This window comes from Candidatus Dormiibacter sp. (genome assembly GCF_050999135.1).
In the GTDB taxonomy this organism is placed as follows: Bacteria; Chloroflexota; Dormibacteria; order Dormibacterales; family Dormibacteraceae; genus Dormiibacter; species Dormiibacter spiritus.
Genome location: NZ_JBPCPN010000020.1, coordinates 1 through 54857 on the forward strand (window position 1 = coordinate 1; position 54857 = coordinate 54857).

Annotated in this window: 60 protein-coding genes (1 of these 60 running past the window's edge); 44 read left to right on the top strand and 16 right to left on the bottom strand. The window is 66.9% G+C overall.

Annotated elements, in window-relative coordinates:
* Positions 1 to 361 precede the first annotated feature (361 nt).
* Genes ACR2MZ_RS04560 through ACR2MZ_RS04585 form a run of 6 tightly spaced genes read left to right on the top strand, consistent with a single transcriptional unit; the run spans position 362 to position 4843 of the window.
* On the top strand, positions 362 to 664 hold the full coding sequence (locus ACR2MZ_RS04560; RefSeq protein WP_434003887.1) for a type II toxin-antitoxin system Phd/YefM family antitoxin: 303 nt from the start codon (positions 362 to 364) through the stop codon (positions 662 to 664).
* Entirely contained in the window at positions 661 to 1077 is a 417-nt protein-coding gene (locus tag ACR2MZ_RS04565) for a type II toxin-antitoxin system VapC family toxin (protein WP_434003888.1), read from the top strand. Before ACR2MZ_RS04560 ends, ACR2MZ_RS04565 begins: the two co-directional genes overlap by 4 nt.
* A 43-nt stretch (positions 1078 to 1120) precedes the next feature.
* Complete coding sequence (gene sucC / locus ACR2MZ_RS04570; protein ID WP_434003889.1) at positions 1121 to 2248, top strand: ADP-forming succinate--CoA ligase subunit beta; 1128 nt, start codon at positions 1121 to 1123, stop codon at positions 2246 to 2248.
* Positions 2245 to 3162 carry a succinate--CoA ligase subunit alpha gene (gene sucD, locus ACR2MZ_RS04575; RefSeq protein ID WP_434003890.1) on the top strand — a complete coding sequence of 306 codons (918 nt, stop codon included), beginning with the start codon at positions 2245 to 2247 and terminating at the stop codon, positions 3160 to 3162. The genes sucC and sucD overlap by 4 nt, the downstream gene beginning before the upstream one ends.
* Before the next feature lie 45 nt (positions 3163 to 3207).
* Positions 3208 to 3636 carry a DUF2752 domain-containing protein gene (locus ACR2MZ_RS04580; protein ID WP_434003891.1) on the top strand — a complete coding sequence of 143 codons (429 nt, stop codon included), beginning with the start codon at positions 3208 to 3210 and terminating at the stop codon, positions 3634 to 3636.
* A gap of 43 nt (positions 3637 to 3679) precedes the next feature.
* Positions 3680 to 4843, top strand: a complete 1164-nt coding sequence (locus ACR2MZ_RS04585; protein WP_434003892.1) for an acyl-CoA dehydrogenase family protein — start codon at positions 3680 to 3682, stop codon at positions 4841 to 4843.
* A 13-nt stretch (positions 4844 to 4856) separates the two neighbouring features.
* On the opposite strand, the gene ACR2MZ_RS04590 is transcribed toward ACR2MZ_RS04585, so the two are convergent.
* Positions 4857 to 5279 carry a hypothetical protein gene (locus ACR2MZ_RS04590; RefSeq protein ID WP_434003893.1) on the bottom strand — a complete coding sequence of 141 codons (423 nt, stop codon included), beginning with the start codon at positions 5277 to 5279 and terminating at the stop codon, positions 4857 to 4859.
* 25 nt (positions 5280 to 5304) lie between these two features.
* Here ACR2MZ_RS04590 and ACR2MZ_RS04595 point away from each other — a divergent pair, with 25 nt between their 5' ends.
* From ACR2MZ_RS04595 to ACR2MZ_RS04630, 8 genes are all read left to right on the top strand, one after another.
* The gene (locus tag ACR2MZ_RS04595) at positions 5305 to 6450 is read left to right on the top strand and encodes an acyl-CoA dehydrogenase family protein (RefSeq protein WP_434003894.1); all 1146 of its coding nucleotides are present in this window, start codon (positions 5305 to 5307) and stop codon (positions 6448 to 6450) included.
* A 9-nt stretch (positions 6451 to 6459) separates the two neighbouring features.
* The gene (locus ACR2MZ_RS04600; protein WP_434003895.1) at positions 6460 to 7596 is read left to right on the top strand and encodes an acyl-CoA dehydrogenase family protein; all 1137 of its coding nucleotides are present in this window, start codon (positions 6460 to 6462) and stop codon (positions 7594 to 7596) included.
* Positions 7597 to 7690: 94 nt separating this feature from the next.
* On the top strand, positions 7691 to 8392 hold the full coding sequence (locus ACR2MZ_RS04605; protein ID WP_434003896.1) for a DUF4013 domain-containing protein: 702 nt from the start codon (positions 7691 to 7693) through the stop codon (positions 8390 to 8392).
* Between the two features lie 21 nt (positions 8393 to 8413).
* Positions 8414 to 9211, top strand: coding sequence for a DUF4190 domain-containing protein (locus tag ACR2MZ_RS04610; protein WP_434003897.1), 798 nt, complete (start codon positions 8414 to 8416; stop codon positions 9209 to 9211).
* Positions 9212 to 9308: 97 nt separating this feature from the next.
* Positions 9309 to 10742 carry an LCP family protein gene (locus ACR2MZ_RS04615; protein ID WP_434003898.1) on the top strand — a complete coding sequence of 478 codons (1434 nt, stop codon included), beginning with the start codon at positions 9309 to 9311 and terminating at the stop codon, positions 10740 to 10742.
* An 88-nt stretch (positions 10743 to 10830) separates the two neighbouring features.
* Positions 10831 to 11790, top strand: coding sequence for a methylmalonyl Co-A mutase-associated GTPase MeaB (gene meaB / locus ACR2MZ_RS04620; RefSeq protein WP_434003899.1), 960 nt, complete (start codon positions 10831 to 10833; stop codon positions 11788 to 11790).
* A 54-nt stretch (positions 11791 to 11844) separates the two neighbouring features.
* A complete protein-coding gene (locus ACR2MZ_RS04625; RefSeq protein WP_434003900.1) occupies positions 11845 to 13497 on the top strand; it encodes an acyl-CoA mutase large subunit family protein in 1653 nt (550 codons plus the stop codon).
* Between the two features lie 5 nt (positions 13498 to 13502).
* Positions 13503 to 13931 carry a cobalamin B12-binding domain-containing protein gene (locus ACR2MZ_RS04630; protein ID WP_350340675.1) on the top strand — a complete coding sequence of 143 codons (429 nt, stop codon included), beginning with the start codon at positions 13503 to 13505 and terminating at the stop codon, positions 13929 to 13931.
* Between the two features lie 33 nt (positions 13932 to 13964).
* Here ACR2MZ_RS04630 and ACR2MZ_RS04635 read toward each other — a convergent pair whose 3' ends face one another.
* Positions 13965 to 15326, bottom strand: a complete 1362-nt coding sequence (locus ACR2MZ_RS04635; protein ID WP_434003901.1) for a L,D-transpeptidase — start codon at positions 15324 to 15326, stop codon at positions 13965 to 13967.
* 103 nt (positions 15327 to 15429) lie between these two features.
* On the opposite strand from ACR2MZ_RS04635, the gene ACR2MZ_RS04640 reads away from it, so the two are divergent.
* Positions 15430 to 16089: a 50S ribosomal protein L25 gene (locus ACR2MZ_RS04640; RefSeq protein WP_434003902.1), complete on the top strand. Its 660-nt coding sequence runs from the start codon at positions 15430 to 15432 to the stop codon at positions 16087 to 16089.
* 41 nt (positions 16090 to 16130) lie between these two features.
* Positions 16131 to 16691, top strand: coding sequence for a mechanosensitive ion channel domain-containing protein (locus ACR2MZ_RS04645; protein WP_434003903.1), 561 nt, complete (start codon positions 16131 to 16133; stop codon positions 16689 to 16691).
* A gap of 19 nt (positions 16692 to 16710) precedes the next feature.
* Here ACR2MZ_RS04645 and ACR2MZ_RS04650 read toward each other — a convergent pair whose 3' ends face one another.
* Entirely contained in the window at positions 16711 to 17328 is a 618-nt protein-coding gene (locus tag ACR2MZ_RS04650; RefSeq protein ID WP_434003904.1) for a nucleoside-diphosphate kinase, read from the bottom strand.
* An 82-nt stretch (positions 17329 to 17410) separates the two neighbouring features.
* Between ACR2MZ_RS04650 and ACR2MZ_RS04655 the strand changes: the two genes are divergently transcribed.
* Positions 17411 to 18055, top strand: coding sequence for an SIMPL domain-containing protein (locus ACR2MZ_RS04655; protein WP_434003905.1), 645 nt, complete (start codon positions 17411 to 17413; stop codon positions 18053 to 18055).
* Positions 18056 to 18101: 46 nt separating this feature from the next.
* On the opposite strand, the gene ACR2MZ_RS04660 is transcribed toward ACR2MZ_RS04655, so the two are convergent.
* Entirely contained in the window at positions 18102 to 19382 is a 1281-nt protein-coding gene (locus ACR2MZ_RS04660) for a replication-associated recombination protein A (RefSeq protein WP_434003906.1), read from the bottom strand.
* Positions 19383 to 19430: 48 nt separating this feature from the next.
* On the opposite strand from ACR2MZ_RS04660, the gene ACR2MZ_RS04665 reads away from it, so the two are divergent.
* From ACR2MZ_RS04665 to ACR2MZ_RS04705, 9 genes are all read left to right on the top strand, one after another.
* Positions 19431 to 20060 (top strand): histidine phosphatase family protein, encoded by a 630-nt coding sequence (locus ACR2MZ_RS04665; RefSeq protein ID WP_434003907.1) that lies wholly within the window; start codon positions 19431 to 19433, stop codon positions 20058 to 20060.
* 11 nt (positions 20061 to 20071) lie between these two features.
* Entirely contained in the window at positions 20072 to 21304 is a 1233-nt protein-coding gene (locus ACR2MZ_RS04670; protein WP_434003908.1) for a glycoside hydrolase family 1 protein, read from the top strand.
* A 6-nt stretch (positions 21305 to 21310) separates the two neighbouring features.
* On the top strand, positions 21311 to 22330 hold the full coding sequence (locus ACR2MZ_RS04675) for an LLM class F420-dependent oxidoreductase (protein WP_434003909.1): 1020 nt from the start codon (positions 21311 to 21313) through the stop codon (positions 22328 to 22330).
* Entirely contained in the window at positions 22327 to 22848 is a 522-nt protein-coding gene (locus ACR2MZ_RS04680; protein WP_434003910.1) for a TlpA family protein disulfide reductase, read from the top strand. The genes ACR2MZ_RS04675 and ACR2MZ_RS04680 overlap by 4 nt, the downstream gene beginning before the upstream one ends.
* 25 nt (positions 22849 to 22873) lie before the next feature.
* On the top strand, positions 22874 to 23287 hold the full coding sequence (locus ACR2MZ_RS04685) for a cytochrome c maturation protein CcmE (RefSeq protein WP_434003911.1): 414 nt from the start codon (positions 22874 to 22876) through the stop codon (positions 23285 to 23287).
* Between the two features lie 9 nt (positions 23288 to 23296).
* Positions 23297 to 25279, top strand: coding sequence for a heme lyase CcmF/NrfE family subunit (locus tag ACR2MZ_RS04690; RefSeq protein WP_434003912.1), 1983 nt, complete (start codon positions 23297 to 23299; stop codon positions 25277 to 25279).
* Between the two features lie 79 nt (positions 25280 to 25358).
* Entirely contained in the window at positions 25359 to 26009 is a 651-nt protein-coding gene (gene ccmA / locus ACR2MZ_RS04695) for a heme ABC exporter ATP-binding protein CcmA (RefSeq protein ID WP_434003913.1), read from the top strand.
* A 42-nt stretch (positions 26010 to 26051) separates the two neighbouring features.
* Complete coding sequence (locus ACR2MZ_RS04700) at positions 26052 to 26687, top strand: heme exporter protein CcmB (protein ID WP_434003914.1); 636 nt, start codon at positions 26052 to 26054, stop codon at positions 26685 to 26687.
* Positions 26680 to 27378: a cytochrome c biogenesis protein gene (locus ACR2MZ_RS04705; RefSeq protein WP_434003915.1), complete on the top strand. Its 699-nt coding sequence runs from the start codon at positions 26680 to 26682 to the stop codon at positions 27376 to 27378. Before ACR2MZ_RS04700 ends, ACR2MZ_RS04705 begins: the two co-directional genes overlap by 8 nt.
* Positions 27379 to 27481: 103 nt before the next feature.
* On the opposite strand, the gene ACR2MZ_RS04710 is transcribed toward ACR2MZ_RS04705, so the two are convergent.
* On the bottom strand, positions 27482 to 28111 hold the full coding sequence (locus tag ACR2MZ_RS04710; protein ID WP_434003916.1) for an NUDIX hydrolase: 630 nt from the start codon (positions 28109 to 28111) through the stop codon (positions 27482 to 27484).
* A 66-nt stretch (positions 28112 to 28177) separates the two neighbouring features.
* Here ACR2MZ_RS04710 and ACR2MZ_RS04715 point away from each other — a divergent pair, with 66 nt between their 5' ends.
* The 6 genes from ACR2MZ_RS04715 (at position 28178) to ACR2MZ_RS04740 (ending at position 32309) form a co-directional block, all read left to right on the top strand.
* Entirely contained in the window at positions 28178 to 28525 is a 348-nt protein-coding gene (locus ACR2MZ_RS04715; protein ID WP_434003917.1) for a hypothetical protein, read from the top strand.
* Positions 28488 to 29330 carry a metal-dependent transcriptional regulator gene (locus ACR2MZ_RS04720; protein WP_434003918.1) on the top strand — a complete coding sequence of 281 codons (843 nt, stop codon included), beginning with the start codon at positions 28488 to 28490 and terminating at the stop codon, positions 29328 to 29330. The genes ACR2MZ_RS04715 and ACR2MZ_RS04720 overlap by 38 nt, the downstream gene beginning before the upstream one ends.
* Positions 29327 to 30577 carry a toxic anion resistance protein gene (locus tag ACR2MZ_RS04725; protein WP_434003919.1) on the top strand — a complete coding sequence of 417 codons (1251 nt, stop codon included), beginning with the start codon at positions 29327 to 29329 and terminating at the stop codon, positions 30575 to 30577. Before ACR2MZ_RS04720 ends, ACR2MZ_RS04725 begins: the two co-directional genes overlap by 4 nt.
* Positions 30578 to 30583: 6 nt before the next feature.
* The gene (locus tag ACR2MZ_RS04730) at positions 30584 to 31129 is read left to right on the top strand and encodes a hypothetical protein (protein ID WP_434003920.1); all 546 of its coding nucleotides are present in this window, start codon (positions 30584 to 30586) and stop codon (positions 31127 to 31129) included.
* 74 nt (positions 31130 to 31203) lie between these two features.
* Positions 31204 to 31824 carry a uracil phosphoribosyltransferase gene (upp, locus tag ACR2MZ_RS04735; protein ID WP_434003921.1) on the top strand — a complete coding sequence of 207 codons (621 nt, stop codon included), beginning with the start codon at positions 31204 to 31206 and terminating at the stop codon, positions 31822 to 31824.
* A complete protein-coding gene (locus ACR2MZ_RS04740) occupies positions 31821 to 32309 on the top strand; it encodes a hypothetical protein (RefSeq protein ID WP_434003922.1) in 489 nt (162 codons plus the stop codon). The genes upp and ACR2MZ_RS04740 overlap by 4 nt, the downstream gene beginning before the upstream one ends.
* 11 nt (positions 32310 to 32320) lie before the next feature.
* Here the strand turns inward: ACR2MZ_RS04740 and ACR2MZ_RS04745 are convergent, their stop codons facing one another.
* Entirely contained in the window at positions 32321 to 33346 is a 1026-nt protein-coding gene (locus ACR2MZ_RS04745; protein ID WP_434003923.1) for a zinc-binding dehydrogenase, read from the bottom strand.
* A gap of 235 nt (positions 33347 to 33581) precedes the next feature.
* Between ACR2MZ_RS04745 and ACR2MZ_RS04750 the strand changes: the two genes are divergently transcribed.
* From ACR2MZ_RS04750 to infA, 5 genes are all read left to right on the top strand, one after another.
* Positions 33582 to 35942, top strand: coding sequence for an HAD-IB family hydrolase (locus ACR2MZ_RS04750; RefSeq protein ID WP_434003924.1), 2361 nt, complete (start codon positions 33582 to 33584; stop codon positions 35940 to 35942).
* 25 nt (positions 35943 to 35967) lie between these two features.
* On the top strand, positions 35968 to 37146 hold the full coding sequence (locus ACR2MZ_RS04755) for a zinc-dependent alcohol dehydrogenase (RefSeq protein ID WP_434003925.1): 1179 nt from the start codon (positions 35968 to 35970) through the stop codon (positions 37144 to 37146).
* A gap of 20 nt (positions 37147 to 37166) precedes the next feature.
* Positions 37167 to 38744 carry an NPN-dependent hydroxyacid isomerase, LarAH14/15/16 family gene (gene larAH, locus ACR2MZ_RS04760; RefSeq protein ID WP_434003926.1) on the top strand — a complete coding sequence of 526 codons (1578 nt, stop codon included), beginning with the start codon at positions 37167 to 37169 and terminating at the stop codon, positions 38742 to 38744.
* 11 nt (positions 38745 to 38755) lie between these two features.
* Positions 38756 to 39589: a lysophospholipid acyltransferase family protein gene (locus ACR2MZ_RS04765; RefSeq protein WP_434003927.1), complete on the top strand. Its 834-nt coding sequence runs from the start codon at positions 38756 to 38758 to the stop codon at positions 39587 to 39589.
* Between the two features lie 158 nt (positions 39590 to 39747).
* The gene (infA, locus tag ACR2MZ_RS04770; protein WP_338176363.1) at positions 39748 to 39951 is read left to right on the top strand and encodes a translation initiation factor IF-1; all 204 of its coding nucleotides are present in this window, start codon (positions 39748 to 39750) and stop codon (positions 39949 to 39951) included.
* Between the two features lie 196 nt (positions 39952 to 40147).
* On the opposite strand, the gene ACR2MZ_RS04775 is transcribed toward infA, so the two are convergent.
* Positions 40148 to 40450, bottom strand: coding sequence for a zinc-ribbon domain containing protein (locus ACR2MZ_RS04775; protein ID WP_434003928.1), 303 nt, complete (start codon positions 40448 to 40450; stop codon positions 40148 to 40150).
* A gap of 113 nt (positions 40451 to 40563) precedes the next feature.
* Between ACR2MZ_RS04775 and ACR2MZ_RS04780 the strand changes: the two genes are divergently transcribed.
* The 3 genes from ACR2MZ_RS04780 to pcaC are packed head-to-tail and all read left to right on the top strand — an operon-like array spanning position 40564 to position 43330.
* On the top strand, positions 40564 to 41565 hold the full coding sequence (locus tag ACR2MZ_RS04780) for an aminopeptidase (RefSeq protein WP_434003929.1): 1002 nt from the start codon (positions 40564 to 40566) through the stop codon (positions 41563 to 41565).
* Between the two features lie 11 nt (positions 41566 to 41576).
* Positions 41577 to 42923, top strand: coding sequence for a 3-carboxy-cis,cis-muconate cycloisomerase (pcaB, locus tag ACR2MZ_RS04785; RefSeq protein ID WP_434003930.1), 1347 nt, complete (start codon positions 41577 to 41579; stop codon positions 42921 to 42923).
* Entirely contained in the window at positions 42920 to 43330 is a 411-nt protein-coding gene (gene pcaC / locus ACR2MZ_RS04790; protein WP_434003931.1) for a 4-carboxymuconolactone decarboxylase, read from the top strand. Before pcaB ends, pcaC begins: the two co-directional genes overlap by 4 nt.
* Positions 43331 to 43373: 43 nt before the next feature.
* Here pcaC and ACR2MZ_RS04795 read toward each other — a convergent pair whose 3' ends face one another.
* From ACR2MZ_RS04795 to ACR2MZ_RS04815, 5 genes are read right to left on the bottom strand one after another with little or no spacing between them, the layout of a single operon-like run.
* Entirely contained in the window at positions 43374 to 43871 is a 498-nt protein-coding gene (locus ACR2MZ_RS04795; protein ID WP_434003932.1) for a peptidase associated/transthyretin-like domain-containing protein, read from the bottom strand.
* 1 nt (position 43872) lies between these two features.
* Positions 43873 to 44562 (bottom strand): protocatechuate 3,4-dioxygenase subunit beta, encoded by a 690-nt coding sequence (pcaH, locus tag ACR2MZ_RS04800; protein WP_434003933.1) that lies wholly within the window; start codon positions 44560 to 44562, stop codon positions 43873 to 43875.
* Entirely contained in the window at positions 44562 to 45737 is a 1176-nt protein-coding gene (locus tag ACR2MZ_RS04805; protein WP_434003934.1) for a 4-hydroxybenzoate 3-monooxygenase, read from the bottom strand. Before ACR2MZ_RS04805 ends, pcaH begins: the two co-directional genes overlap by 1 nt.
* 4 nt (positions 45738 to 45741) lie before the next feature.
* Complete coding sequence (locus tag ACR2MZ_RS04810; RefSeq protein WP_434003935.1) at positions 45742 to 47385, bottom strand: MDR family MFS transporter; 1644 nt, start codon at positions 47383 to 47385, stop codon at positions 45742 to 45744.
* Positions 47375 to 48025, bottom strand: coding sequence for a MarR family winged helix-turn-helix transcriptional regulator (locus tag ACR2MZ_RS04815; protein ID WP_434003936.1), 651 nt, complete (start codon positions 48023 to 48025; stop codon positions 47375 to 47377). Before ACR2MZ_RS04815 ends, ACR2MZ_RS04810 begins: the two co-directional genes overlap by 11 nt.
* 71 nt (positions 48026 to 48096) lie before the next feature.
* Here ACR2MZ_RS04815 and ACR2MZ_RS04820 point away from each other — a divergent pair, with 71 nt between their 5' ends.
* From ACR2MZ_RS04820 to ACR2MZ_RS04830, 3 genes are read left to right on the top strand one after another with little or no spacing between them, the layout of a single operon-like run.
* Positions 48097 to 48783 (top strand): hypothetical protein, encoded by a 687-nt coding sequence (locus tag ACR2MZ_RS04820; protein WP_434003937.1) that lies wholly within the window; start codon positions 48097 to 48099, stop codon positions 48781 to 48783.
* The gene (locus tag ACR2MZ_RS04825; protein WP_434003938.1) at positions 48780 to 49790 is read left to right on the top strand and encodes a dipeptidase; all 1011 of its coding nucleotides are present in this window, start codon (positions 48780 to 48782) and stop codon (positions 49788 to 49790) included. Before ACR2MZ_RS04820 ends, ACR2MZ_RS04825 begins: the two co-directional genes overlap by 4 nt.
* A gap of 15 nt (positions 49791 to 49805) precedes the next feature.
* A complete protein-coding gene (locus ACR2MZ_RS04830; protein ID WP_434003939.1) occupies positions 49806 to 50201 on the top strand; it encodes a pyrophosphohydrolase domain-containing protein in 396 nt (131 codons plus the stop codon).
* A 68-nt stretch (positions 50202 to 50269) separates the two neighbouring features.
* Here ACR2MZ_RS04830 and ACR2MZ_RS04835 read toward each other — a convergent pair whose 3' ends face one another.
* From ACR2MZ_RS04835 to ACR2MZ_RS04845, 3 genes are read right to left on the bottom strand one after another with little or no spacing between them, the layout of a single operon-like run.
* Entirely contained in the window at positions 50270 to 51082 is an 813-nt protein-coding gene (locus ACR2MZ_RS04835; RefSeq protein WP_434003949.1) for a succinate dehydrogenase/fumarate reductase iron-sulfur subunit, read from the bottom strand.
* A 50-nt stretch (positions 51083 to 51132) separates the two neighbouring features.
* Positions 51133 to 52896, bottom strand: a complete 1764-nt coding sequence (locus ACR2MZ_RS04840; protein ID WP_434003940.1) for an FAD-binding protein — start codon at positions 52894 to 52896, stop codon at positions 51133 to 51135.
* Positions 52897 to 52909: 13 nt separating this feature from the next.
* The gene (locus tag ACR2MZ_RS04845; protein WP_434003941.1) at positions 52910 to 53695 is read right to left on the bottom strand and encodes a hypothetical protein; all 786 of its coding nucleotides are present in this window, start codon (positions 53693 to 53695) and stop codon (positions 52910 to 52912) included.
* Between the two features lie 73 nt (positions 53696 to 53768).
* Here ACR2MZ_RS04845 and ACR2MZ_RS04850 point away from each other — a divergent pair, with 73 nt between their 5' ends.
* On the top strand, positions 53769 to 54293 hold the full coding sequence (locus ACR2MZ_RS04850) for a hypothetical protein (protein ID WP_434003942.1): 525 nt from the start codon (positions 53769 to 53771) through the stop codon (positions 54291 to 54293).
* A gap of 13 nt (positions 54294 to 54306) precedes the next feature.
* On the opposite strand, the gene ACR2MZ_RS04855 is transcribed toward ACR2MZ_RS04850, so the two are convergent.
* On the bottom strand, positions 54307 to 54857 hold the 3' portion of the coding sequence (locus ACR2MZ_RS04855) for an enoyl-CoA hydratase (RefSeq protein ID WP_434003950.1). It continues 223 nt past the right edge of the window; the window shows 551 of its 774 coding nt (coding positions 224-774); the start codon falls outside the window, past its right edge; the stop codon is at positions 54307 to 54309.

The window sequence follows — 54857 nt, forward strand, 5'->3', positions numbered from 1 at the left end:
AGCGCTGAGTCACTCAGCAAGGCGCAGGTTCCTGCGCCGGGGGAGGTGTTGCCCGAGCTGGCGGCTGCCAGTTAGTTGTTATGGATGACGTGGACATCGTCATACACCACTTGACAGGACATGGCCCTGGCGTGCGGTCGTGGGGAGGCGCCAGGAAGCTGTAGCCCCACTCATCGAGATCCTGGTTTTCGAGACAAGTGATCACGACTCGGCCGGACTTGCCGCGAAGTCTGAGGTCGATCTCTAAGGGGCTGGCCGAGGGGCGCCTCTCCTGGTGACCACCAACCAAAGGTAGCGGCGAACCCGGGATTGCTGGCTCTTGGCGGTCTTAACACCTAACGGGCCAAGCGTGTAGCACGCAATGTGCTACTGTCGGAGCGTGGAACGTATTGGTGTGCGGGAACTCCGGCAGAATGCTTCGCGGTATCTCGCGCTGGTAAAGGCGGGCGAGACAGTGGAAGTTACGGAGCGAGGAGAGCTGGTCGCCCTGCTCTCGCCGCCCGGGGGATCCCGGAGCACAAGGGACCGGCTGGTTGCCGCTGGCCGGCTCGTTCCTGCGTCCAGCCCAAGCGGGCGCCTTCGGTCACCCCGCCCAATGCCAATAGCTGCCGGCGAGCCGACCAACCAGGAGCTGCTCGATGTGGAGCGCGAGGACCGGCTGTGATCTATCTGGATTCTTCGGCGCTGCTGAAGCTGGTCCGGCGCGAGGAGGAGACTTTAGCGCTGAGCGAATGGCTCGACCTGCACTCTGAGCAACCGGTGGTCTCCAGCGAGCTGGGACGCGTGGAGGTCATTCGGGCCGCTCGGAGGCTTGGCGGCCAGGTCCCGGTGGAGGCTCGCGCCGCCGTGGATGACCTCGACCTTGTTTCGCTCGACCGCGGAGTGCAAGATGTCGCCTGCGACATCGGCGATCCGCGGCTGCGCACCCTTGACGCGGTGCACCTGGCTTCAGCGCTGCTGCTCGGCGAAGGGCTGACCGCGTTCATCGCCTACGATCACCGTCTCGCTGGCGCAGCTCGGGCGGCCGGCCTGGCCGTCGTCACCCCAGGCCAGCGCCCGCCGCCTCAGAAGCTCTGACCCCGGCGCCTGGAGGCGGGCATTCGGATAATCTTCCGGACCGATGAAGCTGCTCGAATACCAGGCGAAGGAAGTCTTGAGTCAGCTCGGGATTCCCATCCCATCGGGCAAGGTGGCGACCACCCCGGACGAGGCAGCTCGGGCCTGCGCGGAGCTCGGTCCGGTCGCTGTCAAGGCGCAGGTGCCGGTCGGCGGCCGGGGCAAGGCGGGCGGCATCAAGCTAGTTCAGACCGCCGACGAGGCCCGGGCGGCGGCGGAGCAGATCATCGGCATGGACATCAAAGGCTTTCGGGTGCCTTTGGTCTACTGCGAGACCGCTTTGGATATCGCCCAGGAGGTCTACCTGGGCTTCACAGTCGATCGCGACGCCCGCGCCAACGTCGTCATGCTCTCAGCCCATGGCGGCATGGACATCGAACAGCTGGCGGAGGAGTCACCCGAGGCCATCGCCCGCCTCTACCCGAACCCGTGGCGCGGCCCGCTCAACTTCGAGCTGAATCAGCTGGTCTGGGCGGCCGGTCTGGGCTCGCACAGCCGGGCGCTGGTGCCTGTGATCCGGCAGCTCTACCGCGCCATCACCGATTACGACGCCGTCACTGCTGAGATCAACCCGCTTGTCATCAGCAAGGAGGGCCAGGTGGTCGCAGGCGACGCCAAGCTGGAGACCGACGAGAACGCCGCCTTCCGCCACAAAGCGTTGGAAGAACGCTACGGCGACGTGGTGGAGGGCGACCCCTACGAGCGCGAGGCCAAGAAGCGCAACCTCACCTACGTCTCGCTGGACGGCGAAGTGGGGATCATCGGCAATGGCGCTGGACTCTGCATGGGCACGCTGGATCTGGTCCAGCGCGCAGGCGGCCGGGCCGCCAACTTCTGCGACATCGGCGGTGGGGCAAAGGCCGAGGTGGTGGAGAACGCCCTCTCCGTCATCCTCATGAACCCCAACGTGCGGGGAGTGCTGATCAACGTCTTCGGCGGCATCACCCGGGGCGACGAGGTGGCCCGCGGCCTCGTGCAGGCTCGCGACAGCCTGAACCTGCGGCTGCCCCTGGTGGTGAGGCTCTCCGGCACCAACGAGACTGAGGGGCGGGAGATCCTGCGCGCCAACGGCATCGAGCCGGGCGCCAGCGGCTGGGAGGCAGCTCAGAAGATCGTGGAGATGACTAGATGAGCATCCTCCTGAACCGCGACAGCAGGGTAGTCGTGCAGGGCATCACCGGCCGGGAAGGCAGCTTCCACACCGAGCAGATGCAGTCGATGGGCACCAAAGTAGTCGCTGGAACCAGCCCCGGTAAGGGCGGCACCACTCATCTCGGCGTGCCGATCTTCAACACGGTGGCCGACGCCGTGCGCGAGACAGCCGCCAATGCGGGAGGCATCTTCGTGCCGCCCCCGTTTGCGGCTGACGCGATCATGGAGGCGGCGGCGGCCGGCCTGACGCTGGTGGTCTGCATCACCGAGGGCATCCCGATCCAGGACATGATCCGGGTCAAGGACTTCCTCCGTCTCCATCCCGGCTGTCGGTTGATCGGCCCCAACTGCCCGGGCCTGATCACGCCGGGCGTGGCCAAGATCGGCATCATCCCGCAGCAGTTCTCGCTGCCCGGTCACGTCGGCGTAGTGTCCCGCAGCGGCACACTCACCTACGAGGCGATGGCCGCCCTGACCTCGGCCGGGGCAGGCCAGTCCACGATAGTGGGTATAGGTGGGGATCCGGTGCTGGGTCTGTCGTTTTGGGACGTCGTCCAGCTCTTCGAGAACGATCCGGAAACTACCCATCTGGCGCTCATCGGAGAGATCGGTGGCACTGATGAAGAAAGGGCGGCCGAGCTGCTGGGGCGCGGCTCGCGCCTCAAGACCGTCGCCTTCATCTCCGGCCGCACGGCGCCGGAAGGCAAGCGCATGGGCCACGCCGGCGCCATCGTCTCCGGCAACCGAGGCACCGCCAAGAGCAAGGAGGAGGCGTTCAGCGCCGCCGGGGTCCGCGTGGCTGAGACGACCGACGAGCTGGTGGAGATGTTGGTCGGGGCCCCAGCGGCGCGACGGCCGGCTGGCGAACACCAGACGGAACCCGGACAATCCTGATGAACCGCTTCACCAGAACGCCTCACTGCTAGACTCGCAGGCGTGATGCCGGTTGCCCTGGCGGTAGTTTCGGCCGACCACTACGCCCGCGTGCGCAATGTTTGCCTGCTCGCGTTTTTCTCGGCCTGGCTGCTGTACACGCGCTTCTTCTGGTCCTTGCACAGCGTCAACGCCACCCTGCCGCGCTGCCCCTTCCTGGCGGTCACCGGCCATCCCTGTCCGCTCTGCGGCGGCACCCGCTCCTTCGCCTACACGTGGAACGGTGACTTCGGCCACGCCCTGCTGCTCTATCCCCTGGGGCCAGTGTTCTTCGCGGCGACTGTGGTCGGCATGGCCTTACTGATTGTCGCCTTGGTGAGAGACCGGGACGTCCGGCTGCTGGCCCACCCGGCATTGCTGCGGGCGCTCCCATTTCTGGCCGCCCTGCCGCTGCTGGTCAACTGGGCCCTGAAGCTGACAGTACTGCCGAACTGAGCCGCAGGGAGGCGTGCCTCCCCTTGCCCTTAGGATGGCGGCCGTGGATTTCGAGCTCAGCGACGAACAGAGGGGGATCCGCGATCTCTGCCGCGACTTCGCCAGCCAGGTGGTAGCTCCGGCGGCGGAGGAGCTGGACCGGCAGCATCGATTCCCCTACGAGATAGTTCGCCAGATGGGCGAGCTGGGCCTCTTCGGGCTCCCGTTTGGCGAGGAGCACGGAGGCGCCGGCGCGGATTTTCTCAGCTACTGCCTGGCCATCGAGGAGCTGTCCCGGGGGGACGCCGGAGTCGGCATCACGCTGGAGGCGGCCGTCTCGCTGGGAGCTGCGCCCATCCACGACTTCGGCACCTCGCAGCAAAAGGCAGATCTCCTGCCCGACCTGCTGGCCGGCAACCGGCTCTGGGCATTCGGGCTGACTGAGCCGGGCGCCGGCTCAGACGCTGGCGCCACCACCACGCGGGCCGAACGGCAGGGTGGAGAATGGATCATCTCAGGCAGTAAGCAGTTCATCACCAACTCCGGCACTGAGATCTCCGCCGGCGTGACGATCACAGCGCTGACCGGTCGCACGGCTGCCGGAAAGCCGGAGATCAGTGCGCTGCTGGTGCCGGCCGGCACTCCTGGTTACGTGGTGCAGCCGGCCTATCGCAAGCTCGGCTGGCATTCCTCTGACACCCATCCCCTGGCCTTTGACGGCTGCCGGGTGCCTGAAGACAGCCTGCTTGGTCGGCGGGGCGGCGGCTACTCCCAGTTCCTGCACACGCTGACAGGCGGCCGGGTGGCGATTGCTGCGCTGTCGGTCGGGCTGGCCCAGGCTTGCCTGGACGCCGCACTCAGCTACGCCAAGGAACGGGTCGCATTCGGCCGGCCGATCGCCAAGCACCAGGCTGTGCAGTTCAAGCTGGCCGACATGGCGATGGAGGTGGAGCTCTCGCGCCTCATCACCTACCGCGCCGCCACCGCGTACCAGAACTCCGCCGGGAAGCTCACAGGCGAGGTGCGGCGGCTGGCGGCGATGGCCAAGCTCTTCAGCTCAGAGACTTCCAAGCGGGCGGCTGACCAGGCTGTCCAGATCCACGGCGGCTACGGGTTCATAGAGGACTATCCGGTGGCTCGGTACTGGCGGGACGTGAAAATCAACGAGATCGGCGAAGGCACCAGCGAAGTTCAGCGGATGCTGATCGCCCGCGAATTGGGCTGCTGACCGGAACTGCGCCTTACTCGTCAGGGACGTCGTCAAGCGTGGGCGTCAGGGCGCAGACCCAGCGGCCGTCGTCCTTGCGATGGAAGAAGCGGGCATAGCCCGGATTCCTGGACACCATCGCAAACTGCTCGGGAGTGATGACCGTCCGCAGCCGGGACAGATCACCGAAATCAGGGTCCCGCATGATCCCGCCGACCACTCCGGAGAGCTCGCGCCACTGCCCTTCGCTGAGGGGCTCACCGAAGCCTGCGACGGTGACCAGCAGGGCGGCAGTGGGGCCTGTGATCGTGTTGGGCAGGATCTTCTCCTGCTTGGCTCGGGTGACTATCTCCTTGCCCTGTTCGATGATCGCGTTGATCCGATCCCGCCGCACCCCTATGATGTCGCGACCGCTGCCGATCGTGGTGCCTTCCAGATAGCGCGGTCCAGCATCCATGGGCGATGGCTATTGTAGGTCCGCCATGCAGCTGGAACCTTCCGCCGAGCAGCTCGCCATCCAGGACGCGGTCAGGGGCTTTGCCGAGGCGGAAGTGAGACCCAGAGCGGCTGCGATCGACAGCGAGCACGCCTTTCCGCGCGACATCATCCGGCGCGCAGGCGAACTCGGTTTTATGGGCATGCTGATCCCCAGTCAGTACGGCGGTGCGGGACTCGATCACCTTTCCTTCACGCTGGCGGTGGAGGAGTTGGCCCGCGCCTGTGCCAGCACGGCGGTGATCATCGACGTGCACAACTCGGTGGCGAGTGAGCCGATAGTTCTCTTCGGCAGCGAGCCGCAGAAGCAGCGCTGGCTGCCGGCGCTGGCCCGCGGGAGCACCCTAGGCGGATTCGCACTTACGGAGCCGGGCTCCGGCTCAGACGCCGCAGCCCTGAACACTTCCGCCCGGCGGGCGGGTCAGGATTGGGTTCTGAGCGGAACCAAGGTCTTCATCACCAACGTGGGGGAGGCCGGGCTCTACCTGGTCTTCGCCCGCACGGCCGCAGAGGGGGCCACGGGGATCAGCGCCTTTCTCGTACCGGCCGATTCAGCGGGGCTCAAGGTCGGCCAGGTCTTTCGCAAGATGGGGCTGAACGGCTCGGTCACCGGCGAGCTCGTGCTGGAAGAGGTGAGGGTGCCGGCGGCGAACCTGCTCGGCCCAGAGGGGGCAGGCTTTGCGATCGCCATGCGCGCTCTGGATTCGGGCCGGATCGGCATCTCCGGGCAGGCCCTGGGCATCGCCCGGGCAGTGCTCGAGGGCGCGCTTGACCACACGCGTCAGCGCCGCCCCCTCGGCCGGCCGGTGGCTCTGGACCAGGGCGTGTCCTTTGTTCTCGCCGACCTGGCGACCCAGCTGACCGCCGGGCGGCAGCTGGCTCACAACGCGGCGTCACTCTGCTCGACCGGCCGGCCGTTCACGCGCGAAGCCGCCCTGGCGAAGCTCTTCTGCACGGACCTTGCCATGCACGCTGCCAGCCAGGGTGTCGAGCTGGCCGGCGAGCCCGGATACCTATGTGAACAGCCCTTCGAGAGACACTTCCGGGATGCCAAGGCGCTGCAGATCTATGAGGGTACGAACCAGGTTCAGCGCCTGGTCATAGCTCGCTCCCTGCTCAGAGGGCGGCCATAAACTCAGCGTATGGACTTCAATTTCTCGGCCGAGCAGCTGGCCATCCGGGACACCGTCCGGGAGCTCGTCCAAGACCGGGTGGCGCCTCGCGCGGCGGAGATAGATGAGAAGTCCGAGTACCCGGCTGACCTGGAGAAGCTGTTCGCGGAGAACGGCATCCTTGCCATCCCGTTTCCGGAGGAGTACGGCGGCATCTCAGGTTCCAGCGTCACCATCTGCATGGCGGTGGAGGAGATCGCGAAGGCCTGCACGAGTTCCTCGCTGATCCTGGCGGTGCAGGCGCTCGGCTCCTATCCGATCCTGCTGGCCGGCTCCGAGGAGCAGAAGAAGCGGCTTTGTCCTCCGCTGGCGGAGGGCAGGGTCGCCGCCTATGCGCTTTCGGAGCCTGATTCGGGCTCCGACGCGGCGGCCATGCGGACCAGCGCCAAGCGCTATGGCGATGAGTACGTCCTCTCCGGCAGCAAGATCTTCATCACCCACGGCAGCCTGGCTGACACACTTGTCGTCTTCGCCCGAACCGATCCTGATGGCGGTTCCCGCGGCACCTCGGCTTTCGTGCTGGAGCGGGAAGAGAGCCCCTGGACGGTCATCAAGCTGGAGCACAAGCTGGGCATCAGGGGCTCGCCGACGGCGATGCTTGCCTTCGACGAGGTGCGGGTCCCGGCGCGCAACCGGCTGGGCGAGGAGGGCCAGGGCTTCAAGCTCGCGCTCGGCGTGCTGGATCGCTCGCGACCGGGGATCGGAGCGCAGGCGCTCGGCATCGCCGAGGGGGCGTTTGAGTACGCCCTCAACTACGCCAAAGAGCGCCGCCAGTTCGGCCGGCCGATCGCCGAATTCCAGGGCTTGCAGTTCATGCTGGCCGACATGGCCACCCAGATTGAAGCCGCGCGGCACCTCGTCTACCTGGCCGCTACCAAGGTCGATTCGCACGCGGAGGATCTGACGAAGATGGCTGCCATGGCCAAGCTGTTCGCGAGCGACATGGCCATGAAGGTGACTACCGACGCTGTGCAGGTCTTGGGCGGATATGGCTATATCCAGCACTATCCGGTCGAGCGGATGATGCGCGACGCCAAGATCACTCAGATCTACGAGGGCACCAACCAGATCCAGCGCATAGTGATCGCTCGCGCACTGCTGCGCTGAGCAGGTCGCTGGAGCCGGTTCGCCCCCCGCTTAATCGACCCGTTATATAGTTTCCGGCTGTATGTACGACTTTGGCGACATGCTCGCCTGGCCGATGAGGGATCAGAGTTGGGTCTCGAAAATCCTCCTCATGGGACTCATCTGCCTCCTGTTGTTCGTGCCGCTGCTCAACACAGTGATTGTGGTCAACCTGTATGGGTGGGTCTACACAGCCTTCGACAACCTCCGCGGCGGGCGCCAGGAGATTCCTCCGGCTGGGTTCGGCTACATCGGTCGAGGCGTCAACCCAGGTGTGGTGCTGCTGCTCTACGGCCTGGTCGTCGCCGTCTTGCTGGGCATCGTGTACCTGGTTGGAATCGGACTCACAGCCATCGGCGCCAACGTGAGCGGTGATTCCGGCACGACTGGGACTCTCGGTGTTCTCGGCTTCCTGGTGATCCTGGCCGGCTACTTGGGGGCGCTGGTGCTGGCACTCGGGCTGGCGCTGTTGACTCCGGTGATCCTGCTGCGGACCTACTACGGCGGCATCGGGGCTGGCCTCAACCTGCCAGCTGTCATAAACGAGTTCCGGGCGGCCCCGCTGGACTCGTTCATGGCAGCGCTCGGCCGCTTCGTCGGCCAGCTTCTGGGCCAGGTGGGCGTCATCGCCTGCATTGTGGGCGTGGCCTTCACCATCCCATATGCCTATCTGGTGGATGCGGGTGCCATGGTCTATCTGGAGCAGCGGCGCCAGGCCAGAATTCCCCAGCCACCTCCCAGCAATCCCGGTTACTATCCGTCCCAACCGACCTACTGATAACTGATAAGGAGTCTTGCCTTGAGCGAAAATCCGCCGCCGCCTCCCAACCCGCCCGGTTCTTCCGGCGGGTCGGGTGGCTGGCAGCCCCCCTCACAGTCCGGCCAGGGCTCGTCTTCGGGCAGCTCCGGCGGCCCCGGTGGTTCGCAGCCGCCCTCTGAGTCAGGCCAGGGCCCGGCGTCGGGCGGCTCCGGCAGCTCGGGCGGCTGGCAGCCACCCTCCGAGCACGGTCCGGGCGGACCGCCGCCGCCGCCGAGCAGTGCTGGTGGTTGGCAGCCACCTCCCCAGCCTGGTCAGGGTGCCAGCGGGTCTGGCGGTTGGCAACCACCTTCCCAGCCTGGTCAAGGGGCCAGCGCGTCTGGTGGGTGGCAGCCGCCCCAGCCGCCGGGCCAGGGCCCGACAGGTGGTTGGCAGCCGCAGTCGGGCCAGGGCGTACCACCGCCCCCGCCGGCCCCGTCCTACACCCCGCAGAACCAGCCTTATTCAAGCGGCTCGCAGTACCCGGGTGGGTCCTACAGCCCACCGCCCTCTTACGCGACAGCGGGTGGCGCTCTGGCCGCCGCTCCCCGCGACAACGGTGCTCTCTGGTCGCTGATCCTGGGCATCATCAGCGTCCTCTGCTGCGCGCTCTGCGGGCCTGTCGCGGTCTTCCTGAGCCTCAGCGCCCGCCGCCGCGTTGCCGCCAGCGGTGGAACCATCGGTGGCGGAGGAATGGCGACCGCGGGACTCATTCTGGGTATCATCGGCACAGTCCTGCTGCTCGGCGGCATCATCTACGCCATCGTCGCTGTCGTAATCAACTCCCGCGGCGGCGGCTAGATCACGTAGGCTAGGGACCGTCCGCCTGCCGCGGGCGGCCCTTCCGCTCCCTTTCCTTCCCACTCCACGTTCCACTCAGAAGAGGTAGCCGGCTCCCATGTCAACGCCTTTCCCACCCTCGTCAGAAGCGATCACAAGCGAGCCCTCTTCTCGGCCTCGCAAGCGAGTAGTTCTCGCCGCCGCGCTGGCACTGGTGATTCTCGTGGGTGGCTTTGCCGCCTACCGGGCCCAGAGCTTCCTGCACAGCGTGACCGGGTTCAGCAATCCCTTCCAGGAAGCTCAGGAAGCCTTTCGGCCGGCTCCTGGCTCCATCGCTTGGAAGCTCAATCACAAGGAGCAGGTGAACCTGCTGCTGCTCGGCTACGGCGGGGCGGAGAACGACGCTCCCTGGTTGACCGACTCGATGGTGGTCGTGAGCCTGGACCCGGCCAGCGGCAGGGTCATGCAGGTCTCCATCCCGCGAGACCTCCAGGTCAAGATCGACGCCTTCCAAAATGCCCCTCCGGTGACCGAGAAAGTAAACACCGCTTACTCGGTGGCCATGGACACACAGGGTTGGACCGGTCAGAAGAGCCAGTTCCGGACAGGTAAAGACCGCGGCGGCCGGCTCGCCGAGCAAACCGTAACCGCCGTGACTGGGCTCAAGTTCGATGGCTATCTGGCCGCCGACTTCAAGGCTTTCCGCGATGTGGTCGACGCCATGGGCGGCATCGACGTCTGCTTGGACGGACCTCTTGACGACTACCAGTACCCGGATTATCACGACGGCTTTGTGAAGGGCGGCATCCACTTTCAGAAGGGCTGTCAGCACATCAACGGCGAGCAGGCCCTCCAGCTGGCGCGCTCGCGCCACGCTAAGCAGCCGGCGGAGGCCAGCGACTTTGGACGCTCCCGGCGCCAGCAGCTTCTCCTCAGCGCAATCCGCAAACAGGCCGCTTCGGTGAACGCCTTAACCAAGGTGCCGCAGCTCATGGACGCCCTCCAGAAGGACTTCTCCACCGACCTGGACCTGAACAACCTCCGTGCGCTCCAGGCGTGGACGAGCAAACTGCAGGACAACGCCATCGGCCACGCCGCCATCACAGTCGACGACCTGGTCACCGATCAATGCAGCAGCCCCGCGGCCTACCTGATCTGTCCCCTCGATCCCAGCTGGAGAATGATGCACCAGTACTTCGCCAACCTCTTTGTGGCCCCTAGCGTGGTGACTGAGAAGGCGCCTGTGCAGATCGCCAACGGCAGCCGCTCGCTGGCTGAGCTGGGCGATCGGGTGAGCCTCAGCCTGAAGCCTCTGGGCCTGCAGGTGGAGGCGCCCCAGCGGGTCCGCAGCGCTACAGCAACCACCGTATACGACTATTCGGGTGGCCACTATCCGGAGACGACCCGCTGGCTCCAGCAGTACTTCGGTGCCACTGTAGTACAGCCGGCGGCCGGCCAGCCGTCGCCGACCCCGCAGCCGCCGGCAGGGGGCTTGGTGGTCGTGCTCGGCCACGACTATGCCCTGCGCTGGCTCGGCCAATCAACCGCCTGAGCGCAAGGAGACGTCTTCGCCGCCAGATCCCTTTTCTGCCGGCGGCCTCCTGCAGAGGAGCCGTATGTCTGCTCCATGATGGAGCTGCATGCCGGAACGTAACCTGCTGGCCGAGTTCAAAGCCGGCAACATCCGCGGCCTGGCCCGCGCCATCTCGCTGGTCGAGCAGCGGGACCCTTCGGTCAGGCACCTGCTGGAAGGGCTGGCGAACGGTGCGCGGCGACCCCGGGTGCTCGGTTTCACAGGCGCCCCGGGGACTGGGAAGTCCACACTCGTCGATGCGCTGGTCAGCAATCTCCGCGAGAGCGAGCTGCGGGTAGCAGTTCTGGCCGTCGACCCCAACTCGCCCTATTCGGGTGGCGCCATCCTGGGGGATCGCATCCGCATGCAGAGGCACGCCCTTGATCCGGGCGTCTACATCCGATCCATGGGCGCCCGCGGGCACTTGGGCGGTCTCTCGGTGGCGACCCGCGAGGCCGTTCGCCTACTGGGCGCCTTCGGCTTTGACGAGGTCATCCTGGAGACGGTGGGCGTCGGCCAGTCGGAGTTGGAGGTGGCCGCCATCGCTGATACGACGTTGGTCGTGTTGACGCCGGGCTTGGGCGACGGCGTCCAGATGATCAAGGCAGGAATCATGGAGATAGCCGACGTCTTTGTGGTCAACAAGGCAGACCTGCCGGGCGCCCAGAAGACCATGCAGGAGATCCGTTCCATGCTCAGCATGGGCCCCAAGCTCAGCTGGCGCGCGCCGATCGTCGGCGCCAGCGCCATCAAAGGCGAGGGAGTGGACGAGGTGTTGGCGGCGGTTGAGCGCCATCGCGCCCACCTGGAGGCGAGCGGCGAGGCGGCCGAGCGGGCTGAGGCGCGGTTGAAGGACGAAGCCGCCGATCTGGTCGCCGAATGGGCTCGGGCTCAGGCCCGACGTCTCTTGGACCAGGATGAGGCGGTCGCCGGCCGCCTGCGTCGCGATCGCATCCCCTATGCCGCCGCCGAGGAGATCCTGACCCGCGCTGGTGGCCGCCTCGTGCCTGAGGCAGCCAGAACCTGAATCAGGGCTGTTCCCGCAACAAGGCGGCGCAGGCCGATTGGTACAGTCCGAAGCGTGAAGGTTCGCTACGCGAAGGAGACGTTCGCTGAGTGGCAGCGGCAGTTCGAGGCAGCGCCGAAGCGTAGTGATGGCGTGAGCGCCACAACAGTTTCGGGAGCGGAGATCGAGCCTCTCTACACCTCAGCTTCGCCGGCTGACGGGCCGGAGGAGCTGCCGGGCGAGTTTCCCTATACGCGGGGCATTCACGCCGCCGGCTATCGCGGCAGGCTCTGGACGATGCGCCAGTTCGCGGGCTTCGCAACCGCGGCTGAAACCAACCGACGGTACAACTACCTGCTGGAGAACGGTCAGACAGGGCTCTCGGTGGCGTTTGACATGCCAACCCTGATGGGCCAGGACTCTGACGCTCCCACCAGCCGGGGCGAGATCGGTCACTGCGGCGTGGCGATTGACTCCCTGGACGACATGGAGACGCTGTTCCGGGGCATACCGCTGGCTCAGGTCTCTACCTCGATGACTATCAATTCACCTGCCGCTGTTCTGCTCTGCATGTACCTGGCGGTGGCCGAGAAACAGGGCGCGTCGATGAAGCAGCTGAACGGCACGCTCCAGAACGACATCCTGAAGGAGTTCATCGCTCAGAAGGAGTTCATCTTCCCGCCCGAGCCCTCGATGCGGCTGGTGGTCGATTCGATCGAGTACTGCGCCAAGGAGGTGCCGCGCTGGAACACGGTCTCCATCTCCGGTTATCACATCCGGGAAGCGGGCTCGACAGCTGCTCAGGAGCTTGCGTTCACGCTTGCTGACGGCTTCGCCTACGTCGACGCGTGCCTCGAACGAGGTCTGAAGATCGATGACTTCGCGCCACGGCTGGCGTACTTCTTTGACGCGCACATAGACTTCTTCGAGGAGATAGCGAAGTTCCGCGCCGCGCGCCGCATCTGGGCTCGTCACCTGCGGGACCGCTACGGCGCCCAGGACGAACGCTCCTTGAAGCTCCGCTTTCACACGCAGACGGCAGGCGTTTCACTCACTGCCCAGCAACCGGAGCTGAACGTCGCCCGGACGGCCATCGAGGCGCTCTCAGCGGTGCTCGGGGGGACCCAGTCGCTGCACACGAACGCCATGGATGAGGTTCTGGGTTTGCCCACTGACAAGTCCGCTCGCATAGCGCTTCGCACGCAGCAGATGCTCGCTTTCGAGAGCGGGGTCGCCAACACTGTCGACCCGCTTGGCGGCTCCTACTTCGTCGAGGCGCTGACCGACCGGATGGAGGCGGAGGCGGAGGCGTACTTCGAGCGGATCGACGCCTACGGCGGCGTCATCCCGGCCATCGAGGCGGGCTTCATGCAGAAGGAGATCGCGGACGCCGCTTTCCGCCATCAGCAGGAGCTGGAGACGCGCCAGCGCCTCATAGTGGGCGTGAACGAGTTCACCGCCGGCAATGAGGAGGACGAGATCGAGATCCTCCGCATCCCGCCCCGCCTGGAACAGGAACAGGTGGAGCGCGTTCGTGAAGTTCGCCGCCGACGAGATCAGGCGCGGGCCGCAAAGGCGGTGACTGAGCTGCGCAAGGCAGCCGCCTCGCCGAGTGAGAACCTGATGCCCTACATTCTCGACGCCGTCCGCGCCTACTGCACGGAGGGGGAGATCATGGGCGCCATGGTTGACGTCTTCGGCCTCTACACCGAGAAGGCTGTGATTTGAGCGAGGTGGCGGCCGCCGGCGCGCAGGTCGAGGAGCCCGCTCGACCAGTCAGGATAGTGCTGGCCAAAGTGGGCCTGGACGGACATGACCGCGGCGTGAAGGTGGTTGCCCGAGCCCTGCGCGACGCCGGCTTCGAGATCATCTACACGGGCCTGCGGCAAACCCCGCAAATGGTTGTCGAGGCCGCCCTGCAGGAGGACGCTCAGGTAATCGGTCTCTCGCTCCACTCGGGCGCGCACATGACCCTCTTTCCCGCAGTGGTCGAAGAGCTGAGGAGGCGAAGGGCCGAGGACATAGTGGTCTTCGGTGGGGGCATAGTGCCCGAGGACGACATAGTCGAGTTGAAGAAGCAGGGGGTGGCTGAGATCTTCACGCCGGGCGCCCCGCTGCAGTCGATCATCGACTGGCTGCGCAACCGCTTCCCCGCCCGCTAGGATCAGCGCCGGCGGAGACCGGTTACCGTCTCCCTAAATACCGCGGGCGCCGCCAGGACCGCTCAGCGGATTGCCCTTGTCGTCGGTGGTGATCTGAGCGAGCTGGTTCTGGACGGGGCTGCCATCCCCCGGGTAGAAGATCACTGGCGTGCCTTCGGGCGCCCAGTTGAACATCCAGACCTCGGTGTCGTAGGGCACGTGAATGCAGCCATGGCTGGCGAGCGACTCGTTGTTCTCGGAGCCGGGGCCCCAGCAGCAGCCCTGCCAGGGCGCGTCGTGGAGGCCTTCACCCGTATTGGTGAACCAGAGCACGTACTGAACCATCGTGTCCGGGTACCAGTAGGGCGACCCCTTCGGCCAGGGCGAGTGCATCTTCCACGGATGTGACTTGCTGAGCACCTTCATGGGGCCGATGTCGGTGGGCAGAGCCGGCCGGCCGGTGGTGATCTGAGTGGAGCGGACCTCCTGGCCGTTCTCGTAAGCCCACAGCTGCTGGGCGTCATGCTGCATCAGGATCGCCTTCGGGGGCAGATTGCTGAAGAGCCCGTCGTGGATCTGGAGGTTGTAGCGCTGGAGGGCGGCGGCAGCCACGGCTGCCTCATCCACGTTGCCTGAGCCAAGCTTGGCGGCGTATTTCTCGAGCTTCGCGTAAGCCGAGTTGACAGCGTTCCAGCCCTTGAAGGGGCTGGGCTTGTTCAGGTAGGCGGCTGCCGTCGCGTTGTTGCGGCCCTCGGTCAGAGCGTCCTGGCCGGCCTTGTGGATGGCGTCCAGATTGCCGGCGGTCTTGCCCTTCAGATCGGCGGCCGCCGTTTGGATGGCGTCGTTCTCCTTGGCCTGGTTGGCGGCCAGGGTGGCGATGTCGTTGTTGAGTGCCTGGGCGTCGGCCGACACCTTGCGGTAGTCGGTGATGGTGTGAGCAGCGCCCTGCTCCTTCACCGCGCCGTCCAGCTGCTGCTGCAGGGGAGTCATGTCAGCCGGGTCGACGCCGATCGCCTGGCTGTTGGCCAGGGCGGCCTGGTCGGTCTTGATCTGGTTGGCAGCGTCGCTCTGAGCCGATTCGAGCAGCTGACGCTCACGCACAGTCAGCTGGCTGTTCAGCTGATCCGCTGTGGTGGCATTGGATCGAAAGAATTGAACCCGAGCCGGTGGCCAGGAGGGCGCTTGGCTGTGGTCCATACCTGAGAGCGCGCCGGCGAAGGGCTGAAGGTCCGCGGCCGAGTAGCCCTGCGCCTGCGCCTGCTGCAGCGCGGCGCTCAGACGCGCGCGGTTCTGCTCAAACTGGGCTTGGGCACGGCTGCTCTCGCGGTCAGCAGTTAGCAGGAGGGAACCGCCGAGGGCGATGAGAGCCACCAGGTTGAGTGCGACGAGAACGTAGATTCTGGTGATTTTTCGCATTGAGTTGCTAAACTTGAACGCGCGGCAACAGCGTTTTGTTTCGCGCACTGCAGATGATACTCGCGCCCGCTGAAAGGCGACTTGACTCACTCTTGGAGACCGTATGCAACTGAATGCCAACACGCGGGACAGCCTGGGCAAGGCCAGCCGCAAGCTCCGCCATCAGGGCCTGCTGCCCGCCGTCCTCTACGGCCACCGCACCAAGGCCTTCAACCTGCAGCTCGACGCGCGCGACTTCGGAAGGGTCTTCGCCAGGGTGGGACGAACGTCGTTGATCGACTTGGTAATCGACGACGGAAGACCGCACAAGGTCCTGGTCAAGGAGATCCAGCATTCGCCTCGCTGGCACCACGTCGTCCACGTCGATTTTCACCAGGTCAGCCTGCGGGAGAAGCTGCAGGTGGAGGTGCCAGTGACGGTGAGCGGCCTCCCGGCCCTGGTCGATGCCGGCGACGCCGACGTCCTGCACGTGCTTCACAACCTCAAGGTCGAGTGCCTGCCCACTGACATCCCGGACGTCGTCGATGTCGATATCTCGGGCCTGCAGGAAATCGACGAGGGCATCCGGGTGGGCGAACTGCGGCTCCCTCAAGGAGTGAGTGTCGTCGATGATCCCGATGAGATGGTGGTCAAGCTGACGGCGCGCCGCGACATGGTCGCCGAGCTGGCCGCCGAAGAAGCCGCGGAAGGCCAGGCCGAAGAGCCGGCCGAGGCGGCCGAAGAAGAGCCGGCCGGCGACCAGTCTCCGGAAGGGGCCGAATAGTCCCCTCGATCTTCAGGCCGGCCGGACCGGCGCCGGCGGTCTTGAACCCTGACTGGTACTGGAACTCGCAGGCGCTGGCGCCGGTCCGGCAGGTCCTCTCGGGGCTGCTGGTCCTAGCCCTCATCTACCTGCTGGCGCTGCTCACCCGGCGCATACTGCGTCGCGCCCTGACTCGCCGGCACATCAGGCCCGACATGGCACTGCTCACCGAGCGCGCCGTCTACGCGGGGCTGATCGGGCTCGGTGTCTTCGAGTTCATCTCCCTCTCGCTGGGAAATGCTGCTGCCGGCCTGACCGGGCTGCTGGTCGCGGCTTTCGTGACCAGCCTGGGCCTGCAGGACATCTTCAAGAGCTATGTCGCCGGCTTCTACGTTCTGCTGGAGCGGAACGTCGTGGTCGGCGAGCTGTTGGAGACGGGCGGGGCGACCGGTCGGGTGGAGGAGGTGCGCATGCGCACCACCTACCTGCGAGGCGAGGACGGCGCGCTCATAGTGATCCCCAACATCTCACTCTTCAGCAACACCGTGACCGTGCGGGCCGCGCCTCCCGATTGGGCCAGCCCGAAGTCCAAACCGGAGCCTGAGGCCCCAGCCGGAGCCTGAAGCCGAGCCAGCGGAGCTGCTACTCGAACGCAGCCAGCACTATCCGGCCGAGGCTCGACAGCTGCTCAGGGCTGAGATCACTCTCCTCAGCGAGCAGCCGCCGGATTTCCGCAGCCGCCAGCTCCCGGTGTACTCCGGCGCTGTATTGCCCGGCCAGTGAGCGAAGGTGGAAGGTGTGGTCCGGCCGGCCGTCGTTTGCCTCGGGTGGCTGGATGGCGTCCAGGCTCACGAAGCGGCTCCAATTCTGGACCTCCTTGGCGCCCGTCTCGGCTGCGTCGGAAAGGTGCATGACGTTGACGCCGCCGCCGATTCCGTAGCGCTCCCGCAAGGAGCCGGGGCGGGCCTTGGGCACCTGCGTTTCGCCCAGGACGTGACGCATCTGGACCAGAGCCTCCGGCTCCGCTTCAAGGCGTCCGACGAGGACGGGTAGCGCTGTCATGAATTGGACGAGCCAGGGGAAGAAGGGGCGGTCGGCGAGGAAGTCGTAGTGGCTCTCGACCAACTCCCGCGGCGGCTGGAACCAGGTGAGGCCCTGGAGCTTCCAGTCGCGCTCGCTGGCGAGCCACTCCCAGAGAGCTGCGCGCGCGGCCAGACGGTGCGCGGAGTCCGGTTTGAAGATGACAAGCGCTTCTGACACGGCTGACCATGCTAGCGCCGGCAGGGAAAGGGGCCTCCCGGCAGCCTGACAACCACCTCGCGAGAACCGCAGAATGGTTGCCATGGCGTCAACCGTCACTGTGCGCGGCGAGGGGATGGCCCGCGGGCGGCCCGACCGCTACTCGATCGGGCTGACCGTGACTCGACTCGAGGCCACGCCCGACGCCGCCCTGGAAGAGGTGGCAAGGCGAAGCGCAGCACTGGAGGAGGCTTTCACGGCCGTCGGCCTCAAGTCCGCGGACTGGTCGAGCTCGGGCGTCTCGGTGCGGCCCGAGAGCGAGTGGGACGCTCAACGCCAGGAGCATCGCCTACGCGGTCACCGGGCCACAGTCCACGTCATGGTCACCCACGACGACCCCAAACTGGCCGCACGCCTGGTGAGGGAGGCAGTTCAGCAGGCGGAGGCGGAGGTGGTCGGACCGAGCTGGACGCTGTCCCCCAGCCATCCAGCGCGGGCCCAAGCCTGCGCCGAGGCGGCCCGCGACGCTCACCGCCGGGCCGTCGCCTACGCCGGGGCCCTGGGCCTGAGGGTGGGAGCTGTGGCCGAGGTGACCGAGGCTGACCTGCGCCCGACTCCTCCGCCCCAGCCTCGGGCGATGATGCGGGCGGCGGCAGTGTCCGACTCCGCTCCCGAGCTGAACCTCGACCCGGGCGACGCGGACATCACAGCGATCGTCCAGGTCACCTTCGACCTGGAGCCTGCCTGAGCCACGAAGGCAATCCGGGACCACCCATAGCCGGCCGCCCTCAATCTCAGCCAGGTCCTGGCAGGTCCCGGGGAGTCGGTTCGTAGAACCGCTGGCCTCTGAGTGCGTCAGGCAGATGCTGCTGGTCGGCTTTCCCGCCCTCGAAATCGTGCGCGTAGCGATACCCGGCTCCGTAACCAAGCTCCCGCATGAGCGAGGTGGCGGCGTTCCGCAGGTGCAGCGGGACGGGCAGGTTGCCGTGCTCCTGCACTGCCTGCCGGGCGGCGCCATACGCGCGATAGGCGGAATTGGACTTGGCTGCGAGGGCCAGGTAGATCGCTGCCTCGGACAGCGGCAGCACCGCTTCGGGCATCCCGACCAGGTGCGCCGCCTGCTGAGCCGCCACCGCCAGGGGCAGCGCCGCAGGGTCGGCCAGGCCGACATCCTCGGCGGCCGAGAGGACGAGCCGGCGGGCAACGAAGTTCACCTCCTCGCCGGCTTCCAGCATCCGGGCCAGCCAGTACACGGCTGCGTCTGGGTCGCTGCCCCGGACGCTCTTGATCAGCGCCGAGGCCAGGTCGTAGTGCATGTCACCCGCCCGGTCATAGAGAAGGTGTGGTTGCTGGAGCGCCTGCTCGACTTGAGGCAGCTCGATCCGGCGGCCCCGAGCCAGCGCATGAGCCGCCTCGAGCGCGTTCAGCGCCACGCGCGCGTCACCTCGGCTGAGCTCCAGGAGTGCATTCTCGGCATCCTCCGTCAGCTCTGCCCTCAGCTCCAACAGGCCGCGCTTTACGATCGCCGCCAGGTCTGCCCGGTCGAGCGGTTCGAGGCGAAAGACGCGGCTGCGGGAGAGGAGTGGTGAGTTGACTTCGAAAGAAGGGTTTTCGGTGGTGGCGCCGATCAGGGTAACTGTGCCGTCCTCCACCGCCGGCAGGATGGCGTCCTGCTGCGCCTTGTTGAACCTGTGCAGCTCATCGATGAAGAGCAGGCTCCGGCGGCCGAGGCGGCGCACTTCTGCCGCCTGGGCGAGAGCTTTGCGCAGGTCGGCCACGCCTGACGTCACGGCGCTGACACTGAGGAGGTGGGCGCCGGTCGCCTCGGCCAGGATCCTGGCGAGGGTCGTCTTACCCGACCCAGGCGGTCCCCAGAGGACGAGGCTCGGCAAGCGGCCCGAACCCGCCAGCTCGCTCAGCGTCCTGACCACCTCCTGCTGACCCTCGAGTTCGGAGAATTGCCGCGGCCGCAGCCGGCTGGCCAGTGGCGCGTCCGCCTGGCGACCAGCGTCGGCCGGCGGCGTTGGCTCGCCGCGAGGGGCCCGATCGCTGAACAGCTCGCCCTGCTCTCTCATGGCGAGAACGATAGTCTCCCGCTCGCAGCCAACTAGGCTTAGAGTGCCTTGACTCGCATCTACCTGATCCGCCACGCCACTGTGGAGAACCCTCGCAACCTGCTGTACGGACACCTCGACAACTTCCGGCTCAGCGCGAAGGGCCGCGAGGAGTCAGCGGCGCTCGGGCGGCGGCTCAGCCAGAGCGGCCTCAGCCGGATTGTCCACAGTCCGCTGGAGCGGGCCCAGGAGACTGCCGAACTGATAGCCCAGCAGCTCGCCGCGCCAGCTGAGTTGATCGCCGACCCAGAGCTGAGTGAGGCGGAGTTCAGCCGCTATCTCCAGGGTGTGCCTTACTGGCAGATCCCGGTCCGCCGGCCCCTCTGGTTCGTCCACAAGGCGCGGCGCGGCCTGCTGCCGGGCGATGAGAGCTATCGGGTGATGGGCGGTCGGGTGCTCCAGGTCATGCAGCGAGTGGCCGCCGAACATCCTGCTGAGGTTTCGGCGCTGATCAGCCACGCCGATCCTCTCCAGGCAGCCTGGATCCTGCTGGACGGTCGCCCTCAGAACGAGCGCGAGATGCACCGCAAGCTGGTCGACCGAGCTGGTGTGCTGGAGGTGGATGTTGTGGCGGGTGAGGTGCGGGCAGTCAACTACGTGCCGCCGCCGAGCGTGACGGCGGTGGCTCCGGCGGCGTAGCCACGACTGCCGTGACGAGAGCGTTTCCGGAAGGCTTTCTCTGGGGCTGCGCCACCGCTGCCCACCAGGTCGAGGGCGGCAACCACAACAACGACTGGTGGGAGTTCGAGCAGCGCGGCGGCATTCGAACCGGTGACTCCTCCGACCCCGCCTGCAACCACTACCACCGTTTCGCCGCCGACTTCCGGCTGCTCCGCCAGCTGGGCCAGAACGCCCACCGCCTCTCGATCGAGTGGTCGCGAGTGGAGCCGGCGCGGGGGGAGTTCGACCTGAGCCAGCTGCGTCACTACCGCGACGTGCTGACCGAGCTGAGAGAGCAGGGCCTGAGCGCGATGGTCACCCTTCACCACTTCACCTCCCCGCTCTGGTTCACGCGCCGCGGGGGCTGGGCGGCAGCGGGTTCACCGGCCGCCTGGCTGCCCTTCGTGCGGCGGGTGGCAGAGGAGCTGGGCCACCTGGTCTCATTCTGGTGCACTCTCAACGAGCCCCTGATCTATGCCTACATGGGCTGGCTCGACGGCGAGTTTCCGCCCAGCCGCCGCGGCGACTGGCGGGGAACCTTTCGGGTCCTGGCCAATCTGCGCCGGGCCCACGAGCAGGCGTATCGGGATCTGCACAAGATCACGCCGCAGGTGCCGGTTGGCATCGCCAACCATCGCTGGCCACTGCTGCCCCACAACCCGACCCGCCGGCTCGACCGGCTGGCAGCCAGGGTGGGCGACCGGCTGATGACGAGCTGGCCGGTCGGCCGGGGCCGCCTGCAGCGCGTGGTGGAGGCGCCCAGCGATTTTCTGGGCGTGAACCACTACAGCCGTGAATTGGTGCGTTTCACCCTGCGCCGCCCGGGTCAGGGATTCGTCGAGCGCAGCGTGCCACCCGGCCTGCCGCTTTCCGATTTCGGCTGGGCGGTCCAACCTGACTGGCTGCGCGAGGCGCTGCTGGAACTGAAGCCGCTGGGCAAGCCCGTCTACATCACCGAAAACGGCATCGCCAGTGCCAGAGACGAGCCGCGGCAGTCCTTCCTCTGCGCGTCTCTGGGCAAGGCCTGGGAGGCGATTCAGGCTGGTGTCGATCTGCGCGGCTACTTTCACTGGACCTCGGTTGACAACTTCGAGTGGGCGCGGGGCTACTCGATGCGCTTCGGGTTGATCGGCGTGGACCTCGAGACCCAGGAACGGCAAGTCAAGCCCTCCGCTGAGCTGTATGCGCGCATCGCGAGGGCGAATGCCCTGCCGGACGAGTAGCGCCCGATGAGACTGGGGCTGACTCTGCCCTACACCGACCGAATTCCCCGTGAGATGACGCTCGCCTTCGTGCAGGCGGGCGATCGCCTCGGCTATGACACAGTCTGGATCGCCGAGGTGTACGGCTGGGACGCCTTCACGGTGCTTACTGACCTGGCCAACCACACCGAGCGCATCAAGCTGGCGACCGGCATAGTCAACGTCTTCAGTCGCAGCCCAGCCCTGATCGCCCAGACAGCAGGGTCGCTCGACAGCATCTCGGGCGGCCGCTTCGTCCTCGGCCTGGGCACTTCAGGCCAGCAGGTTGTGCAGGGCTGGCATGGGGTGCCGTTCGGGCGGGGCGTGCGGCGGCTGCGCGAGACGACCGAGATAGTCCGTTCAGTTCTGCGCCGGGATCGGCTCACCTACGAGGGGGAGATCTTTCACCTCCCACAGGGGCTGAAGCTGATCACGCATCCTGTCCGCTCGCGCATCCCCATCTACCTGGCCACCCTGACCCCGGCCGGAATCGCCCTGGCGGGTGAGATCGCCGACGGCTGGCTCCCCATCTTCTTCTCGCCGCATCACTTCTCGAGGGCCTTCGAGCCCGAGCTGGCAAGGGGAGCCCAGCGGGCTGGCCGGTCCCTGGCCGAGCTCTCGATCTGCGTCTTCCAGCCAGTCATAGTCACCGACGATGTGGCGCGAGGTCGGGACAGCGTTCGGGCGCAGCTGGCCCTGTACATCGGCGGGATGGGCACCAGGCAGCGCAACTACTACAACCAGCTCTTCTGCCTCTACGGTTTCGAGGCCGAGGCGAGAGAGATCCAGGAGCACTACCTGGGCGGCCGGAGAGCGCAGGCGACCGCGGCGGTGAGCGACGAGATGGTCGACCTGGTCAGCATCATCGGCCCCATCCCTGAATGCCGCCGCCGGCTGGACGAGCTCGCAGCGTTGGGCGTCTCTGAGGTGGCGGTCGATCTTCGGGTGCCCGGTGACGATCCGGCCAGCGTCCTCGCGGCCCTGACTGGCCTGGCTCCGGCCGGATGAGCGCCCGGCTGGTTGTCTGGACCGGCGTCAGCGCGCTGCTGCTGGTGATCGTGGTGGCGCTCGGCTGGGGCCTGCTCCATGCTCGCTCTGATCCTGGGTTACTGGGCCAGGCTGCACCAGAGTTCTCGGTCGAGCGGCTGGACCGCGGCGGCCAGACGAGCCTGCACGAGTTGCGCGGCCAGCCGGTGGTTCTCAACTTCTGGGCCTCCTGGTGCCAGCCCTGCCGGCAGGAGATGCCGCTGCTCGCCCGGGAAGCGGTGAGCCGGCGGGCCACTGTGCACTTTCTCGGCGTGGACACCAGGGACACAGCGGAGGCGGCGCGCGCCTTTCTCTTGGCCCAGCCTGTACCTTATCCGGTGGGTCAGGCAAGAGGTGGCATCCCGTCCGGTTATCAGACGGATGGGCTTCCGACCACTTACTTCCTCAACGCCGCCGGGTTTGTGGTGGCCCAGCACCGAGGCCCACTCAATGCAGCGCTGTTGAGCCGCTATCTGGAACTGGTAGGAATCAAGTCATGAACGCCATCTTTTCCGAGCAGCGCGCGTGAGCGTCAGCGTGCGCGCGACAGCGCTGCTGGGACGTTGGCGCTGGCTGCTGCTGGGGCTGGCGGTGGTCGGCCTACTCGGCTATCTGATCTATTCGGCTACAGGCACCTCGGCCGAGTACTACGAGACGATCAACGAGATGAAGGCGCATCCCTCGGACCGAGAGGCGAGGGTGCTGGGGGTGGTGCAGGACGACGTGGTGCGCTCCGACGGCGGCTTGCACATCCGATTCACTGCCGCCGAGGGCTCCAGCACGATACCCGTCGATTACACGGGCACTGTGCCGGATATCTTCCGGCCTGGCGTTCAGGTGGTGGTGGCGGGCAAGGTGGGCTCCGACGGGGTCTTCCACGCGCGCACGCTGCAGACGAAGTGCCCCTCCCGGTTCGCGACGGCCTCGCCGGCAAGCTGAGGAATCAGCATGTCGGCCGCCATCCTCGGCGCGGCGTTCCTGCTCACAGCGCTGGTGCTGGACCTGTCCAGCGGCGTTCTGGCCTTAACCGCCGGGCTGCGCGGGGATCCAGTGCTGGCGCGGGTCGCCCGTCGAGCTTTCTATGCCGGCGCGACAGGCGTGGTGGGAGCCGCGGCAGTCCTTCTCTACGCCCTGCTGAGCCACGATTTCTCGCTCGCCTATGTGGTTGAGCACACCGATCGGTCGCTGGCGACGCCGCTGGTGGCTGCCGCTTTCTATGGCGGGCAGGAGGGCTCGCTGCTCTACTGGGCGCTCCTGCTCAGCCTGCTGGGCGCCGCCTCTCTGGCTGCAGCCCCGAGGCTCGGGACGAAGCTGCCCGCCTACGCCAACGCCATCCTGGCCGGCCTGGCCGGGTTTTTCCTACTCGTGCTGGTGTTTGTGTCCAGTCCGTTTGACGTGCTGCCAATCGTGCCCGGCGACGGCCTGGGCCTGACCCCGGTACTGCGCGACGGCGGCATGCTCGTGCATCCTCCCTTCCTGCTCGCCGGCTACAGCTCCTTCGCGGTTCCCTTCAGCTTTGCCATGGCGGCGCTCTGGGCCGGCGAGGCTGCGGCCGGCGGCGAGTGGATCCGTCACACCCGGCGGTTCGCACTGCTGGCCTGGGCGCTGCAGAGCACCGGTCTGGTGCTGGGCATGTGGTGGGCCTACCACGTCCTCGGCTGGGGCGGTTACTGGGGCTGGGATCCGGTCGAGAATGTCGCCCTGCTGCCCTGGCTGGTGACCACCGCCTACCTGCACACCGCCCTGGTTCAGGAACGAGCATCCGGCCAGCTGCGCACCTGGGGCTTCGGACTGGTGGTCACGGCTTTCCTGCTCTCGATCTTCGGCACCTTCATAGTCCGCAGCGGCGTCGTGCCGTCGGTGCACACCTTCGCGGTGAGCCCGCTGGGACCCTGGTTCTTCGGCTTCTTTCTGATCTGCCTGGCGGCTTCCTTGGTCACGCTGACCAGGGCGGGGCGGTCGGCGCCTGGCCCTCAGCTCGCCTCGCCCGCGGCGGTCTCCCGGGAAGGCGCCTTCCACGTTCAGAACGGCATCTTGCTGGCGCTGGCCGCGGCGGTTCTCTGGGGGGTGCTCCTGCCACTCCTGAGCGGTCTCACAGGACGCCAGCTGGTGGTTGGACAGGACTATTACGAGAGGGTTTCGGCGCCCCTCTTTGTGCTCTTGCTGGCACTGCTCGGCTTCGGTCCTCTGCTGCCCTGGCAGCGCGCCGGTCGGACCTGGCTGCGCAACCTGCGCTGGCCACTGGCCGCCGGCATATTCACGCTCACTCTGCTGCTGGCCGCTGGGGTGCGCCAGGGCACCGCGCTTTTGGCCCTTCCCCTGGCGGCAGCGGGTCTGGCCACCTGCGGCCTGGAATACGCTCGCGGCACATTCCAGGCCCGGCGCCTGGCGGCCAGCTGGCCTGTCGCGTTCGTCAGGCTGGCCGCCCGAAACCGCCGGCGCTACGGCGCCTACCTGGCGCATATCGGCTTCCTCGTCTTGGTGATCGGCATCGCCGGCTCGCACGCCTGGCAGCAGCAGCAGGACGTGCAGCTGAAACCAGGCCAATCCATGACGCTCGCCGGCCATCATCTGACCTACCTGGGAACGCGAGAGGAGCGGCAGGGAGATCACGTTGCGCTGATCGCGCGGCTCAGCGCCGGCTCGGCGATCTATGAGCCCTCCCGGCTGACCTATCCGGCTCTGGGCGACCAGGTGGTCAGCCGCGTTGCCATCGACTCAGGCGCGCTCGATGACGTCTACGTGGTGCTGACCGGGACGTCGGCCGGCGACGTGGTGTCGCTGCGTGTCTTCGTAAATCCCCTGGTCAGCTGGGTCTGGGTGGGGGCTTCGCTTCTTGTCACAGGCATGGTCCTGGGCCACCTGAGCCTGCCCCTGGGCGCCCGCCAGAACTCCCCGGCTCTGCGGCCGGTCCCAGCTCGAACGACTTGATCTGGCTGCTGGCCACCGCTCTCTTCCTGGCCGGGGCGGCCTATGCCCTGTGGCCGCTGCTGGGACGGGCCCCCCGGAAGTGAGTGTCATCGTGGCGGGTGCGCTGACTCAGCGCTTTGGCTCGAGGCTCGCTCTGGGACCGATGGATCTGCAGGTCGCCGCGGGTGAGCGTCTGGCGGTGCTGGGTGACAACGGAGCCGGTAAGACCACTCTGCTCCGGCTCATCGCCACCGCTGCCCGGCCCGCGTCCGGCCGGCTGGTGCTGTTCGGACTCGACGCCGGAGCACAGAGGGAGCGGCTGCGGGGAAGGCTGGGCTATCTCGGCCATCAGCCGGGCGTCTACGAGGAGCTCAGCGTCAGGGAGAACCTCGAGTTTTTCGCAGTCCTCCAAGGCGTCTCCACCCAGCGGGTGACAGAGGCTCTGGAAGAGTGCGGGTTGGCGGCTGTACAGCGGGCCCGGGCGGGGACGCTCTCCCGGGGACTGCAGCAGCGCCTGGCGCTGGCCCGCTCGGTCCTGCATCAACCCGAGCTGCTGATCCTGGATGAGCCCGACGCGAGCTTGGACTCGAGCGGTCGGGCGCTGCTCGGCCGCCTCTTCCGGGATCGCACAGTGCTGATGGCGACCCATGACCGAAGCCTGGCCCGCGAGCTCTGCTCCCGCGGCCTGCTGCTCAAAGCCGGACTACCGGCGGGCGATCCCTGGGCGCTACAAGTCGTGAACGCTGACTAGCATCGGCCTGCTAGATTGCGATCCCTTCAGATAGCTTTGGCCGTGGCGCGGAAGGACCTGCGCAGCGAGTGGCGCGGTCGCGAACTACTGCCAGCACTCGCCACCTTCGTCGTCCTGGCGCTCTTGATCGCCAACTTCGCCTTCGATCTGAACGGCGCCAGCGTTCCCCGCCTGGCACCTGGCATTCTCTGGCTGGTCCTGGTCTTTGTGGGACTCGTCGCCTTCGGCCGCAGCTTTGCAGGAGAGAAGGACCGGGGCTCGCTGGAGGCGATGCTGTTGACTCCCGCCCCCGCCGGCGCGCTGTTTGCCGGCAAGGCCGCCGCGGCCGGCCTCGTGCTCCTCGCCACCGAGGCCGTGCTGCTGTTGGGAATGGCGCTGTTCTTCGGCGCTCCCCTCTCAGCCGCAATCGTCGCCATCAGCGTCGCCGCCAGCCTGGGCATCGCGGCCCTGGGTTCCCTCTTCGCTGCCCTGGCCGCCCAGACGCGCGCCAAGGAACTGCTCCTCCCGGTGCTCGTCCTGCCGCTCTGGCTGCCGTTCGTGGTGCTAGGTGGCAGGGCTCTGCAGGAGGCCTTCGCCGGCCAGGCGGTGAGCCCCGAACCATCACTTCTGCTCCTGGATCTGGGGGTACTCTTCTGGATAGCGGCCGTCCTGGCGGCCCGCTTTGTGCTCGATGACTGAACACCGCCTGCCCTATGTCCTGACAGCTGCCGGCGTGGTCGCGTTGTTGGGAGCGCTGGCCATGGTCTTCCTCTATGCGCCCCAGGACGCGGTCCAGGGGCCCGTGCAGCGGATCTTCTACTTGCATGTCTCCGCCGCCATCGCCGGCTTCGCGTGCTTTGCGATTGTGGTGGTGGCGAGCGCGACGCACCTAGTGCGCCCCGGAGCCGCGAGCGACCGCCTGGCGCACGCGGCAGCGCAGGTCGGGCTCGTCATGCTGACTGTCAACATCTCGATGGGCATCGTCTGGGCCAAGCCGATCTGGGGCTGGGATCCCTCCCAGACCTGGGATGCCCGCTTCACCACGACGGTCGTGCTCTGGCTGATCTACGCCGGCTATCTGCTGGTGCGGAAGTTCGCTTCGCCGGGCTGGCAAGCCAGCCGGTTGGCGGCTGTCGTCGGCATCTTCGGCTTTATCGACGTCCCGATCGTCTACTTCAGCGTGCAGTGGTGGCGCACCCTTCACCCCTCACTTCGCGCCGGCAACGGGCAGCCGGCGCTGCCTTTTGCGATGCTGCTGACCTTTGGCGTCACCGTCGTCGCGACGCTGATCCTGACGGCGGCCCTGGTCAGCATCCGCTACAGCATCGAGCAGCAGGCCGAAGAGCAGGAGGGCCGCGCCACGAACGCCAGCCTGGAGCTCGCCCGCTGATGTACCTGGGACTCGGTTACGCCCTCGGCCTGGGCATTCTGGGCGTCTATCTGGCACTGTCACTGCGCCGGCTGCAGCGTCGCCCGTAGAGCGAGCGCACTGGCTAGCGAGGCTCGTCAGCCGACTGATTCCCGGAGCCCTCGCCAGACGGCTCTGCCTCCCGCCGCCCGGCGCGCAGTGCCGGCAGCAGATCGGCGAGCAGGCGGGCGGTGAGGCCCCAGATCGCGGTGTCCACCACCGGCAGGTGCAGCCCCGGCCAGGAGTCGGCTGCTCCGATCCAGGCGTTCTCGTCGATCAGCGTGCTGAGCGGCACTTCCAGCACGGCAGCGACCTCGTCGCTATCAGGGACGAAGGTCGGCTCGGGTCCTCGCAGCCAGGCCACGAACGGCACCACTGAATAATTGCTCACCGCCGCGTAGACTGGTGGGGCGGCACCGAGTGGCACGAGGTCGTCGGTATTGACACCGATTTCCTCATTTGCCTCCCGAGCCGCGGCGGTCCACGCATTCTCGTCGGGAAGGAGGCCTCCTCCGGGGAGCCCGATCTGGCCAGGATGGTTGCGTAGGCCGCTTTGCCTGACTACGAAGGGAACGTGCCAGCGACCCTCGCGCCGGAATAAGAGCGCGACAACGGCTGCTGGTCGAGCCCCGCGTCGAAAGGTACCCCAGCGATCGATTGGAAGGAGGGCGGCGGCGAGCCGCGAAATCAATTCGGGAGAAGACGGAAATGTCATCTGACGGGAGGCTGCAAAGGCTGCGTCAGAGTGAACGGCATCGTACTGAAAAGGTAGGTGAGGCGCATGATTGATGAGACGAATCTGGCTATCGGCGAGTTGGAAGAGACCATCCGGCGCAGCAATGACCGCCGCTATGCGTTCTACCGCATGCTGAACGTGACCGACAAGGTCCTCTGGGGCCTGGAAGAGATGAACCGGGACGGCGTGAAGACCGTGCCTCGGAAGCTCCGGAGCGCCATCAAGCAGCAGATGGCCGAGCTGCCCGCCGGTTGCAAGAACGTATATAGAGATTCGGAGCAGGTGCAAGAGATTCTGGACTCCGTCTTCGAGGTTCAGGAGAGTCTGTTCCGCTGGCGCGACCCGCAGCGCTTCAGTGGCGACGAGGAAGACTTCGACCGGCTCGTCGGCTAGCGGGCGAGGGGACGGCGCGAAGGGCCGCCCCGAAATCGCGGCGGAGGCCGCCGGCGCCGCCCCGAGCGAGGTCATCTCCCGCTATTTGGAGGCGATGTACTACATCGACGCCGAGGGTGAGAGCGTCCGCTCGGCCCGCTTGGCCGACTGGCTGGGAGTCAGCCGGCCCACAGTGACTGTCGCTCTCCGGCGGATGGTCAGGGATGGCATGGTGCGTTTGGATGGTCGCAAGCAGGTGGTGCTGACAGACAAAGGTCGCCAGGCCGCCGCTTCAGTAGTGCGTCGCCACCGGATCATGGAACGCTGGCTGACTGATTCCCTGGGTCTGAACTGGCTGCAGGCCGATGAGGAGGCAGCCCGCTTGGAGCATGCTGTCTCGGAGGCGGTCGAGCAGAAGCTGTGGGACCATCTGGGCCGACCGCTCACCTGTCCTCACGGCAATCCCATCCCCGGTCACGCTGAGCTGAACCCTGATGAGGTGCGGCTGGCCAGCCTGCCCCAGGGCAGCACGGCGGTAGTCACCCGGATCTCCGAGGTGGCCGAACGAGAAGCCCCCACCCTGCTGCGCTATCTCTGGGACCGGCGTCTGGTGCCGGGGGCAGCGCTCAGCGTGATGGAGGCGGATCCGGTCGGCCTGACGCTGCGGCTGAAGCTGGCGGACCGGGAGGTGGTGCTCAGCCACGAGACAGCTGCCAAACTCTGGACGCGCCCGGAGGCCTCGGCGACCCGCCGGCCGCCTCCAGGAGTTGAGCAGGTGAGGAAACCAGCTGGAAGGGGTAACAATCAATTGGTGAGCGCTCAGTGACGGAACCCAAGACCGACTCCACGAACCCGCCCGCCGGCTCCGCCACTGCCGGGGAGTTGGTGCTGGAGCCGCCGCAGGCAGTCAGCCCCATCAGCACCAGCCAGGCCGCCGGCACGATCCGCGTCGACCCTAAGACGGCCCAGCAGATCAGCGGGGCGGTGAGCAGCTTCGTCGACTCCCTCGCCCAAATCGAGACGAACTCCCCCGACTTCACCCGCAAGGTGCAGTCGGTGAGCCAGATGGGCAACCAAGAGATCCGGCGCTCGGCCGAGAGCTCCAATCGCTTTCTGGAGCGGCCCACCAACGCGCTCAACCAGGGTCCGATCGGTGAGACCTCGCAGGTCTCCAATGCCCTGCTGGCGCTCCGCCGCCAGGTCGAGGATCTGGATCCGTCGCGGGGGCTGAAGAACCCCCGGCGAAGGTTCGGCCTGGTTCCCTTCGGGAATCGCTTCCGCGACTACTTCCACAAGTACCAGTCGGCTCAGGGGAGCATCGAAGCCATCATCCAGGCGCTCTACCGCGGCCAGGACGAGCTGATGCGGGACAACGCCGCTATCGAGCAGGAGAAGGCGAATCTCTGGGCCATGAAGGGTCGACTGGAGCAGTACTCCTACATGGCTTCGCAGCTCGATGAGCAGCTGACAGCGAAGGTCGGCCAGGTCCAGGCCAGCGATCCCGAGCGCGCGCGATCCTTGCAGGAGAACGTGCTGTTCTACGTGCGGCAGAAGCGCCAGGACCTGCTCACGCAGCTGGCGGTCACCGTGCAGGGCTATCTCGCCCTTGATTTGGTCCGCAAGAACAACCAGGAGTTGATCAAGGGCGTCGATCGCGCGACCACCACCACGGTCTCCGCCCTGCGCACTGCCGTGATGACGGCCCTGGCGCTGAACAACCAGCGTCTGGTGTTGAACCAGATCACTGCGCTGAACGAGACCACTGGCAACCTTATCGAGTCGACCTCGGTGATGCTTCGCGAGCAGACAGGCGAGATCCAGAGCCAGGCGGCGAGCGCTACTGTGAGCGTCGAGAAGCTGCAGGCGGCGTTCAACAATGTCTACGCCACCATCGACATGATCGACACTTACAAGGTGGCGGCGCTGGACAACATGAAGAAGACCATCGATGCCCTGTCGGGCGAGGTGGCCAGGGCTCAGGTCTACATCGACAAGGCGCATCAGGCGGATTCGGGGCAGCAGATCGCCGCCGGGGCGGGGGAGCTGATCCTCCCCGCCCACAAGGCCGGGTAGCCGGCGATGGGGCTGGAGATCCTGCTCTTCGCCCTGATCGTGGCAGGCGCCGCGGGCGTGCTGGCCCCCCGTCGAAAACGTCAGCGGGAGCCGGATCCCTATGAAGAGAAGCAGCGCCAGGAGTGGGCGGCGGCCGGCCAGGCGGTGGCCCACTCGTCGGATCTCGCCTCCGGCCGCCTGCCGGTGCCTTATCAGCTGAAAGTGGACACCATCCGGCGCAAGGTGCAGTGGATGTTGAGCCGCTACGCCGACCGCTTTCCGCCCGGCTCGCAGGAACACCATCTGATCGGCGCGACTGCCACTGATTACCTTCCCAGCACGCTCAAGGCGTACTTCGCACTGCCGCCTGGATATGCCAACTGGCCGGTGCGGCCTGATGGCAAGACGGGCCTCCACGTGCTCTGGGAGCAGCTCGATCTGCTCGACCGCAAGCTGGATGAGCTGGCTCATGCGGCCCAGCGAAACGATGTCGATCGCCTCCTGGCCAATGGCAGGTTCCTGGAGGAACGCTTCAGCGACGTCGGCCGCCCCAGCGGTGTTTCAGGGGAATAGCTTGACCAGCACGGGCTCCAGCCCGCCCAAGGCGTAGCTGGACTGCCAAACGGTTTTTCAAAAGCAGCTTTGAATTGAGCCTGCACGTCAGCCGGCATCCGCTGGTCATGGACTGCTTGGCTGGGCTGCGGGCGGTGGACACGCGGTCGGATGAGTTCCGCGTCCTGGCTCGAAAGGTCATCACGCTCCTGGCTTACGAGGCCACTGCCGACCTGACGACCAGCCCGATCACTGTCCGCACGCCGCTGGCAGAGACCGCTGCCGCCCGCATCGACCACGAGCTGGTTGCCATCCCTGTGCTGCGGGCGGGGCTCGGCATCCTCTCGCCAGTACTGGAACTGTTCTCGCGCGTTAGCGTGGGTTACATCGGACTGGAGCGGGATGAGAAGACGGCGCTCGCTCGCATCTATTACAACAAGCTGCCGTCGCTCGGCGGTAAGACGCCACTGCTGCTGGACCCCATGCTGGCCACCGGCGGCTCGGCCGCTCAGGCCGTCGAGCTGATCAAGGCTGCAGGCGGCGAGGGCACCCGCATGATCTGCGTGGTGGCCGCCCCAGAGGGCGTCCAGGCGCTCCTGCGCCAGCATCCGGACGTCGACATCTACACCGCTGCGCTGGATGAGGGTCTCAATGACAAGGCGTACATAGTGCCAGGCCTGGGCGACTTCGGCGATAGGCTGTTCGGTACGCAATGAGCAATCTGCAAGACCTCCGCCGCCGGGCGGCCGATTGTGCTCGCCGGCTGGATGAGCTCCAGCCGCGGGGTCCGGGCGAGCCAGGGGCGCCCGATCCTGCGACCGGCGAACGCTGGGACAGGTTCAACGTCCTCGGCCACGTGGGCGAGATGCTGCCCTTCTGGACGGGGGAGATGCGCAGGCTCCTGGAGGGCGCGAGCGAGGTGGGTCGCGACGAGGACGGCTACGTCCGGCGCGAAGCGGCGATCGCCTCCGCGGCGGAGGCCGACGAGGCCGAGCTGCTGCACGCGGCCAGGAGCGGCACAGCCGGCCTCGTCGCCCTGCTCGACGACCTGAGCGAGAGCGACCTCAACCGTGTCGCCCTGCGGCGAGGCAGGGAGGGGGTGCGGGAGTCAACCCTGGGCGACCAGCTGGAGCAAACCCTGGTTGGGCACCTGGAGGAGCATGTGGCGCAGCTGGAAGGCAGCTCGTCGCCCACCGCCTGACGGTCTGCTGGTCAAGCGTTCAGATCGAGGACGACCTTGCCGAACTGCTCGCCGCCCTCCAGATAGCGCAGCGCCTGGCTGACCTGAACCAGCGGGAAGCTGGAATCGACCAGAGGCCGCATTCCCCGATCGAAAGCCCTCAGGACCTGCTCGAACTCGCCGGCGTTGCCCATGGTCGACCCCAGCAGGTCCAGGTGGTTGAAGAAGATGCGGGGCAGATTCAGCTCGGCTTTGGGCCCCGAGGTGGAGCCACAGAACACCAGCCGGCCGCCCTTGCGGAGCGACTTGATCGACTCGTCAAATGTGGCCGGGCCCACGTGCTCGAAGACGACGTCAACACCGCCGCAGAACTGACGTAAGGGTTTTGCAAAGTCCGCGGACTCGAACGTTGCCTCGGCGCCCAGCCCCTCCGCCTTAGCTCGCTTCGCGGGGCTGCGGCTGGTCGCCAACACCCGAGCTCCCAGGTGCCTGCCGATGACGATCGCCGCCGCGGCGACGCCGGCTCCGGCGCCGACGACGAGCATGGTCTCGCCGCGTTGCAGGCGGGCTCGAGTGACGAGCATCCGCCAGGCGGTCAGGAAGGTGAGCGGAAAGGCGGCTGCCTGGTGCCAGTCAAGCCGGGCAGGCTTCTCGTAGACGTTCTGGGCGGGGACGTGCAGCAGCTCGCAGGCAGTGCCGTCCACATGTTCGCCGAGGATTCCGAAGCGCTCGCACTTCACCTGCTCGCCGGAGCGGCACCACTCACACTCCCAGCAGCAGGCCACAGGGTAGACGACCACCTCGTCGCCGGACTTCCAGCGAGGATCGGTGGAGTCAGCCACAACACCGGCGCCGTCGGCGCCGATGACACGCGGGGGATCGATTCGCTGGGCGCCGCTGGCGAGCCAGAGATCCAGGTGGTTCAGCGATGCGGCTTTGAGCTCGATTGCCACCGAGCCCGGCTCAACGCCTGTCCGCGGGCGCTCTTCGATTCGCACCCCGCCGGGGCCCGAAGGCTCTTGGTACACGGCGGCGCGCCCCTCGCTCCTGAATTGCACCCGGCCATGTTAGTGGACGGTAATCGCCGGTCTTCGATCAAGCGGCAGGCTCCGCGTCCGACTGCCAAAGTCCACCAGCTCCGCTACGATGCTTGCCAGATGCTTGAGACAGGCCTGTTCGTCATCGGCTTTCTCTACGTGGCTCTGAGCTTCGCTGCCATCGTCGGCCTGTTTCAGAATCGCGATCGCCTGAAGCGGCGCCGCTAAACCGGCCCTGGCAGCGTTCACCGACCTCGTGATCACCGAGGCCCTGGCTGGCAAGACGCTGCTGGTCACCGGCTCAACCGGGTTCCTGGGCAAGTCCATAGTGGAGAAGCTGCTGCGCTCGGTGCCCGACGTCGGCCGGATCTATCTCGCCATCCGTTCCTCAGCCCGCCGCCCGGCGGCTCAACGGCTGCAGCGGGAGGTTCTCTCGAGCCCGGCGTTTGGACGCCTCAAAGCCGAGCTGGGCGAGGCCGAATTCGAGCGGTTGACGGCAGCGAAGCTGGCAGTGCTCGAGATCGATCTCGGCCACGACGGCCTGGGGCTCAGCAATGAATCGCTGAACAAGCTGCGGGAGTGCCAGATAGTGATCCATTCTGCTGCCGCGGTCGAATTCGACAACCCAGCTGATCTGTCCGCGCAGACCAACCTCCTGGGCGCGGCGCGCCTGGTCGAAACGCTGACCAAGACTGGCAGCCAGCCGCACCTGGTCCACGTCTCGACAGCCTATGTGGGGGGCATGCTCCGCGGATTGGTGAAAGAGGAGCTGCCGCATGATCCCGGCCTGAACTGGCGCCATGAGGCGGCGGTGCTGACCACGCTCCGGCCGGCGGTGGAGGAGGAGAGCCGGCGACCCGAGGTGCTGGAGAAGCTGCGCAAGCAGGCCCGCAGCCGCCTGGGCCCGGCGGGTACCCCGGCCCAGGCCCGGCAGGTCGAGCGATTGCGTGAGAAGTGGGTCAAGGATCGCTTGGTGGAGCGAGGGCGGGTGCACGCGCGCTCTCTCGGCTTCACCGACATCTACGCCTTCACCAAAGCCATGGCGGAGCGGGCGGTGACCGAGCTCCGAGGCGAGATCCCCCTCAGCATCCTGCGGCCCAGCATCATCGAGAGCGCTCTGGCTGAGCCGCAGCCGGGCTGGCTGGAGGGCTTCCGCATGGCGGAGCCCATCATCTTCGGCTTCGGCCGTGCTGTGCTCCGAGACTTCTCAGGGCTCCCCGACTCGCTGCTCGACATCATTCCCGCTGACTATGTGGTGAACGCCGTGCTGGCGGTGGCCGCCTCGCCGCCGCCCGCGGGCGAGTACCGGGTTTACCACGCGGCCTCCGGCAGCCGCAATCCGCTCCGGCTCCGGGACATGTATGAGCAATCGGGTGAGTTCTTCGGGAAACATCCGCTGCGCGATCGCTGGGGGCAGGCGATCGGCACGCCCACTTGGACCTTCCCCTCGCGCGGCGAGCTGACCGCCAAGGGCAAGCTCGCCCTGCGGGCGGTCGGGGCGGCGCAGCAGCTGGTTGAGCGCCTACCCTTGGGGGCCAGGTCGACCCACTGGTCGGACGACCTCACCGAACAGCAGGCGAAGCTCGAGCGCTCACTCAACCTGGCCGACCTCTATGGCGTCTATACAGAGGTGGACTGCATCTACGACACGCACAACCTGATCTCGCTCTGGGAGCGCCTGCCCCCCTCCGAGCGAGCCACCTTCCCATTCGATCCGGCGACCTTCAGCTGGCATCACTACTTCCAGGAGGTGCACCTGCCGACTGTGATCCGGATGGCCCGCGCGGACACAGGACCGCGGCAGGGACCAGGCCCGAGCGGCAGCACGGCGCCGAAGCCGGAGACGAGCACAGCCCTCAACACGCTGCAGCGCCGCGCCGGCCGGACCGACGTGATGGCGGTCTTCGACGTCGACGGAACCCTCATCGAAACCAACGTCGTCGAGTACTTCTTCTGGATGCGCCTCAAGGACCAGCCGCTCTCCGAGTGGCCCCGTTTCCTGGCTCAGATGGCCGCTCAGAGCCCGCGCTGGCTCTACCTCGAGCGGCGCTCGCGGGCGGAGTTCCAGCGTTCGTTTTATCGCGAGTACGAGGGGCTCGAGGCGGAGGAGATGCGGCTGCTCGGCCGCGAGGCGCTGCAGGCTGTCACCCTGCGCCGCATCTATCCGGAGGGCATGCGCCGCATCCGGCGTCACAAGGAGGCGGGCCATCGCGTTCTCCTGCTCACCGGCGCCGTCGATGTCGTCGTAGAGCCGCTGGCAGAGCTGCTGGGTGTCGACCTCGACTGCGCACATCTACTGCAGAAGGACGGCCTCTTCACAGGCGATCTTCGGTCTCCGCCCTCAGTGGGCGAGGCCCGGGCCAGCCTTCTCCAGGAGTACGCGGGCCGGCATGCCGTCAACCTGGCCGAGAGCTTCGCCTACGCCGATGCCATCTCCGACCTGCCGATGCTGGAGCTGGTCGGCACGCCGGTTGTCATCAATCCGGACGCCCGGCTTTCCCAGCACGCCGACCAGCGCGGCTGGCGAGTCGAGCGTTGGAAGATGGCGCCTGGCAACTGGCGGCTGCCGATGCCAGACCCTCGCTCAGCGACGTACAGAGAGGCGGCGCGGCGATGACCCTGGCGGTGGTTGGTTAGGCTCGATGCTGGCCCTGCAGTACGTGCGCTCACTGCCGCGGTACGCGCTGGTCAGGGCCACCGGCGGCCGCGCCGGCGTGGCGACCGGCGACTTCTCGCTGCTGCACCTGGGCGACGTGCAGGAGCCTGAGCCACCGAACGGCAGCTGGCGTCGCGTGCTGCCGTCGCTGGCTGGCATTTGCGGCTCGGACACCGCGGCCATCACTGGTCATGCCTCGCTCTATCTCGATCCCTTGACCAGCTATCCCTTCGTGCCAGGGCATGAGGTGGTAGGCATCTTGGCGGGCGACGGCGCCCGCGTGGTGGTGGAGCCGGCGCTTGGCTGCGAGGTCCGCGGCTTGAGCCCGCTCTGCGCTCGCTGTGTTGAGGGCCGCCCCGGTCTCTGCCAGCGCGTCGACGAGGGGGATCTGGCGGTGGGCCTGCAGACCGGCTACTGCTGCTCCACCGGGGGCGGCTGGGGCGAGGTGCTCATAGCGCACGAGAGCCAGCTGCATGAGGTGCCGCCAGCGCTGAGCGACGAAGCGGCCGTCCTGATCGAGCCGTTCGCTTGTTCGGTGCACGCCGCTTTGCGCGGCGCCGCGGGCGCTGAGGACGTGGTGGTGGTCCAGGGCACCGGCACCATCGGGCTGCTCACCCTCGCGGCGATCAAGCTCTTCTGCCCGCCGCGCCGGCTGATCGCAGTGGCCAAGCATCCGTTCCAGCGCCAGCAGGCTCTGCGCCTGGGTGCCGACCAGGTGATCCGGCCGGACGAGGTGTTCCAGCGGATCCGCTTCGCCACCGAGGCCCGCCGGCTGGACGGTCCCAACCTCTCGCTGCTCCTGGGCGGCGCCGACCTTACCTTCGAGTGCACGGGCACGGCCGCCGGTCTGGATGACGCCTTCCGCTACACGCGGGCCGGGGGGAAGGTGGTGGCCGTCGGCATGCCTGGGCGGGAGAGCGTGGATTGGGGACCGATCTGGCAGCGCGAGCTGACGGTGATGGGTGCCTACGCCTACGGCACCGAGGCGACCGGCGCGCGCACGTTCGACATGGCCTTGGCTGCCGCGCCGGAGCTTGGTCTGGAGCAGCTGACAGGGCCCCTGTTCCAGCTGAGCGAGTACCGCGACGCCATCGCCTACGCCGTCCAGGCGGGCCGCCGCTCGACGGCCAAAGTCGCCTTCGATCTGCGCGGCCTACGGCTCTAACCACTAGGATCACCTAGCTGATGTCTCGTCCGGGCGCGGTTCTGGAAGTCGATCGCAACTCGCCGCCGACGCTCTTTCACTTCGGCGAAGGGGTGCGCCTGGAACGGCTGCCTCTGGGCAGCCGCATCCTCTATCCGCCGGATCCGCTCGAGCCGATAGCTCATCCCGAGCGTGCCATCCGGCGGGCCCTGGCGCATCCCCTCGACGACGACCCGCTGAAGGACCTGCTGCGCCCGGGCATGAAGCTGACAATCGCCTTCGACGACCTCTCGCTGCCGCTGCCGCCGATGGCCCAGCCCGATGTCCGCCAGCTGGTCATGGAAGAGGTGGTCGAGCTGGCCGCCGAAGCCGGGGTGGAGGACATCCACCTCATCGTCGCCACCGGCCTGCACAGGCGCATGACCGAGGACGAGATCCGGCATATCGTCGGCGACCGCATCTTCACGACTTTCTGGCCTGACTGCCTCTACAACCACGACGCCGAGGACGAGGGGGAAAACGTGCGCATCGGGCAGACCTCCGATGGGCACGAGGTCACGCTCAACCGTCGCGCGGCGGAATCCGACCTGGTGGTGTACGTGAACCTGACCCTGGTCCCGATGGACGGGGGTCACAAGTCGATGGCGACTGGCCTGGCCAGCTATCGCGGCATCCGCGCTCACCACAACGTCGAGACCCTGCTCGGCTCGCGGTCCTATATGCATCCCCCCGATTCGCAGCTGCACCACTCCTGCATCCAGCAGGGGCGGTTGATCGAGGATCACGTGCGTGTCTTTCACATCGAGACGTCGGTCAACAATCACGCCTTCCCAACTGTTGCCAACTTCATGCAGAAGCGGGAGACGGATTGGACGCCGGCGGACCAGGCTACTTATCTGGCATTGAAGCAGCTGAGCGATTTTGCGCCACGAGACCTGAAGCGGACCATCTTCCACTCGATGAAGGCGCCCTACGGCCTCACCGGTGTCAATGCCGGACAGGTGGATCAGGTCCACGAGCGGACGCTGGACGTGGTACGCAAGCAGATGACTGTGGAGGTCGACGGGCAGACTGACATCGTCACCATGGGCCTGCCCTATCTGGGCCCGTACAACGTGAACTCGATCCTGAACCCGGTCCTGGTCGTCTGCCTGGGGCTCGGCTATCTCTTCAATCTCTACCGGGGCAGACCGGTGGTGAGAGAGGGCGGCGTGGTGATCATGACGCACCCCTGCCGCTACGAGTTCGACTCGGTTCATCATCCCAGCTACATCGACTTCTACGATGAGGTGCTGGCGGACACTACAGATCCCGGCCAGATCGAGAGCAAGTACGAGCGTCGGTTCGCCGAGGACGATTGGTACCGGCAGCTGTTCCGCAAGTCACACGCTTACCACGGTGTGCATCCGTTCTATGCCTGGTACTGGGCGGCGCACGCGCTGGACCATGTCGGCGACGTGATAGTGGTGGGTGGTGAGCGAGAGGTGGTTCACCGCCTGGGCTTCAAGGCCGCCACCACGCTGGCAGATGCCTTCGAGATGGCTGAGCAGACGGTCGGGAGGTATCCCAGCGTCAGTCACCTCAGGACTCCGCCGCTCCTGCTGGCGGACGTCAGGTAACCAGTTTGAGCTTGGTCGACGATGTCCGCCAGGTACGCCGCGGCTGGCACTGGGGGGAGGTGAAGCCGCGCAGCTGGCCCGAGCGGGCGCCTGCCGTGCCTGACCGCTCGAGCAACCTGGGCTGGGCACGGGCCGAGCCGGTGAGGAGCGCCCGCTGGCTGCTCCAGAAAGGTGTCTCGCTGCCCTTCACCCGCGTGATGGCCAACCCCCAAGTCCGCGGAGCTGAGTGGATGGAGAGCCTGGAGCGGCCTGCCATCATCGCCGCCAACCATGCCAGCCACGCCGACCTTCAGCTCCTGCTCTACGCGCTGCCCGATCGAGCCCGGGAGCGAACCGTCGTCGCCGCAGCTGCCGACTACTGGTATCAGCGCCCCTGGCTGGGCCGGCTGGTCAGCCTCTGGCTGAACACGTTTCCGTTTTCGCGCACGGGTGGCCCGCAGGCCGTCCTGCATCACTCGAGTCAGCTGCTCAAGTCAGGCTGGCACCTGCTCATCTTCCCGGAAGGCTCCCGCTCGGCCGATGGCCGGGTGCAGGAGTTCAAGCCGGGCGTCGGCTTTCTCGCCCGGGAGACAGGTGCGCCGGTGGTGCCGATCCACGTCCGCGGCGGCCAGCGCATCATGCCGAAGGGCCGTGCCTATCCGCTGCCCGCGCCGGCGCAGGTCAGGATCGGCCGGCCGCTCCAGGCCCAGGGAAAGGAGAGCGCGCGTGCCTTTGCCGGTCGCGTGGAGCGTTCTGTCCGCGAGCTGGCCGCGGGCACCGACGAACCGGACGTGATCGGCAGCTGGATCGAACGCTGGCGGGCCGCTGGGCCTCCTTCAGGGGCGGCGGCTCGGCGGCGGAGCTAGCGGCTGCGCTGGTCGCTCCCGGTTCGAGACAAGTCCAGCTGGGCGCACAGTTCGGTAGACTCGCTGCAAGTTTGGCACGTTCATCGACACCGCGACGTGGTCCTCGCAGACCCAAGGCGCAGAAGGAAGCGACTCCCGACCAGCAGAAGGAAGAGGCGGTGGTCATGGATGCTGTGGTGTCCCAGGCCCTACCCAACGCGATGTTTGAGGTGGAGCTGGAGAACGAGCACAAGCTCATCGCCTACGCGGCAGGAAGGATGCGACGCTACTTCATCCGCATCACCCCTGGCGACCGGATCAGAGTCGAGCTGTCACCCTACGACCTGACGCGCGGCCGCATCGTCTACCGCTACCGCGAATAGGCGAGCAAGGGGAGGCAGGCCTCCCCTTCCAAAACCCCTCCCGGCTTGGTTTTAGAGCCAGGGTCGTCGCGAGAGCACGCGGTCTTCGTGGATCCGCTGTTCTGCTTCGATACCGACGTCGGGTATCGGCCGGGATAAACCCGGCCTGTCGACCTGACGTTGGCGACGAGTTTGGGGAGGCAGGCCTCCCTTCGAATCAGTAGTGGGAGCCGGCGCGGGCGCCCTGGAAGCACTCCTGACAGTAGACGGGCCTGGCTCCGGTCGGACGGAAGGGGACCTGCGTCTCGCGACCGCAGCTGGAGCAAACGACGTCGAACATCTCCCGCCCGGAACGGGCCTGGCCCTGCCCCTCGCCCGCCTTCTTCTGCGCCCGGCAGCTCGGGCAGCGGCGAGGCTCATTCGTGAGGCCCCGGGCTTGGTAGAACTCCTGCTCGCCCGCCGTGAAGACGAACTGGCTGCTGCAATCACGACAGGTCAGCAATTTGTCCGCGAATATCAACGAAACCTCTCCTCAAACCCAAGCCGGCGGCAAGGCCACCATCTCCCTGTGGCGCTGCCCATCAGAGGATGTTATTACCGATCGCGCCTCGATGGGAAGCTAACCTTGGCGAGATGAGAAGCGACTACACGCCCGGAGCGCGCAATGCCGTCCGTGCCTGTCTCAACGTGGCTGCCGACGACCGCGTCGCAGTCATCAAGGACAAGGGTCGGCTGGCGATCGCCGAAGCCATCGAGGAGGAGGCTCGCGCCACCGGGGCGGAGGTCCGCAGCTGGCTGATGGAAGACCTGATCCAAAGGCCGGCTCGCGAATTCCCCCGGCGTCTGGCCGAGGAGATCCTGGCCTTTGAGCCGTCGGTCTCCTACTTCATCGGCGAAGGCCTGCTAGGGGAGCTGGCCTTCCGCCAGCCGATGCTGGAGCTGCTCGAAGGCAGGCTTCGCTGCCGCCACGGCCACATGATAGGCATCGACCATCAGCTGATGCTGGAGGGGATGGCCGGCGATTACGAGGAGATCTACTCGGTCACGCGCAGGGTCTGGGAAGTGGCCCGCCAGGCGAGCAAGATCGAGGTGGCTACGCGTCTCGGCACCGAGCTGACCGCCACCTTCTCGCCCAGCCGCCGCTGGGTGCCCTGTGACGGTCGCTACTGGGAGCAGGGCCAGTGGGGCAACCTTCCCGAGGGTGAGACGTTCACAGCCCCGCTGAGCTTGGACGGCGTGCTGGTGGGCGAGGAGCTGGGGGATCATTTCGCTCCCAAGTACGGCCTCCTGCCCGAGCCGATCAGCATCCGCATCAGGGACGGCAGGGTCCAATCCGTCGAACTGAGCAGCCGACCGGAGCTCGTGCGGGAGGTGGAGGCCTACTTCGGCCAGAGCCCCAACTCGAACCGGGTGGGTGAGTTCGCCATCGGCACCAACACCGGCTTGCGCAAAATCGTCGGCAACTTCCTCCAGGACGAGAAGTTCCCAGGCGTTCACGTGGCCTTCGGCGATCCCTACGGCTCCGCCACAGGCGCTGACTGGAGCTGTCCCAGCCACGTGGATGTCCTGGCCAGCCAGGCCGACGTGTGGGTGGACGGGCGCAAGATCATGGAAGCCGGCCGCTTTCAGCTCTGAGCGCCGCCAGCTTGACCTCTGATCGTCTGTTCGGACAGGCGTCCAGCACAGCCGAGATGTTGGATGCGGTATCTGACGCTGCCTGGCTGGAGTCGATGCTCCGGGTCGAAGCCGCCCTGGCCAAGGTCGAGGGCCGCCTCGGCCTGATCCCGCCAGAGGCTGCAGCGTCGATCGCCTCTTCACTATTGGCTGCCGAGCTCGATCCGGAGCAGATCGGCCGCGAGGCAGTCAGTGCCGGCAATCCGGTGATCCCGATGGTCAGGATGCTGAGCAGGGTGGTGCCGGGCGAGGCGGTGGGCTACGTCCACTGGGGAGCCACAAGTCAGGACATCCTGGACACCGGGATGATGCTGGTAGCGCGCAGGGCGCTGACCCTTATCACGCGGGACACTGATGCGGTGGCGGCCGCGGCCGCTGACTTGGCAGTACGCCATAGGTCCAGCGTCATGGTTGGGCGCACCCTCTTGCAGCAGGCTGCGCCGACGACCTTTGGGCTGAAGGCCGCGGGTTGGCTGACTGCAGTCAGGGAAGCCCGATCCCGGATTCGCGAGATACAGCAGGGGGGCCTCGCGCTTCAGTTCGGCGGCGCGGCCGGCACGCTGGCAGCTCTGGGCGAACGGGGCCTGGATGTGTCCCGTGAACTCGCGCGTGAGCTCGGGCTGGTCGAGCCTGTCCTGCCCTGGCACACTGCCCGAGGCCGCGTCCTCGCTTTGGCTACAGCGCTGGGCATCCTCACAGCAGCCGTCGGCAAGATCGCCCTGGACGTGCTGTTGATGGCGCAGAACGAGGTAGCTGAGGTTTCCGAAGGCGCCGGCGGGGGCTCATCCACCCTGCCTCAGAAGCAAAACCCGGTGGCCGCTGTGGAGGTCCTGGCCTGTGTCAGGGGCGTGAACGCCCAGGTCGCTCTGCTCATGGCCGCGGCCCTGCAGGAGCATGAGCGGGCGGCCGGCGGCTGGCAGGCGGAATGGCCGGCGATCAGTGAGCTGTTCAGATTCAGCGCCGGCGCCATGGGCCGCACCGCGGGAATGCTGGAAGGCCTCCAGGTCAATCGCGAGCGGATGACCGCCAACCTCCTTCAGGGAGGCGGCCAGGTAATGTCCGAGGGCGTGATGATGAGACTCGCAGCGCGCATCGGTCGCCCGCGGGCCCACCACCTGGTAGGGGAAGCGGCTGCGGCCGCAGTGAACTCAGGCCGGGAGTTCGGGGCCGAGCTCAAGGCCGACCCTGAGATCTCTGCCCAGTTGAGCCCGGCCGAAATCGATGCCGCCCTTGAGCCCGGCAGCTACCTGGGTTCGGCGGAGGCTCTGGTCGATCGGGCTGTAACCGCCTACCAGATGGAAATGGCCGAGGGAAAGTGAGCGACCACAGCGACCAGTTCGAGCTCGGGCGGGAGGTCCGCCGGGCGGTCCTCGGCTCGCAGCACGTCGACCAATCGGAAGCGAACCGCACCCCGCTCAACGCCGACTTCCAGGACCTGCTCACCCGCTATGCGTGGGGCGAAATCTGGAGTCGAAAAGGTCTCGACCGTCGCACGCGCAGCTGCATCACGGTTGCCATGCTGGTGGCCCTCAATCACCCCGAAGAGCTGGCGCTGCACCTGCGCGGCGCTCTGCGGAACGGGGTCAGCGCGGCGGAGCTGCGCGAGGTCCTGCTCCAAACCGCTGTGTATTGCGGCTTTCCGGCCGCGAGAAGCGCGTTCCGGGTGGCGTCGGAAGTACTCGGGGAAATGGCTGATCAACCGCCCGGCGAAGGGTCCCCCGCGTGAGCCGGGCGGTCAGCGCCTGAAGAACCCTGGTGGCTCCCGTTGTTCAGAGAGCAAAGAAAACTGTCTCGCCTTCGCCCTGCAGCCGTATGTCGAACCTAAGCGCACCCGGTTCGGCCCGAGCGATCAGGGTCGGCCGGCGCTCTGGCTCGACGCGCGCCAGGACCCAGTCAGCGCTGTTGGCAGCAGTCTCCCCGGGAAAATAGATCCGGGTCTGGAGCTGCCGCAGGAGCCCGCGCGCGAAGATCGTGAGGTTGAAGTGCGGTGCTTGGACCGTGCCGCCAGGACCTGGCATTGGCGCCGGCTTTGACGCAGTGAAGTGAAAAGCGCCCTCGGGGTCTGTCGCGCAGCGGGCGAACTGCTCGCCCTGCCACAGCTCGAGCAGCGCGTCGGGGACTGGTGTGCCAGCGCCGTCCAGGACCTGGCCTTCGATCCGCAGCTCGCCCTGCCCCGACGGAGCTGCCTCGGAGTCCCCGGCGAAGGGCAGGGCAAAACCGAAGAAGGGGCCGACGGTCTGCGAAGGCGTGGGAGCGGTCCGCGCCACCTCACGCCTCCCACGGGGTCGAGTTCCGGCCCCTGAGCGCTATGTCCCAGCGGTAGCCGAGCGCCCAGTTGGGCTTGGTGGTCTCCCAGTCGAACGCCGCCACCAGCAGGTCTCGCCCGCGCTGATCAGGAATCGACTGCAGGATGGGATCGAAAGGCAGCAGTGGGTCACCCGGGAAATACATCTGCGTGACAAGCCTGCTGCCAAGCTCAGCGCCGAAGAGTGAGAAATGGATGCGCGCGGGGCGCCAGGCGTTGGCGTGATTGCCCCAGGGATAGGCTCCGGGCTTGATCGACACGAAGCTGTAGCGGCCCTCCGCGTCCGTCAGGCACCGCCCGGCGCCAGTGAAGTTGGCGTCGAGCGGGGCTGAATGGTCGTCGCCGGGATCGACGTAGCGACCGGCGGCGTTGGCCTGCCAAACCTCAACCAGGGTGTGCGGCAGGGGACGACCGTCGCTGTCCAGCACGCGGCCGGTCACGACTATCCGCTCCCCCAGAGGCTCGCCCCGGTGCTGGCGCGTCAGGTCGGCGTCCCCGCCGGAGACGGTAACGCGGCCGAAGGCGGGTCCCGGCGCCCGATGAAACCACTCCTCTGGCAGCCTCAGCAGCGCCGCCCGGGGAGCCCGCAGAATCGTGGATTTGTAGTCGGGGTGCAGGTACGGTGGCTCGAATCCGATCTCCGTCTCGCTCATCAGACGCCTCCGTCCAGAGCTGTCGCTGCACTTGTGTAGTTCTCCGCCAATGATGTCGAGGCAGCTCGCGACCGAGTCAGGTATGAAAGCTGGGCCAGCTGCAGGCGATGTTCGAAGGGATCGCCGGTCGGCCGGCGATGCAGCAGGCCTGTCATGAACGCTGAAAACTGCTGGGCCCGCCAGACCCTGTTCAGACAGCTCTCGGTGTACGCGTCCAGGAGGGTGGTCGATTTCGACCGATACCAGGCGACCAGGGCGCGGGCCAGCGTCTGGACGTCCGCCAAGGCCAGGTTCATCCCCTTGGCGCCAGTCGGCGGCACTATGTGAGCCGAGTCTCCGGCGAGGTAGAGCCGGCCGTGCTGCATCGGCTCCAGCACGAGGCTGTGCAGAGCCGTGATGCCGAGGTCCAGGATTTCGCCGGCTCGCAGGTCAGGCTCGGCCAATCGCAATCGAAGTTCGTCCCAGATGCGGGCCTCCGGCCAGTTCGCGAGATCCTCGTCCGCCGCGACCTGCAGATAGAGGCGGCTGACCTCCGGAGAACGCATGCTGTGCAGCGCGAAGCCGTTCTCATGGCAGGCGTAGATGAGCTCTCGTTCCGTGGGCGGCGTGCGGGCCAGGATGCCGAGCCAGCCGTGCGCATACACCCGTTCGTAAACCGTCGCGGGGACGGCTGTGCGGCCGATGCCATGGGCCCCATCGCAGGCGGCGATGAAGTCACATCCGAGCTCCGATTCATCCTCCCCTACACGGTAGGTGATGAGCGGCCGGTCGCCGACTATCGCGCCGAGCCCTTTTGCTTCAGCCTCGAAGAGGATCCGTCCCCCTGCCTGGAGGCGCGCTGCGATCAGATCCTTGACGATTTCCTGCTGGCCGTACACGAGAATCGTCCGTCCGGTGAGAGCCATGAAGTCGATGTGATGGCGCCCGCCGGCGAACTGAAGGTTGATACCGCGATGGACGAGGCCCTCTCGGTCCATGCGCTCGCCCACGCCGCTGGCTCGGAGCAGCTCGGCAGCCCCATGTTCCAGCACGCCTGCCCTGACCCGGCCTTCCGCGTACTGGCGGCTGCGCGCTTCCAGGACCACCGATTCGATGCCGGCCGTGGCGAGCAGGTGCGAGAGCAGCAACCCGGCAGGGCCGGCGCCGATGATGCCTACCTGGGTCCGTTCCTTCACTCCGTCAGGCTGGCAGCGCTTCCTTTTGCTCGAACTCTTCCTCTGCCACCTCGGCGACTGGCGCCTCGCTGAAGCCGGTACCCCGGCCGGCGGCTGCCTTGAGCGGCACCTCGCGCAGGAAGAAGCTCGCCACGACGGCGATGGCGACCACTGCGGCGGCGATGAGGAACAGGCTGTGCAGCGTGTCGGCCAGGCCGAGTCGGGTCGCGTGGATGACCTGGTCGAAGAGCGGCGCCGCCTGCGGCGGCAGGGCGGCCCGGAGATGGGCCAGGTTGTTGGGATCGAACAGCGCCTGCGGGCTGCTGCCGCCGGCCTGGCCGGTGGGCAGCTTGAACTGGGGCGGGAGGTGCAGCGCGGCGACCTGCTTCTGGATCGAGTCGGTCAGGCGGTTGGCCAGGACCGAGCCGAGCACAGCCGTGCCCACGGTGCCGCCCAGGTTCCGCCAGAACTGCACTTGGCTGGTGGCGACGCCCACCATCTTTCCCGCCAGCGCACTCTGCACCACGTTGATGGTGAGCGGGAAGGTGGTCCCCAACCCGGCGCCGATGATGACCAGGTCGCGCACCACCTCCCACTGGGTGGTGCCGACGCTGACCTGCGACAGCAGCAGAAGACCGCCGACGACGGCGCTGGCGCCGGCGATGGCCAGCACCCGATAGCGGCGGATGCGAATCATCAACTGGCCGGAAACGATGCTGAACACAATCAGCCCGAGCACCATCGGCGTCAGCAGCTGGCCGGAGTTGGTGGCGCTGACGCCCAGCACGCCCTGGTAGATCAGCGGCACGAAGATGATCGAACCGAACATGCCGAAGGCTGTGAAGAAGGCGATGATCACAGTGATGGTGAAGGCGTTCAGCTTGAAGAGCTGGAACGGCACCACCGGCTCGCTCGCCCGCCGTTCAACGAAGAAGAAGCTGATCAGCAGCACGCCGGCCAGCAGCAGGAGACCTAGCACCTCAGGTGACGTCCAAGCGTGGGTGTTGGTGATGGAAAGCGCAATCAGCAGCGGGACCAGGCCGGCTGCGAGAACAGCGCCGCCCAGGAAGTCGATCTGCCGCCAGTTGGCGTGCGACCGAACATAGGGCAGGCCCAGCGCCACAACCGCGACAGCCAGGATGCCCACCGGCAGGTTGACGTAGAACACCCAGCGCCAGCCGAGCCCGTCGGTCAACCAGCCGCCCAGTGTGGGGCCGATGACCGAGGAGAGGCCGAAGACGCCGCCGAAGACGCCCTGCAGCTTGACCCGCTGCTCAGGCGGAAAGATGTCAGCCAGCACTGTGAAGACAGTGGCAAACAGCATGCCGCCGAAGAGGCCCTGGATGGCTCGGAAGAGGGTCAGCTGAAACATGTTCTGCGACAGGCCGCAGAGAGCGGAGGCCAGCACGAAACCGACCATGCCTGTCAGCAGGAAAGGCTTGCGGCCGAACATGTCGCCCAACTTGCCGGCGATCGGAACCACAATCGTGGAGCTGACCAGGTAAGCGGTAGTGACCCAGGCGTAGTACTCGAGGCCGTTCAGCTCCGAGATGATGCGCGGCATCGCCGTCCCCACCACTGTCTGGTCCAGCGACGCCAGTAGGAGGGCAAGCATGACGCCCGCGGTGGCGAAGATTTTCTGGCCTCTGGTCAGGTTGCTAGCGGGCACGGCTTTCCTCCTCGTCGGTGATGGCTGGGTCAAGCGGCGACGGCTGAAGGTGGCCGGCCGGGTCGGTGGTGGTGGTGGTGATCTGCAGCAGGCGCCAGCAGAGGTGGCGGAGCTGCTTCCAGTCGGCTTCAGACAGCCGGTTAGAAAGCAGGTCCTGGGCATACAGCATGCGCTGGCGCATTTGGAGAACCTTCTCCTGTCCGGCAGGTGTGAGCTCGGCACGCCAGGAACGGCGATCCTCCGGGTCGGAGACTCGGCGCGCCAGACCGTCGCGCTCCAGATTGTCAAGCAGTCCTGTCACGTTCCGAGGGGTGACGCCCATGGAACCGGCCAGCTTGCCCAGGACCACGCCGGAGTCACTCCGGGAGAGCGCCTGCAGCATCTGGAAGCGACCTTCGCTGAGGTTCACGCCCTCACAGAGGCGCTCGCGCTTGTTGTGCAGGTGGCGAGCGACCTTGGTCAGCGCCACCAGCGCTTCGGCGGTGAGGAGCGTTGCTGGCGACGCCTGGGTGGCCTCCAGATCACGCCGGACCTGGACGTTATAGAGAAGTCCAGCTTCGTCAGCAGCGAGCGCTTCGCTCAGCTGCGGCCCTGTCTCCAGAGAAGTGCCGCCGTTAGGGGTTTCATTAACTGAGTTCATAGTGTAGTAGTTCAATATTACTGCATTCACGAGATCTCTGCCGGAGGGTCGGCTGGGTAAGCTAGCCCCTGGTGATCGCTAGCATCGGCGCGGCCGAGCCGGCCACCTGGAGGGAGGCGGGCGCAGCCGCGTTCTGCGCCGCGGCCGTGGGCTTGGGTGAGCGGACCCGTCTGCTCACCTTGTCAGCGGGCTCCCCCGGGGCCGGGGAGGTGCCCAAGACAGAAGACTACGAGGTGCTGGAGCTGACCGGGCCAGGCTCTCTCAAAGCTGGGCTGGCTGAGGTTCGCCACCTGCACCTGGCAGCCGTCCCGCCTCTCAGCGAAGCAACGATGGCGCTGCTGGCACGGGCAGTGGCCACCGCCCGTAGTGCCAGCGCCACGCTGTCGGTCAGCCTGGCCGGACCCGAACAGATCATCCAGCATGGCCGGCGGCGGCTGACCCAGGAGCTCGCTGCGCTGCGGCCCGAGCTGCTTTTTGCCTCCGAGGCTGGAGATGCGCTCCTGACGGCGCCGCTCTCTGAGCTCTGCGTGGTGCCGGTGGTGAGCATCGAGTCGGGCGGGCTGCGCGTTTTCGACCGCCAGGTGCCGGCGCTCCACCGCCTGAACAGCGGTGGCGCGGCGCTCACCGCAGCTTTCTGCGTGGCGTATCTGGAAGGCGCCACGCCGCTGGAGGCGGCGGGCCGGGCTGTGCTGCTGGGGAGGGCGGCAGCTTCCGACGGGAAGCGGCGGCCTGAGCGAGCTCTCCGCGGACCCGCATGACGCGCGCCCGGCGCCCCGCGATGATAGTCGACGCTCACCTCGACATCGCCTGGAACGCTGTCGCCCAGGGTCTGCCCTTCGATCGGCCCACGCCCGGCTTCGTAGTGAGCCGGCCGGCGTTGGCCGAAGCCGGGGTGGGACTGGTCTTCGCCACCCTCTTCTGCGCTCCGGCCCGAGCGGGCAAGCTGGCGGGGCGCTTCACCTACAGGACGCCCCGCGAAGCCAATCTCATGGCTCGAGCCCAGCTCGGCTGGTACGGCAGCGCCGGGCCGCCGCTGGTCCGGGATCGGACCGAGCTGGACCGGCACCGGCGGGGCTGGCGGCCCGGCAAACTGGCGGCAGTGCTGCTGATGGAAGGAGCCGATCCGATCCGGAAACCGGCGGAGGTCGGCTGGTGGCAGGAGCGGGGCGTCCGCATCATCGGCCCTGCGTGGTCGGGCACCCGTTACGCCGGCGGCACCGGTGAGCCGGGCGGGCTGACCGGCCGCGGAGTGAAACTGCTCCGCGCAATGGCCCGCCAACAGGTCATCCTGGACCTGAGCCACCTGGCCGATGAGGCTCTGCGGGATGCACTCCAGCTCTGGCAGGGGCCTCTGATCGCCTCCCACAGCAACGCCGGCGCCATCGTCCCTGGTGATCGGCAGCTGGCGGACAGCGTGGCGGCGGAGGTGGGGCGGAGGGGCGGCATGCTGGGCGTGAGCTTCTATCGCCGGCATCTGCGAGCTGACGAGCGCCCAGCTCGGTTGGAGGATGTGGTGCGCCATCTACGGCATCTGGCCAGGGCTGCCGGTGGACCTGAGCATGTCGGCTTGGGCAGCGATCTGGATGGCGGCTTCAAGGCCTCCGAGGCCGCAATCCGGCGCGAGGGCCAGTTGAGCCGCCTGGGCCAGCTCCTGCAGCGTCATTTCTCGGCGCGGCAGGTGGAGGGGATCATGGGAACGAACTGGCTCGAGTTTCTGGGCCGCAGCTTGCCCGCGGCAGCGCCGGAGGCCCGCGCGGCAAAGTAAGGAGAAGGAGAGGTCATGAACCAGGAACAACAGTTGGTCCACACCTTCCACGAGCGCTACGGCTTGCCTCGCCAGGAGGTGCCCACCTGGCCGGGCGACCAGGTCCTCCGGCAGCGCATCCTCATGCTCGAAGAGGAGCTGGCGGAGCTGCGCAATTCAGCCCAAAACCACGATCTGGCCGAGGTGGCCGATGCCCTGGCGGACCTGCTCCACGTCGCTTACGGCACCGCTGTCGCCTGCGGCATCGACCTGGAGCCCATCTTCGCCGAGATCCACCGAGCCAACATGACCAAGGACCGGCACGAGCGGAGGCCCGACGGCAAGCCGGCGAAAGGCCCCGCCTACGTGGCCCCTGACGTACAACCGCTGCTGGAGGAGCAGAGGCGGCTGGCGGCTGCAGCGTCTCGCTGAAGACCTGACGCGAGTGCGTTGAGTGCCGACATGAAGCGCGCTGAACCGCCGCTCGATCGCTCGGTTCACTAGCGCTGGTCGGGGGCGTCCTCCATGCCGCGGACCGGCCGGCGGCCCCGCTTGTCGCCCGTCAACTTCCGCGCCGCCCAGCGCACGGGGTCGAAGTACTCATCGGCCACTCGTTCCTTGAGCGGGATGATGGCGTTGTCGGTGATGTTGATGTGCTCAGGGCAGACCTCGTAGCAGCACTTGGTGATGTTGCACATGCCCAGCCCTGCCTTGTGCTTCAGCATCGGCCGCCGGTCCAGCGAGTCCTTCGGGTGCATCTCGAGAGTGGCCGTCCGGATCATGAAGCGCGGTCCGTAGTACTGATCCTTCTGCTCGTGGTTGCGCAGAACGTGGCAGACGTCCTGGCAGAGGAAGCACTCGATGCACTTGCGGAACTCGGTCAGGCGCTGCACGTCTTCCTGCTGCATGCGCCAGGGCTCGGGATCCTTCAGATCCTCCTCGCTGGGCGAAAACGGCGGGATCTGCTTGTTCACCTCGTAGTTCCAGGAGACGTCGGTGACAAGGTCCCGGATCACCGGGAAGGTGTGCATGGGAGTGACTGTGATGTCGCCCTGGAAGCTGTCCAGGCGGCTCTTGCACATGAGACGCGGAAAGCCGTTGATCTCCGCTGAGCAGGACCCGCACTTGGCAGCCTTGCAGTTCCAGCGCACCGCCAGATCGGCATCCACGTGGGCCTGGATCCAGAGCACGGCGTCCAGGATGACCATGCCTTCCTGGGCTGGCACCTCATAGCTGACGAGTTCACCGCCGGTGGGATCGCCCCGCCAGACCTTCAGCGTGACCGAGCGGCCGGTGGCCTCTGCCTCCCGCAGGTGCAGGGGGACGTCATCGACCGGTTCAGCGACCTCTGATCTGACAGCCACTAATCCTCCCGCGTGTAGTCGGTGTTCCACTTCGAGTTGATGACTTCCATCAACTCGTCGGGGATGGGTTCCTTGGCAATCGCGTCAAGCTTGAGCTCCCGCCCGTCCTTCTCGACCACGAAGTTGACCTTGCCCAGCTCCTCATCGGGCTCCGGGTAGTCGCTGCGCGTGTGGGCGCCCCGGCTCTCCCGGCGCTCGATCGCGCTCACGAACAGCGCTTCGGCGTTGTCCACCATGCTCTGGACGTCGAGCGAGGCATGCCAGCCGGGGTTGAAGTGGCGGCCGCCCCCAGAGGCGACGGCGACCCGCGCCGCGCGCTCCTGCAGCTCCTTCACCTTGCCCAACCCGACCCTCAGGCCTTTCTCCTCGCGGATGATGGGCGCATGGCGCGTGAGCGCGTCCTGCAGCTCCGCGTGCACCTGGTAGGGGTTCTCGCCATCCTCTCCGGTGAGAGGTCGGAGGGTGTAAGCGATGGCCTCGCTGAGCTGGCCACTCTCCCAGCTGACAGCCTTGTGGCCCGCCTGGGCGAAGGCAGCCGCCGCGTCGCCCGCCCGCTTGCCGAAGACCAGCAGGTCGGAGAGCGAGTTGCCGCCCAGCCGGTTGGCGCCGTGCAGTCCGCAGGCGACCTCGCCGGCGGCGAAGAGGCCCGCCAGGTTGGAAGCGCCGGTCGCAGGCTCGACCCGCACGCCCGACATGGCGTAGTGGATGGTGGGGGCGACCTCCATCGGCTCCTTCGTGATGTCAACATCGGCCAGCTCATGGAACTGCTCCCACATGGAGGGCAGCTTGGACTTGATGAAGTCGGCCGGCTTGTGGCTGATGTCGAGGAAGGCGCCGCCATGGGGCGTGCCCCGCCCTTCCAGGACCTCCTGGTTGATCGAGCGGGCGACCACGTCGCGCGTGGACAGCTCCATGCGCTCGGGATCGTACTTCTCCATGAAGCGCTCGCCCTGGCTGTTCCGCAGCAGGCCACCTTCGCCACGAACACCCTCGGTGACCAGGAGGCCGCGCACTCCTGGCGGCCAGATCATGCCGGTGGGATGGAACTGGACCATCTCGCAGTCCTGCAGGATCGCGCCGGCGTGATAGGCGAGGGCCGTGCCGTCACCCGTCGACTCCCAGCTGTTGGAGGTGACCCGGTAGATCTTGCCCAGGCCGCCGCTGGCCAGCAGCACCGCCCCGGCCCGGTAGACGACCAGACCGCCGTCCTGGCGGCGGTAGGCGAGTGCGCCGCAGACGCGGCCGTCACGGACCAGCAGGCGCGTGACGGTGACCTCCATGTGGACGTCGACGCCAGGTGAGTGGACCAGTTTGTCCTGCAGCGATCGGATGAGCTCCAGGCCCGTGCGATCACCGATGTGGGCGAGGCGGGGGTAGGTGTGACCGCCAAACGAGCGCTGATGGATCAGGCCCTTGGCGTTGCGGTCGAAGATGGCGCCCCAGCGCTCGAGCTCCTGAACCCGCTCCGGCGCTTCCTTGGCGTGAATCTCAGCCATGCGCCAGTTGTTCAGCAGCTTGCCGCCCTTCATGGTGTCGGAGAAGTGAGTCTTCCAGCTGTCAGGCTTGGCCACGTTCGCCAGGGCGGCGGCCATGCCGCCCTCGGCCATGACCGTGTGAGCCTTGCCCAGGAGAGACTTGCAGACGACCTGCACCCGGCAGCCGGCCTGGGCGGCGGCGATGGCGCCCCGCATGCCGGCGCCTCCGGCGCCGATCACGAGCACATCGGTGCTGACCTCGTCGTAGTTGACAGCGGGTTCGGCCATCTATCCCATCGCCTCAGAGCCAGGCGGCCCCGCCGAGCACGCCGTGCGCGCCGAGCCGGATGTAGATGTCGGTGAACCAGACTGTGAACATGCTCACCCAGGCCCACAGCGCGTGGTTCGCGTTGAGGACCGTCACTCCCTTCCAGAGCCGGAAGCGGGCCTTGTGGCAGCTGAAACAGTCGGTGCTGCCACCGACGAGATGCCGCCAGGCGTGGCAGCCGTAGGTGTAGCCGAGCAGGCAGGCGACGTTGACAAGCATGATCACGTTGCCGAGCCCGAAGTGGAAAGCGCCCTGGTAGGTGAAGGCGATCACTGCGTCGTAGATCAGGATCAGAGTCTGCAGGGCTGTCGCGTAGAACGCGAAGCGATGGAGGTTGTTGAAGACCCACAGCCGCGTCTCGCCGCGGTAGTCGCGCTTTTCGGGATCCGTCGCCGCGCAGGAGCGGGGGTGGAGCAGGAAGCTGCGGAAATATGCCTTGCGGTAGTAGTAGCAGGTCACGCGGAAAGTCAGCGGCGCCCAGGCGACCCACAGGGCCGGTGGGATGAGGAAGCCGGCCAGGCGGACGTTCACCTCGGGCGAGAAGAAGGGGCTCAGATAGGGGCCGAACCGGCCTGTCGTCTCGAATAGAACCACCAGGCCCGAGTAAATGATGAAGAGCGAGAACACCACGACGATAGAGGTTGGGTAGAGCCAGTCGGGAAGCCTGCTGTATGGATTCTGGATGCCGCCGCGGAAGCGCTTTGCACGCGTCCCCGCGGCCTGAGTGGCTGCCACGACTTCAAAAGTGTAAGTCGGCACCGCCGGCCGGCTTGGCGCGGCCTCAGCCACGGGTCAGGCGGTCGTCCGCCCCGTCGGTAGGATGAAGGCGCGAATGCCCCGTCTCGCCCCACTTCTTCTGGGCATGCTCATCCTCGTCACGTGCGCCTGTGCAGGCCTGGAGGCCGAACCTCCGGTCGCCGCGACCCCACCGTCGACGCCCTCGGCGGTGGCCGCCCAGAGCTGGCTCCAGGATCTGAGCTTCAACGGCGACGTCAAGGGCAAGCTGAACCAGATCAGCCCCAGCCAGGCCAACCTGCGCAGCGTCTGCACTGGTAGCCGAGGGACCGGCGCCGAGAGCTGGATCCTCACGCTCTACGGGCCGATCGGGCGCCGGGTCTACGGGTTCCAGGTCGGCATCCAGCCCTACCGGGGGCCCGCCGCCTACAACGGGGCCAAGGCGCAGGTCCAGCTCTTCCGGCCTGACAACACTCTCGCCTGGAGCTCGGGCGGCGACGATGAAGTCAGCTTCAGGCTGGATCCGAGCCAGGAGTCAGGTCAGATCAGCGCTTCTCTGACCAATCTCAGCAACAACCAAACCAAGGTGAAGGTGAGCGGCCGTTGGTCCTGCCGGACCTAGAGCCGGCTGAGCTTCAGCGGCCTGTCCACTCCGGCTTGCGCTTTTCGAGGAAGGCGCTCATGCCCTCCTGGGCGTCGCCGGTCATCGCGTTGTCGGCCATCACTCGACCCATGAGCTGGTAGGCGTCGCCCTGGCGCTCGTCGATCTGCCGGTAGAAAGCCTCCTTGCCGACCTGGAGGGTAAGTTGGCTGGAGGAGGCGATCTGCCGAGCCAGCTCCATCACTTCGTCTTCGAGCCTGTCGGCCGGCACCACGCGGTTGACCAAGCCCCAGTCCGCTGCTGTGTTGGCATCGATCGGACGGCCGGTCAGCAGCATCTCCAGCGCCCGCTTACGGCCGATGACACGGCTCACTGCCACCATGGGCGTCGAGCAGAAGAGCCCGATCTTGACACCAGGGGTGGCAAAGGTGGCAGTCTCGGCGGCGACGGCGAGATCGCAAGTAGCCACCAGCTGGCAGCCGGCGGCGGTCGCGGTGGCGTGGACGGCGGCGATGACCGGCTGGGGCACTCGCTGGATGGTCTGCATGAGCTCTGTGCAGGTGTCGAAGATCGCCTGCTCGTCGG

Bases quoted from the DNA above. Each gene is read 5' to 3' on its own strand.
- ACR2MZ_RS04560 (WP_434003887.1), top strand. From the start codon at position 362: ATGTGCTACTGTCGGAGCGTGGAACGTATTGGTGTGCGGGAACTCCGG.
- sucC (WP_434003889.1), top strand. From the start codon at position 1,121: ATGAAGCTGCTCGAATACCAGGCGAAGGAAGTCTTGAGTCAGCTCGGG.
- sucD (WP_434003890.1), top strand. From the start codon at position 2,245: ATGAGCATCCTCCTGAACCGCGACAGCAGGGTAGTCGTGCAGGGCATC.
- ACR2MZ_RS04580 (WP_434003891.1), top strand. From the start codon at position 3,208: ATGCCGGTTGCCCTGGCGGTAGTTTCGGCCGACCACTACGCCCGCGTG.
- ACR2MZ_RS04590 (WP_434003893.1), bottom strand. From the start codon at position 5,279: ATGGATGCTGGACCGCGCTATCTGGAAGGCACCACGATCGGCAGCGGT.
- ACR2MZ_RS04595 (WP_434003894.1), top strand. From the start codon at position 5,305: ATGCAGCTGGAACCTTCCGCCGAGCAGCTCGCCATCCAGGACGCGGTC.
- ACR2MZ_RS04600 (WP_434003895.1), top strand. From the start codon at position 6,460: ATGGACTTCAATTTCTCGGCCGAGCAGCTGGCCATCCGGGACACCGTC.
- ACR2MZ_RS04605 (WP_434003896.1), top strand. From the start codon at position 7,691: ATGAGGGATCAGAGTTGGGTCTCGAAAATCCTCCTCATGGGACTCATC.
- ACR2MZ_RS04615 (WP_434003898.1), top strand. From the start codon at position 9,309: ATGTCAACGCCTTTCCCACCCTCGTCAGAAGCGATCACAAGCGAGCCC.
- meaB (WP_434003899.1), top strand. From the start codon at position 10,831: ATGCCGGAACGTAACCTGCTGGCCGAGTTCAAAGCCGGCAACATCCGC.
- ACR2MZ_RS04635 (WP_434003901.1), bottom strand. From the start codon at position 15,326: ATGCGAAAAATCACCAGAATCTACGTTCTCGTCGCACTCAACCTGGTG.
- ACR2MZ_RS04640 (WP_434003902.1), top strand. From the start codon at position 15,430: ATGCAACTGAATGCCAACACGCGGGACAGCCTGGGCAAGGCCAGCCGC.
- ACR2MZ_RS04655 (WP_434003905.1), top strand. From the start codon at position 17,411: ATGGCGTCAACCGTCACTGTGCGCGGCGAGGGGATGGCCCGCGGGCGG.
- ACR2MZ_RS04660 (WP_434003906.1), bottom strand. From the start codon at position 19,382: ATGAGAGAGCAGGGCGAGCTGTTCAGCGATCGGGCCCCTCGCGGCGAG.
- ACR2MZ_RS04675 (WP_434003909.1), top strand. From the start codon at position 21,311: ATGAGACTGGGGCTGACTCTGCCCTACACCGACCGAATTCCCCGTGAG.
- ACR2MZ_RS04680 (WP_434003910.1), top strand. From the start codon at position 22,327: ATGAGCGCCCGGCTGGTTGTCTGGACCGGCGTCAGCGCGCTGCTGCTG.
- ACR2MZ_RS04690 (WP_434003912.1), top strand. From the start codon at position 23,297: ATGTCGGCCGCCATCCTCGGCGCGGCGTTCCTGCTCACAGCGCTGGTG.
- ACR2MZ_RS04705 (WP_434003915.1), top strand. From the start codon at position 26,680: ATGACTGAACACCGCCTGCCCTATGTCCTGACAGCTGCCGGCGTGGTC.
- ACR2MZ_RS04710 (WP_434003916.1), bottom strand. From the start codon at position 28,111: ATGACATTTCCGTCTTCTCCCGAATTGATTTCGCGGCTCGCCGCCGCC.
- ACR2MZ_RS04715 (WP_434003917.1), top strand. From the start codon at position 28,178: ATGATTGATGAGACGAATCTGGCTATCGGCGAGTTGGAAGAGACCATC.
- ACR2MZ_RS04730 (WP_434003920.1), top strand. From the start codon at position 30,584: ATGGGGCTGGAGATCCTGCTCTTCGCCCTGATCGTGGCAGGCGCCGCG.
- ACR2MZ_RS04740 (WP_434003922.1), top strand. From the start codon at position 31,821: ATGAGCAATCTGCAAGACCTCCGCCGCCGGGCGGCCGATTGTGCTCGC.
- ACR2MZ_RS04755 (WP_434003925.1), top strand. From the start codon at position 35,968: ATGCTGGCCCTGCAGTACGTGCGCTCACTGCCGCGGTACGCGCTGGTC.
- larAH (WP_434003926.1), top strand. From the start codon at position 37,167: ATGTCTCGTCCGGGCGCGGTTCTGGAAGTCGATCGCAACTCGCCGCCG.
- ACR2MZ_RS04780 (WP_434003929.1), top strand. From the start codon at position 40,564: ATGAGAAGCGACTACACGCCCGGAGCGCGCAATGCCGTCCGTGCCTGT.
- pcaH (WP_434003933.1), bottom strand. From the start codon at position 44,562: ATGAGCGAGACGGAGATCGGATTCGAGCCACCGTACCTGCACCCCGAC.
- ACR2MZ_RS04815 (WP_434003936.1), bottom strand. From the start codon at position 48,025: ATGAACTCAGTTAATGAAACCCCTAACGGCGGCACTTCTCTGGAGACA.
- ACR2MZ_RS04825 (WP_434003938.1), top strand. From the start codon at position 48,780: ATGACGCGCGCCCGGCGCCCCGCGATGATAGTCGACGCTCACCTCGAC.
- ACR2MZ_RS04830 (WP_434003939.1), top strand. From the start codon at position 49,806: ATGAACCAGGAACAACAGTTGGTCCACACCTTCCACGAGCGCTACGGC.
- ACR2MZ_RS04840 (WP_434003940.1), bottom strand. From the start codon at position 52,896: ATGGCCGAACCCGCTGTCAACTACGACGAGGTCAGCACCGATGTGCTC.
- ACR2MZ_RS04850 (WP_434003942.1), top strand. From the start codon at position 53,769: ATGCCCCGTCTCGCCCCACTTCTTCTGGGCATGCTCATCCTCGTCACG.